52 protein-coding genes (1 of these 52 running past the window's edge) are annotated in these 57,671 nt (G+C 65.5%); 24 read left to right on the forward strand and 28 right to left on the reverse strand.

The annotated features are described in order from the left end of the window. The first annotated feature begins 118 nt into the window (after positions 1-118). The 17 genes from BHE01S_RS00230 (at position 119) to BHE01S_RS00310 (ending at position 14,509) form a co-directional block, all read left to right on the forward strand. Positions 119-388, forward strand: coding sequence for a phenol hydroxylase subunit (locus BHE01S_RS00230; RefSeq protein WP_407669442.1), 270 nt, complete (start codon positions 119-121; stop codon positions 386-388). Beyond that, positions 385-1,380, forward strand: a complete 996-nt coding sequence (locus BHE01S_RS00235) for an aromatic/alkene monooxygenase hydroxylase subunit beta (protein WP_042259241.1) — start codon at positions 385-387, stop codon at positions 1,378-1,380. The genes BHE01S_RS00230 and BHE01S_RS00235 overlap by 4 nt, the downstream gene beginning before the upstream one ends. 40 nt (positions 1,381-1,420) lie before the next feature. Further along, complete coding sequence (locus BHE01S_RS00240) at positions 1,421-1,690, forward strand: MmoB/DmpM family protein (RefSeq protein ID WP_042259243.1); 270 nt, start codon at positions 1,421-1,423, stop codon at positions 1,688-1,690. Between the two features lie 37 nt (positions 1,691-1,727). Next, positions 1,728-3,275 (forward strand): aromatic/alkene/methane monooxygenase hydroxylase/oxygenase subunit alpha, encoded by a 1,548-nt coding sequence (locus tag BHE01S_RS00245; protein ID WP_042259245.1) that lies wholly within the window; start codon positions 1,728-1,730, stop codon positions 3,273-3,275. Positions 3,276-3,302: 27 nt separating this feature from the next. Beyond that, positions 3,303-3,659: a phenol hydroxylase subunit P4 gene (locus BHE01S_RS00250; RefSeq protein ID WP_042259247.1), complete on the forward strand. Its 357-nt coding sequence runs from the start codon at positions 3,303-3,305 to the stop codon at positions 3,657-3,659. Between the two features lie 117 nt (positions 3,660-3,776). Beyond that, positions 3,777-4,850, forward strand: a complete 1,074-nt coding sequence (locus tag BHE01S_RS00255) for an NADH:ubiquinone reductase (Na(+)-transporting) subunit F (protein ID WP_042259249.1) — start codon at positions 3,777-3,779, stop codon at positions 4,848-4,850. A gap of 1 nt (position 4,851) precedes the next feature. After that, positions 4,852-5,208 (forward strand): 2Fe-2S iron-sulfur cluster-binding protein, encoded by a 357-nt coding sequence (locus BHE01S_RS00260; protein WP_042259251.1) that lies wholly within the window; start codon positions 4,852-4,854, stop codon positions 5,206-5,208. 18 nt (positions 5,209-5,226) lie between these two features. Beyond that, positions 5,227-6,171 (forward strand): catechol 2,3-dioxygenase, encoded by a 945-nt coding sequence (locus BHE01S_RS00265; protein ID WP_042259252.1) that lies wholly within the window; start codon positions 5,227-5,229, stop codon positions 6,169-6,171. Position 6,172: 1 nt separating this feature from the next. After that, positions 6,173-6,655: a GlcG/HbpS family heme-binding protein gene (locus BHE01S_RS00270; RefSeq protein ID WP_042259254.1), complete on the forward strand. Its 483-nt coding sequence runs from the start codon at positions 6,173-6,175 to the stop codon at positions 6,653-6,655. Between the two features lie 72 nt (positions 6,656-6,727). Next, positions 6,728-8,242, forward strand: a complete 1,515-nt coding sequence (locus tag BHE01S_RS00275; RefSeq protein WP_218000389.1) for a 2-hydroxymuconic semialdehyde dehydrogenase — start codon at positions 6,728-6,730, stop codon at positions 8,240-8,242. Positions 8,243-8,280: 38 nt separating this feature from the next. Next, on the forward strand, positions 8,281-9,063 hold the full coding sequence (gene dmpE / locus BHE01S_RS00280; protein WP_042259256.1) for a 2-oxopent-4-enoate hydratase: 783 nt from the start codon (positions 8,281-8,283) through the stop codon (positions 9,061-9,063). A 31-nt stretch (positions 9,064-9,094) separates the two neighbouring features. After that, on the forward strand, positions 9,095-10,018 hold the full coding sequence (locus BHE01S_RS00285) for an acetaldehyde dehydrogenase (acetylating) (protein ID WP_042259258.1): 924 nt from the start codon (positions 9,095-9,097) through the stop codon (positions 10,016-10,018). 57 nt (positions 10,019-10,075) lie between these two features. Continuing rightward, positions 10,076-11,122 (forward strand): 4-hydroxy-2-oxovalerate aldolase, encoded by a 1,047-nt coding sequence (gene dmpG, locus BHE01S_RS00290; RefSeq protein WP_042259260.1) that lies wholly within the window; start codon positions 10,076-10,078, stop codon positions 11,120-11,122. Further along, positions 11,119-11,907, forward strand: a complete 789-nt coding sequence (gene dmpH, locus BHE01S_RS00295) for a 2-oxo-3-hexenedioate decarboxylase (protein WP_042259262.1) — start codon at positions 11,119-11,121, stop codon at positions 11,905-11,907. Before dmpG ends, dmpH begins: the two co-directional genes overlap by 4 nt. A gap of 13 nt (positions 11,908-11,920) precedes the next feature. Beyond that, entirely contained in the window at positions 11,921-12,112 is a 192-nt protein-coding gene (locus BHE01S_RS00300) for a 2-hydroxymuconate tautomerase (RefSeq protein ID WP_042259264.1), read from the forward strand. Positions 12,113-12,170: 58 nt separating this feature from the next. Beyond that, positions 12,171-12,995, forward strand: a complete 825-nt coding sequence (locus tag BHE01S_RS00305; protein WP_042259265.1) for an alpha/beta fold hydrolase — start codon at positions 12,171-12,173, stop codon at positions 12,993-12,995. Between the two features lie 134 nt (positions 12,996-13,129). Then, positions 13,130-14,509: an OmpP1/FadL family transporter gene (locus tag BHE01S_RS00310; RefSeq protein WP_042259266.1), complete on the forward strand. Its 1,380-nt coding sequence runs from the start codon at positions 13,130-13,132 to the stop codon at positions 14,507-14,509. Between the two features lie 87 nt (positions 14,510-14,596). Here the strand turns inward: BHE01S_RS00310 and BHE01S_RS00315 are convergent, their stop codons facing one another. From BHE01S_RS00315 to BHE01S_RS00345, 7 genes are all read right to left on the reverse strand, one after another. Further along, positions 14,597-16,279 (reverse strand): sigma-54-dependent Fis family transcriptional regulator, encoded by a 1,683-nt coding sequence (locus tag BHE01S_RS00315; protein WP_042259403.1) that lies wholly within the window; start codon positions 16,277-16,279, stop codon positions 14,597-14,599. A 295-nt stretch (positions 16,280-16,574) separates the two neighbouring features. Beyond that, positions 16,575-17,576, reverse strand: coding sequence for a 2Fe-2S iron-sulfur cluster-binding protein (locus BHE01S_RS00320; RefSeq protein ID WP_042259267.1), 1,002 nt, complete (start codon positions 17,574-17,576; stop codon positions 16,575-16,577). 75 nt (positions 17,577-17,651) lie between these two features. Beyond that, positions 17,652-18,638, reverse strand: coding sequence for an aromatic/alkene monooxygenase hydroxylase subunit beta (locus BHE01S_RS00325; protein WP_042259268.1), 987 nt, complete (start codon positions 18,636-18,638; stop codon positions 17,652-17,654). A gap of 12 nt (positions 18,639-18,650) precedes the next feature. Continuing rightward, positions 18,651-18,965 carry an MmoB/DmpM family protein gene (locus BHE01S_RS00330; RefSeq protein ID WP_042259269.1) on the reverse strand — a complete coding sequence of 105 codons (315 nt, stop codon included), beginning with the start codon at positions 18,963-18,965 and terminating at the stop codon, positions 18,651-18,653. 19 nt (positions 18,966-18,984) lie between these two features. Then, on the reverse strand, positions 18,985-19,320 hold the full coding sequence (locus tag BHE01S_RS00335) for a Rieske 2Fe-2S domain-containing protein (protein WP_042259270.1): 336 nt from the start codon (positions 19,318-19,320) through the stop codon (positions 18,985-18,987). Positions 19,321-19,327: 7 nt separating this feature from the next. Next, positions 19,328-19,588, reverse strand: a complete 261-nt coding sequence (locus BHE01S_RS00340; protein ID WP_042259405.1) for a toluene-4-monooxygenase system B family protein — start codon at positions 19,586-19,588, stop codon at positions 19,328-19,330. A 24-nt stretch (positions 19,589-19,612) separates the two neighbouring features. Further along, complete coding sequence (locus tag BHE01S_RS00345) at positions 19,613-21,118, reverse strand: ferritin family protein (protein ID WP_042259271.1); 1,506 nt, start codon at positions 21,116-21,118, stop codon at positions 19,613-19,615. A gap of 606 nt (positions 21,119-21,724) precedes the next feature. Between BHE01S_RS00345 and BHE01S_RS00350 the strand changes: the two genes are divergently transcribed. Beyond that, a complete protein-coding gene (locus tag BHE01S_RS00350) occupies positions 21,725-22,132 on the forward strand; it encodes a DUF2000 domain-containing protein (RefSeq protein WP_042259407.1) in 408 nt (135 codons plus the stop codon). A gap of 16 nt (positions 22,133-22,148) precedes the next feature. Here the strand turns inward: BHE01S_RS00350 and BHE01S_RS00355 are convergent, their stop codons facing one another. The 19 genes from BHE01S_RS00355 to BHE01S_RS00440 all read right to left on the reverse strand — a co-directional run bounded on the left by BHE01S_RS00355 (position 22,149) and on the right by BHE01S_RS00440 (position 48,174). After that, the gene (locus tag BHE01S_RS00355; protein ID WP_042259272.1) at positions 22,149-23,957 is read right to left on the reverse strand and encodes a chloride channel protein; all 1,809 of its coding nucleotides are present in this window, start codon (positions 23,955-23,957) and stop codon (positions 22,149-22,151) included. 5 nt (positions 23,958-23,962) lie between these two features. Beyond that, positions 23,963-24,376, reverse strand: coding sequence for a MarR family winged helix-turn-helix transcriptional regulator (locus BHE01S_RS00360; RefSeq protein ID WP_042259273.1), 414 nt, complete (start codon positions 24,374-24,376; stop codon positions 23,963-23,965). 108 nt (positions 24,377-24,484) lie between these two features. Beyond that, positions 24,485-25,642, reverse strand: coding sequence for an HPP family protein (locus tag BHE01S_RS00365; RefSeq protein ID WP_042259274.1), 1,158 nt, complete (start codon positions 25,640-25,642; stop codon positions 24,485-24,487). Positions 25,643-25,898: 256 nt separating this feature from the next. Further along, positions 25,899-26,867, reverse strand: a complete 969-nt coding sequence (locus BHE01S_RS00370) for an endo alpha-1,4 polygalactosaminidase (protein WP_084068434.1) — start codon at positions 26,865-26,867, stop codon at positions 25,899-25,901. 29 nt (positions 26,868-26,896) lie between these two features. Beyond that, entirely contained in the window at positions 26,897-27,940 is a 1,044-nt protein-coding gene (locus BHE01S_RS00375) for an endo alpha-1,4 polygalactosaminidase (protein WP_042259276.1), read from the reverse strand. Beyond that, the gene (gene pelG, locus BHE01S_RS00380) at positions 27,937-29,307 is read right to left on the reverse strand and encodes an exopolysaccharide Pel transporter PelG (RefSeq protein ID WP_042259278.1); all 1,371 of its coding nucleotides are present in this window, start codon (positions 29,305-29,307) and stop codon (positions 27,937-27,939) included. The genes BHE01S_RS00375 and pelG overlap by 4 nt, the downstream gene beginning before the upstream one ends. Continuing rightward, entirely contained in the window at positions 29,307-30,962 is a 1,656-nt protein-coding gene (gene pelF, locus BHE01S_RS00385; RefSeq protein ID WP_042259280.1) for a GT4 family glycosyltransferase PelF, read from the reverse strand. Before pelF ends, pelG begins: the two co-directional genes overlap by 1 nt. Beyond that, entirely contained in the window at positions 30,962-31,972 is a 1,011-nt protein-coding gene (locus BHE01S_RS00390) for a hypothetical protein (protein WP_042259282.1), read from the reverse strand. Before BHE01S_RS00390 ends, pelF begins: the two co-directional genes overlap by 1 nt. After that, positions 31,965-33,383: a PelD GGDEF domain-containing protein gene (locus BHE01S_RS00395; protein WP_052405611.1), complete on the reverse strand. Its 1,419-nt coding sequence runs from the start codon at positions 33,381-33,383 to the stop codon at positions 31,965-31,967. The genes BHE01S_RS00390 and BHE01S_RS00395 overlap by 8 nt, the downstream gene beginning before the upstream one ends. A gap of 21 nt (positions 33,384-33,404) precedes the next feature. Continuing rightward, positions 33,405-33,953, reverse strand: a complete 549-nt coding sequence (locus BHE01S_RS00400) for a hypothetical protein (protein WP_042259283.1) — start codon at positions 33,951-33,953, stop codon at positions 33,405-33,407. A 75-nt stretch (positions 33,954-34,028) separates the two neighbouring features. Continuing rightward, complete coding sequence (locus BHE01S_RS00405) at positions 34,029-37,982, reverse strand: tetratricopeptide repeat protein (protein WP_052405614.1); 3,954 nt, start codon at positions 37,980-37,982, stop codon at positions 34,029-34,031. Beyond that, positions 37,972-40,698 (reverse strand): sugar ABC transporter, encoded by a 2,727-nt coding sequence (locus tag BHE01S_RS00410; protein ID WP_042259285.1) that lies wholly within the window; start codon positions 40,696-40,698, stop codon positions 37,972-37,974. Before BHE01S_RS00410 ends, BHE01S_RS00405 begins: the two co-directional genes overlap by 11 nt. 268 nt (positions 40,699-40,966) lie before the next feature. After that, complete coding sequence (locus BHE01S_RS37560) at positions 40,967-41,140, reverse strand: hypothetical protein (protein ID WP_157025047.1); 174 nt, start codon at positions 41,138-41,140, stop codon at positions 40,967-40,969. Positions 41,141-41,440: 300 nt separating this feature from the next. Next, positions 41,441-42,268 (reverse strand): ABC transporter permease, encoded by an 828-nt coding sequence (locus tag BHE01S_RS00415; RefSeq protein ID WP_042259286.1) that lies wholly within the window; start codon positions 42,266-42,268, stop codon positions 41,441-41,443. A gap of 47 nt (positions 42,269-42,315) precedes the next feature. Then, positions 42,316-43,572, reverse strand: a complete 1,257-nt coding sequence (locus BHE01S_RS00420) for an ABC transporter permease (protein WP_042259288.1) — start codon at positions 43,570-43,572, stop codon at positions 42,316-42,318. 52 nt (positions 43,573-43,624) lie between these two features. Continuing rightward, a complete protein-coding gene (locus tag BHE01S_RS00425; protein WP_245639597.1) occupies positions 43,625-44,662 on the reverse strand; it encodes an ABC transporter substrate-binding protein in 1,038 nt (345 codons plus the stop codon). A gap of 14 nt (positions 44,663-44,676) precedes the next feature. Beyond that, on the reverse strand, positions 44,677-45,903 hold the full coding sequence (locus BHE01S_RS00430; protein ID WP_042259292.1) for an ABC transporter ATP-binding protein: 1,227 nt from the start codon (positions 45,901-45,903) through the stop codon (positions 44,677-44,679). 44 nt (positions 45,904-45,947) lie between these two features. After that, the gene (locus BHE01S_RS00435; RefSeq protein WP_042259294.1) at positions 45,948-47,099 is read right to left on the reverse strand and encodes an aromatic ring-hydroxylating oxygenase subunit alpha; all 1,152 of its coding nucleotides are present in this window, start codon (positions 47,097-47,099) and stop codon (positions 45,948-45,950) included. 148 nt (positions 47,100-47,247) lie between these two features. Continuing rightward, the gene (locus BHE01S_RS00440; RefSeq protein ID WP_042259295.1) at positions 47,248-48,174 is read right to left on the reverse strand and encodes a LysR family transcriptional regulator; all 927 of its coding nucleotides are present in this window, start codon (positions 48,172-48,174) and stop codon (positions 47,248-47,250) included. A gap of 223 nt (positions 48,175-48,397) precedes the next feature. On the opposite strand from BHE01S_RS00440, the gene BHE01S_RS00445 reads away from it, so the two are divergent. The 4 genes from BHE01S_RS00445 to argE are packed head-to-tail and all read left to right on the forward strand — an operon-like array spanning position 48,398 to position 52,019. Beyond that, the gene (locus tag BHE01S_RS00445; RefSeq protein WP_042259297.1) at positions 48,398-49,735 is read left to right on the forward strand and encodes a flavin-containing monooxygenase; all 1,338 of its coding nucleotides are present in this window, start codon (positions 48,398-48,400) and stop codon (positions 49,733-49,735) included. Then, entirely contained in the window at positions 49,735-50,166 is a 432-nt protein-coding gene (locus BHE01S_RS00450; protein ID WP_042259299.1) for a RidA family protein, read from the forward strand. The genes BHE01S_RS00445 and BHE01S_RS00450 overlap by 1 nt, the downstream gene beginning before the upstream one ends. A 10-nt stretch (positions 50,167-50,176) precedes the next feature. Further along, positions 50,177-50,854, forward strand: coding sequence for a DUF1028 domain-containing protein (locus BHE01S_RS00455; RefSeq protein WP_042259301.1), 678 nt, complete (start codon positions 50,177-50,179; stop codon positions 50,852-50,854). After that, on the forward strand, positions 50,847-52,019 hold the full coding sequence (gene argE / locus BHE01S_RS00460; RefSeq protein WP_042259303.1) for an acetylornithine deacetylase: 1,173 nt from the start codon (positions 50,847-50,849) through the stop codon (positions 52,017-52,019). The genes BHE01S_RS00455 and argE overlap by 8 nt, the downstream gene beginning before the upstream one ends. 97 nt (positions 52,020-52,116) lie before the next feature. Here the strand turns inward: argE and BHE01S_RS00465 are convergent, their stop codons facing one another. After that, entirely contained in the window at positions 52,117-52,314 is a 198-nt protein-coding gene (locus BHE01S_RS00465; RefSeq protein ID WP_042259304.1) for a class II aldolase/adducin head domain-containing protein, read from the reverse strand. 309 nt (positions 52,315-52,623) lie between these two features. Here BHE01S_RS00465 and BHE01S_RS00470 point away from each other — a divergent pair, with 309 nt between their 5' ends. After that, on the forward strand, positions 52,624-53,715 hold the full coding sequence (locus tag BHE01S_RS00470) for an alpha/beta fold hydrolase (RefSeq protein WP_042259306.1): 1,092 nt from the start codon (positions 52,624-52,626) through the stop codon (positions 53,713-53,715). Between the two features lie 147 nt (positions 53,716-53,862). On the opposite strand, the gene BHE01S_RS35900 is transcribed toward BHE01S_RS00470, so the two are convergent. Next, positions 53,863-54,432, reverse strand: coding sequence for a hypothetical protein (locus BHE01S_RS35900; protein ID WP_157025049.1), 570 nt, complete (start codon positions 54,430-54,432; stop codon positions 53,863-53,865). Positions 54,433-54,733: 301 nt separating this feature from the next. Between BHE01S_RS35900 and BHE01S_RS00480 the strand changes: the two genes are divergently transcribed. After that, positions 54,734-57,671, forward strand: the 5' portion of a protein-coding gene (locus tag BHE01S_RS00480) for an indolepyruvate ferredoxin oxidoreductase family protein (RefSeq protein ID WP_042259307.1). Its footprint extends 650 nt past the window's final position; the window shows 2,938 of its 3,588 coding nt (coding positions 1-2,938); the start codon lies at positions 54,734-54,736; its stop codon lies beyond the right edge, outside the window.

Raw genomic sequence — 57,671 nt, forward strand, 5'->3', positions numbered from 1 at the left:
GGTTAACCTCGATTCTGGCCGGAAACCGCTCACCGCGTCTAAGTGTTTGCCCTTAATTATCGAGATTTTTGGCTGGCATGGCCGCCGCATGGCATGGATGGTGCATTGAGGTCCGTGCATGAAGGAGACACCCGCCATGCTCAAACCACCGGCATCCATGCAAGCCGATACCGCCTCGATCGACGTGTTCGACACAACCCGCAAGTTTGTCAGGGTCACTGGCATCAACCCGCGAGGGTTCGTCGAGTTCGAGTTTTCGGTCGGTATTCCGGAGCTTTGCGTCGAACTGATGCTGCCGCGAGAAGCATTCGAGGAGTTCTGTGTCGCGCAGAATGCCGTGCGGCTTGCGGAGGAAGACGAACCCATGACCAGCAGGAGCAAGCAGTGACCATCGATCTGAAGACAGTGGATATCAAGCCGCTGCGGCACACTTACGCCCACGTGGCGCAATACATCGGCGGAGACAAGACGGCGTCGCGCTATCAGGAAGGCATCATGGGCGCCCAGCCCTGCGCGAACTTCCACTACCGGCCCACGTGGGACCCGGAGCACGAACTGTTCGACGCCGCGCGCACATCCATTCATATGCAGAACTGGTACGCGTTGAAGGACCCGCGCCAGTTCTACTACGCGTCATGGACCATGACGCGAGCGCGTCAGCAGGACACCATGGAGGCGAACTTCGAGTTCGTGGAATCGCGCGGCATGGTTGGCCTGATGTCCGACGAACTCGTCAATCACGCAATGCAGGTGCTCGTGCCTCTGCGCCACGTGGCGTGGGGCGGCAACATGAACAACGCCCAGATCTGCGCGATCGGCTACGGCACCGCGTTCACAGCCCCCGCGATGTTCCACGCGATGGACCACCTGGGTATTGCGCAATACCTCACGCGGCTTGCGCTCTCGATGTCGGGCCCAGAGCGCCTGGACGAGGCGAAGCAGGCCTGGATGGTCGACCCCACCTGGCAAGCGCTGCGTCGCTATGTGGAAGACACGCTCGTGCTCCAGGACCCCGTGGAGCTGTTTGTCGCACAGAATCTCGCGCTCGACGGCCTCCTGTATCCGCTCGTGTACGAACGCTACGTCGACGAGCGCGTGGCGCTGGCTGGCGGCAGCGCGGTGGCGATGCTCACGGCCTTCATGCCTGAATGGCACGACGAGTCGAGCCGCTGGGTCGACGCGGTCGTGAAGACCATGGCGGCCGAATCCGAAGACAACAAGACGTTGCTGACCCAATGGGTATGCAAGTGGGAAGAGCAGGCTGCCACGGCGTTGCTGCCGGTTGCGGAGCTGGCGTTCCCGTCGGGCGGCCATCGTGCGCTCGATGAGACGCGCCAGCAATTGCGCGCGCGGCTGGCCAAGCTCGGAATCGGCTATTGAATCCCGCCGACTAACTGACTAATCGATTCAGGAAATATTTATGTCCAACGTATTCATCGCCTTTCAGGCCAATGAGGAGTCCAGACCAGTAGTCGAGGCGATCCTCGCGGACAACCCGGATGCTGTAGCGGTCGAGTCTCCGGGCATGGTGAAGATCGATGCCCCCGGGCATCTTACGATCCGGCGCGAAACCATCGAGAACCTCATCGGCACGCGCTTCGATCTGCAGCAGCTGCAGGTCAATCTCATCACGTTGTCCGGGCACCTCGACGAAGACGACGACCAGTTCACGCTGAGCTGGAAACACTGAACCACGCAATACGGACCCTACCAGGAAGGAGACACGAATGGACACGCCAGTGCTGAAAAAGAAACTTGGCCTGAAGGAGCGGTACGCTGCCATGACGCGCGGCCTCGGCTGGGAGACTTCCTATCAGCCGATGGAAAAGGTCTTCCCGTTCGATCGCTACGAAGGCATCAAGATTCACGATTGGGACAAATGGGTCGACCCGTTCCGCCTGACGATGGACGCGTACTGGAAATACCAGGGCGAGAAGGAAAAGAAGCTCTATGCGGTGATTGATGCATTCACGCAGAACAACGCGTTCCTCGGCGTCACAGACGCGCGCTACATTAACGCGCTCAAGCTCTTCATTCAGGGCGTGACACCGCTCGAGTACTACGCGCACCGCGGCTTTGCCCACGTCGGCCGTCACTTCACCGGTGAGGGTGCGCGCGTGGCATGCCAGATGCAGTCGATCGACGAGCTGCGTCACTACCAGACCGAAACGCATGCCATGTCCACCTATAACAAGTTCTTCAACGGCATGCATCATTCGAACCACTGGTTCGATCGCGTCTGGTATCTCTCCGTGCCGAAGTCGTTCTTCGAGGACGCCTGCACCGCCGGGCCGTTCGAGTTCCTCACCGCGGTGAGTTTCTCGTTCGAGTACGTGCTGACCAATCTGCTGTTCGTGCCGTTCATGTCGGGCGCCGCATACAACGGAGACATGTCGACCGTGACGTTCGGCTTCTCGGCGCAGTCCGACGAGTCGCGTCACATGACGCTCGGGATCGAGTGCATCAAGTTCATGCTCGAGCAGGACCCTGACAACGTACCGATCGTGCAGCGCTGGATCGACAAGTGGTTCTGGCGCGGCTACCGGCTGCTCACGCTGGTCGCGATGATGATGGATTACATGCAGCCCAAGCGCGTGATGAGCTGGAAGGAAGCGTGGGAAATGTATGCCGAGCAGAACGGCGGCGCGCTGTTCAAGGACCTCGCGCGTTACGGCATTCGCGAGCCCAAGGGCTGGAAGGATGCGTGCGAAGGCAAGGATCACCTCAGCCATCAGGCATGGGCGACGTTCTACAGCTTCGGCGCGGCGGCACCGTTCCACACATGGTTGCCGCGCGAGGACGAGATGACCTGGCTTTCCGCCAAGTACCCGGAGAGCTTCGATGCGCTCTACCGGCCCCGCCTGGAGCACTGGGGCGAACGCGCCCGGGCGGGCGAGCGCTTCTATGTGAAGACGCTGCCGATGCTGTGCCAGACCTGCCAGATCCCGATGTTCTTCACCGAGCCCGGCGATGCGACGAAGATCTGCGCGCGCGAGTCGGACTATCTGGGCAACCGCTATCACTTTTGCAGCGGCCACTGCAAGGAGATCTTCGATCACGAACCGGAGAAGTTCACTCAGTCGTGGCTGCCTGTGCACCAGATCTATCAGGGCAACTGCTTCAAGCCCGGCACCGATCCCACGAGCGATGGCTTCGATCCGCTTGCTGCCGTGCTCGACTATTACGAGGTGAGCCCGCAAGACAGTATGGACTTCGAAGGATCGCAGGACCAGAAGAACTTTGCTGCCTGGCGCGGCCAGGCCACGAGCAACTGATTTGGCGACGCATTACAGGAGACAACCGTGACCGTCATCGCGACCCGACCCTATCGTTTCCCGCCGCAGGACACGGCGGAGAAGTTTCCCGCACCGCTGCTCTACGTCGGCTGGGAAGACCATTTGATGTTTCCCGCGCCGTTCTGCCTGCCGCTGCCGCCACAGACGCCTTTCGGTGCACTGGCCGAGCAGATCCTGCCGGGCATCTACGGCTATCACCCCGACTTCGCGAAGATCGACTGGAGCGCGGTGCAGTGGTTCAGGTCCGGCAAGCCGTTTCAGCCCGATTTCGCGAAAACGCTCGCGGAAAACGGTATCGGCCATAAGGACCTGATCCGCTTTCGCACGCCGGGTCTGACCGGCATAAAGGGATCCTGTAGCTGACCGCCGGTTCAGCCGGCAGCACCACGCCGCCTATGTGACTTTCTGGGCCGCCTGCGCGCGGTCCAGTTCGAGAAAGGCCATTACGGCACGAATTGATGTTTGAAGTACGGATCGACCATGAGCCATCAACTGACCATCGAGCCTCTGGGCGCCACCATCGAAGTCGAGGAAGGACAGACCATTCTCGATGCCGCGTTGCGCCAGGGTATTTATATTCCGCACGCGTGCTGTCACGGCCTGTGCGGGACCTGCAAGATCGAGATCCTCGAAGGCGAGGTCGATCTGGGCGACGCCAATCCGTTCGCGCTGATGGACTTCGAGCGCGAAGAGCGCAAGGCACTTGCGTGCTGCGCGACGCTCACCGCGGATACGGCGATCGAAGCCGACGTGGAAGAAGACCCGGACGCTGAAATCATTCCGGTGAAGGACTTCACGGCCGAAGTCGCGCGCATCGAGCAACTCACGCCCACGATCAAGGCGATTCACCTGCGGCTTGCCGATACGCTGCATTTCCAGGCGGGTCAATACGTGCAGCTCGAGATTCCGGGCATGCACGAGCGCCGCGCGTTTTCCATCGCCAATGCACCGGCCGATGCGGCGGCGACGGGCGAAATCGAGCTCAACGTGCGGCAGGTGCCCGGCGGTTTGGGCACGGGCTACCTGCACGAGAAGCTCGCGGTTGGCGACAAGGTGAACCTGTCCGGTCCTTACGGACGGTTCTTCGTGCGCAAGTCGGCGCAGGTGCCGATGCTCTTCATGGCAGGCGGCTCCGGTCTCTCGAGTCCGCGCTCGATGATCCTCGATCTGCTGCAAAGCGGCTGCAAGCAGCCGATCACGCTGGTCTACGGCCAGCGCAACGCGGCGGAGCTGTACTACGACGAGGCGTTTCGCGAGCTGAGCCGCGAGTACCCGAACTTCTCCTACGTGCCGGCCTTGTCGGAAAGCGCGAACGGCACCGATGGCGACAGCGAGCCCGTCGCGCACGGCTTCGTTCACGAAGCCGCGAAAGCCCATTTCGAGAACAACTTTGCCGGGCACAAGGCGTACCTGTGCGGGCCGCCCGCGATGATCGACGCGTGCATCACTACGCTGATGCAGGGGAGGCTCTTCGAAAGCGACATCTACCACGAGAAGTTCATTTCGGCTGCGGACGTTCAGCAGGTGCGCAGCCCGCTTTTCCGCAGGGTTTGACGTGGACGGCCAAGACCGCAACGTGAGCGTGACGATCACGCAGACCGGTGAGCGCTATAGCTGCTCGATGCAGGAGTCGCTGCTTGCGGGTATGGCGCGGCTTGGGCGCCGGGGCATTCCGGTCGGCTGCCTGAACGGCGGTTGTGGCGTGTGCAAGGTGCGCGTGCTCGAAGGCGAGGTCCGCAAGCTCGGGCCGGTGAGCCGCGCGCATGTGAGTGTGGAGGAAGAGGCGGCCGGCTACTCGCTCGCGTGCCGGATCGCCCCGCAAGGCGACGTACAGCTGGAAGTGGCCGGCAGGATGCAAAAGCCGTTTTTCAAGGGATTCGCCTGCCAGGCATCCCAAACTTATACCGAGTAGAGAAGGAGGAGAGCAATCATGGGTGTGATGCGAATCGGCCATGCCAGTCTAAGGGTGATGGACATGGATGCGGCGCTCAAGCATTACCAGAATGTTCTGGGCTTGAAGGAAACGCTGCGCGACAGCGAAGGCAACGTCTATCTGAAATGCTGGGACGAGTGGGACAAATACTCGCTCATCCTGAGCCCGGCGGATCAGGCAGGACTGAATCACGTCGCTTACAAGGTGGAGAAGGACGCCGATCTCGACGCCTTCCAGGCGCGCATCGAGGCATACGGCATAAGCACGCAGATGCTGCTGCCAGGCACGCTGCCTGCAACCGGCCGCATGTTGAAATTCAGTCTGCCGAGCGGACACGAGATGCGCCTGTACGCGCACAAGGAGCAGGTGGGCACCGACGTCGGCTCGCTCAACCCCGACCCGTGGCCCGACGACGTGAAGGGCTCGGCGGTTCACTGGCTCGACCATTGTTTGCTGATGTGCGAACTCAATCCGGAAGCCGGCGTCAATCGCGTGGCCGAGAACACGCGCTTCATGCAGGAATGTCTGGATTTTCATCTGGCCGAGCAGGTGATGGTGGGACCGGGCAACAGCATTCAGGCCGCCACGTGGATGTTCCGCAGTTCGACGCCGCATGACATCGCATTCGTCGGCGGGGCGACCAACGGCCTGCATCACATCGCGTTTTTCCTCGACGACTGGGCCGACGTGCTGAAGTCGGCGGATGTGATGGCCAAGAACAAGGTGAAGATCGACGTCGCGCCCACGCGTCACGGCATCACGCGCGGCACGACCATCTACTTCTTCGATCCGAGCGGCAACCGCAACGAGACGTTCGCGGGGCTCGGCTACATGGCGCAGCCGGACCGGCCCGTGACCACGTGGACCGAAGACCACCTGGGTCGCGGCATCTTCTTCCATTCGGGGGAGATCAACGAAGCCTTCACCACGGTCTATACCTGACATGGCGACCGAACCACGCGCGCGCCCGGCGGACGAGGGCGCAATTGGCGCACCCAATAGCGTCGAGGCGCGCACCATCGACTGGCCCGCCGCAAGCCGCGCAGCCGAAGCCGCTGCCCGCGAGGCGCAGCGACTCGGTGTGCGCGTGAACGTTGCCATAGTCGACGCGGGCGGGAACCTCGCGGCGTTCGTGCGGATGCCGGGCGCGCCGTTGCACTCGATCGAGATTGCGATCGACAAGGCCTACACGGCGGTCAGCTTCGGTTTACCTACGGGACGCTGGAACGAAACGCTGCAGGCGCATTCGGAGGCCGTACGCCAAGGCATCGTGCTACGGCCGCGCTTCGTCGCCTTCGGTGGCGGATTGCCGATCACCGAAGACGGGCAGCGCATTGGCGGCATAGGCGTTTCCGGGGGCAGCGAAGAGCAGGACGGCGCCTGCGCACAGGCTGGACTGCGCGCGCTCGGTCTGGCCGATACGTGAGGCCAGCAAGCACGGCATCGCAACGCGGGGCCCACCCATTTCATGGAACACGAACACATCGTTGAGACGATCATGCTGAAGACAGAACCCAACGGCGGGCCGCCCGGCACCGCCAGTGTGCCCGATAGCGGCATCCGACTGGTCCGGAACTTCATCGACGGCGAGTACCTCGAGGGCCAGCGCTGGTTCGAGAAGCGCTCGCCGCTGACCAATGCCGTTATCGCTCAGGTGGCCGAAGCAGGCCGCGAACAAGTCGATGCGGCTGTGCGTGCCGCGAGGGCAGCGCTCAAAGGTCCTTGGGGGACGATGACGGTGCCGCAGCGCGTGGACGTGCTGTACGCGCTTGCCGATGGCATCAACCGCCGCTTCGACGACTTTCTGGCCGCTGAAGTCGCCGATACCGGCAAGCCGGTGAGTCTCGCGAGCCACATCGACATTCCGCGCGGTGCGGCCAACTTCAGGATCTTCGCCGACGTGGTGAAGAACGTGCCCACCGAATTCTTCGAAATGCCCACGCCGGATAGCGCGGGTGCGATCAACTATGCGATGCGGCGCCCGGTTGGCGTGGTCGGCGTGATCTGTCCGTGGAATCTGCCGCTGCTGTTGATGACCTGGAAAGTGGGCCCCGCGCTCGCCTGCGGCAATACGGTGGTCGTCAAGCCCTCCGAGGAGACGCCGCAGACGGCGGCGCTGCTGGGCGAAGTCATGAACGCGGCGGGCGTGCCGCGCGGCGTCTACAACGTCGTGCACGGCTTCGGGCCGGGGTCGGCGGGGGAGTTCCTCACGACGCATCCGGGTGTCAACGCCATCACTTTCACGGGCGAAACGCGCACCGGCGCAGCCATCATGAAGGCCGCCGCCGAGGGCGCACGCCCAGTGAGCCTGGAAATGGGCGGCAAGAACGCGGCCATTGTGTTCGCCGACTGCGATTTCGAGGCCGCCATCGAAGGCACGTTGCGCTCGTGCTTTGCCAATGCCGGCCAGGTTTGCCTCGGCACGGAGCGCGTGTATGTCGAGCGGCCCATCTTCGATCGCTTCGTGGCGGCGCTCAAGGCCGGCGCGGAAGGGCTGCGCATTGGCGTGCCGCAGGATGCGGCCACCGGCATGGGGCCGCTCATCAGTCAGGAGCATCGCGCCAAGGTGCTCTCGTACTACAGGAAGGCGGCAGACCTGGGCGCGACGGTCGTGACGGGCGGCGGCGTGCCCGACATGCCGGGCGATCTGCAGGCGGGCGCCTGGGTCCAGCCGACGATCTGGACGGGACTCGGCGACGACTCGCCCATCGCCCGTGAGGAAGTCTTCGGCCCGTGTGCGCTCGTCATGCCGTTCGACTCCGAAGATGAGGTCATTCGCCGCGCCAACGACAACGACTACGGCCTCGCTACTTCGATATGGACAACGAATCTTGCGCGCGCGCACCGGGCGGCCGCGGCTGTCGAAGTGGGCCTTGCCTGGGTCAACTCCTGGTTCCTTCGCGACTTGCGCACGCCGTTCGGCGGCGCAAAGCAGTCCGGCATCGGCCGCGAGGGCGGCGTGCATTCGCTCGAGTTCTACACGGAGCTCAAGAACGTGTGCGTCAAGCTCTGAATGAACGTCTTGATTAATTTTCGCCATTGGGAAGCTTCATGGAATCCACGTTGATTACCGAACTGGGCGACAGACTCTATGGCGCGCTCACTGCGCGCGAGACGCTGGCGCCGCTGACCGACAGCCATCCGGGCATGTCGATCGAAGATGCGTACCACATCCAGCAGCGCATGGTGCAGCGCCGTCTCGAAGCCGGCGAGACGGTCGTGGGCAAAAAAATCGGCGTGACGTCGAAGGCCGTGATGGACATGCTGGGCGTCTATCAGCCCGACTTCGGCTATCTGCTCTCGGGCATGGTGTACGGCGAGGGCGAGCGTATCGCGCTCGATACCTTGATCCAGCCGAAAGCCGAGGGAGAGATCGCCTTCGTGCTCAAGCAGGATCTGATGGGTCCGGGCATTACCAACGCCATGGTGCTGGCCGCCACGGAATGCGTGATGCCGTGCTTCGAGATCGTCGATTCGCGCATCCGCGACTGGAAGATCAAGATTCAGGACACCGTAGCGGATAACGCCTCGTGCGGCGTGTTCGTGCTGGGCGATCGCGCGGTGAGCCCGCGCAGCGTGGACCTGAACACCTGCGGCATGGTGCTCGAGCGGAACGGCGAAGTGATCGGCACCGGTGCGGGCGCGGCGGCGCTGGGCTCGCCCGTCAACGCGGTGGCCTGGCTCGCCAATACGCTCGGGCGCCTCGGCATCGGCCTGAAGGCCGGCGAAGTCGTGCTTTCCGGCGCACTCGCCGCCATGGCGCCCGTCAAGGCCGGCGACAGTTTCCGCATGGCCATCGGCGGCATCGGCGCGTGCTCGGTGCGCTTTGCCTGAACCTCATTGACATTCACAAGGACGTTTCGCCATGACACAGAAAATTCGTTGCGCGTTGATCGGGCCCGGCAACATCGGCACCGACCTGCTCGCCAAACTGCAGCGCAGCCCGGTGCTCGAGCCCGTCTGGATGGTCGGCATCGACCCCGAATCGGACGGCCTCAAGCGCGCCCGCGAACTGGGCATCAAGACGACGGCGGAAGGCGTGGACGGCCTCTTGCCGCATGTGAAGGCCGACAACGTGCAAATCGCCTTCGATGCCACGAGCGCCTACGTTCATGCGGAAAACAGCCGCAAGCTCAACGAGCTGGGGGTGATGATGATCGACCTCACGCCCGCGGCCATCGGGCCGTACTGCGTGCCGCCCGTGAACCTCAGGGAGCACATCGGCAAGCGCGAGATGAACGTCAACATGGTCACGTGCGGCGGTCAGGCAACGATCCCGATGGTGCATGCCGTCTCGCGAGTGCAGCCGGTGGATTACGCGGAAATCATCGCGACGGTTTCGTCGCGCTCGGCGGGCCCCGGCACGCGCAAGAACATCGACGAGTTCACGCGCACCACTTCGGCCGCCGTGGCGAAGGTGGGCGGCGCGAAGCAGGGCAAGGCGATCATCGTCATCAATCCCGCGGACCCGCCGCTCATCATGCGCGACACCGTCCACTGCCTGACTGAGGACGAGCCTGATGAGGCGCGCATTACCGAATCCATTCACGCAATGATCGCCGAAGTGCAGCGCTACGTGCCGGGCTACAAGCTCGTGAACGGCCCGGTGTTCGACGGCAAGCGCGTGACTGTCTATCTCGAAGTGGAGGGCCTGGGCGATTACCTGCCGCGCTATGCGGGCAATCTGGACATCATGACGGCCGCCGCGGCCCGCACCGCCGAGATGTTTGCCGAGGAACTGCTCGCGGGCCGCATCTCGCTCACACCCGCTGAGGGCGCAACGGCCTGAGGACGCGGCCGCCGTTTGGGCAGGCTTCCGATTTACCCGAATTTCGAAGGAAACATCATGAATCTTCAAGGAAGACGCATTACCGTCCACGACATGACGCTGCGCGACGGCATGCATCCCAAGCGCCACCAGATGACGCTCGACCAGATGCGCAGCGTCGCACAGGGGCTCGACGCAGCCGGGGTGCCGCTCATCGAAGTCACGCACGGCGACGGTCTGGGCGGCTCGTCGGTCAACTACGGCTTTCCGGCGCACACCGATGAGGCGTATCTCGGCGCCGTGATTCCCCTGCTCAAGCGCGCGAAGGTCTCGGCGCTGCTGCTGCCGGGCATCGGCACCGTCGATCACCTGAAGATGGCGCACGATCTGGGCGTTCACACGATTCGCGTGGCGACGCATTGCACCGAGGCCGACGTGTCCGAGCAGCACATCACGCTTGCGCGCAAGCTGGAGATGGACACCGTGGGCTTCCTGATGATGAGCCACATGAATAGTCCAGAGGGCCTCGTGAAACAGGCGAAGCTCATGGAGGGTTACGGCGCGAACTGCATCTATATCACCGACTCGGCGGGATACATGCTGCCCGAGGACGTGAAGACGCGTTTGGGTGCCGTGCGCGAAGCGCTGAAACCCGAAACGGAGCTGGGCTTTCACGGCCACCACAACCTGGCGATGGGGGTGGCGAATTCGCTTGCGGCGATCGAATGCGGCGCCAGTCGTATCGACGGCGCGGCCGCGGGGCTGGGTGCCGGTGCGGGTAACACGCCGCTCGAAGTGTTCATTGCCGTGTGCGATCGCATGGGCATCGAGACCGGCGTGGACGTCTGGAAGATCCAGGACGTGGCCGAAGACCTCGTGGTGCCGATGATGGACTTCCCGATCCGCATCGACCGCGACTCGCTCACGCTCGGCTATGCGGGCGTTTACGGCTCGTTCCTGCTGTTTGCCAAGCGTGCCGGCGAAAAATACGGCGTGCCCGCACGCGACATTCTCGTGGAGCTTGGCCGGCGCGGCATGGTGGGCGGGCAGGAAGACATGATCGAAGACACGGCGCTCACGCTCAAGAAGGCGCGCCAACAGTTCGCCGGCAAGGAGGCAGCATGAACCTCTCGACCGAAATCATCCATTCGCTTGCCGAGCAGCTCGATGCGTGCGCCCTGCATGCGCGCGACACGGTGAAGATCACGGACACGTGGCCCGAGATGGACTGGGACGACGCCTATGCCGTGCAGGACGCGATTCGCGGGCGGCACCTGCGGCGCGGGGCGCGGCTCGTCGGCTACAAGGCGGGGTTGACCTCGCACGCGAAGATGCGCCAGATGGGCGTGGAGACGCCTGTGTTCGGCTATCTCGTCGATGCGTACTCGCTCGAAGACGGCGGAGCTTGCCGCGCCAGCGAGCTTATTCACCCGAAGGTGGAGCCGGAGATCGCATTCGTCACCAGGACCGGGTTGAAAGGACCGGGGTGCCATATTGGCAGCGTGCTGGCCGCAACGGATTTTGTTATCCCCGGCATCGAAGTGATCGACAGCCGCTACCGCGATTTCAAGTTCGATCTGAAGAGTGTGGTGGCCGATAACACCTCGGCGGCGCGCTTCGTGGTGGGCGGCCAGCCGATGTCGGTGCAGGGCGTCGACCTGCGCACGATCGGCATCGTCATGGAGAAGAACGGCCAGCCGGTTTCGTTCGGCGCGGGCGCCGCCGTGCTCGGGCATCCGGCGGCGGCGGTGGCGATGCTGGCGAACCACCTTGGCGCGCGCGGCGAGTCGATTCCGGCCGGCAGCCTGATTCTCTCGGGCGGCATTACGGAGGCTGTGGCCGTTGCAGCCGGGGACAGTATCACGTTGCGCGTCCAGGGCATGGGCTCCACTGGATTGCGCTTCATTTGACGAGGAGAACGCTGTGCCGATCGCTCATCTTTACATCCTGGAAGGCCGCGACGAAGAGAAGAAGGAACGCCTGATCGCCGAAGTCAGCGAAGCGATCCATCGCGCTATCGATGCGCCAATCGACGCCGTGCGCGTGATTATCACCGAGATGCCGAAGGCGCATTTCGGCATTGCCGGACAGAGCGCAAAAAAGCGCGGACGGTAGCGCTTGCGTAACCGCCACAGAGAATGTGAATGGTTCTCTAACTGGAAAACGTATCACCATGCAGACGAATCCTGAAATTGGAAAAAGCATCGTAGCCGATGGTATTCGCACCAACTATCACGATCTGGGCGAAGGACCGCCCGTCCTCTTGATTCACGGCTCGGGGCCGGGCGTGACGGCGTGGGCGAACTGGCGGCTCACCCTGCCGGAACTGGCGAAGCGCTTTCGCGTGATCGCACCCGATATGGTCGGCTTTGGCGAGACCGAGCGTCCCGTCGGGCATCGCTACTCGATGCAAACCTGGCTTGCTCACCTGCTCGGATTGCTTGACGCGCTCGAGATCGAACAGGCTCACATCGTGGGCAATTCGTTCGGCGGCGGGCTTGCGCTGGCGCTCGCCCTCGAGGCGCCGCGGCGCGTGGGCAAGCTCGTGCTGATGGGCAGTGCGGGAACCGCATTTCCCCTTACCGAGGGGCTGGACGCGGTATGGGGCTATACCCCGTCGATCGGGAACATGCGTGCGCTGCTCGATGTCTTTGCGTTCGACCGCACGCTGGTGAACGACGAGCTCGCGAAGCTGCGTTATGAGGCGAGCGTGCGCCCGGGCTACCAGGAAGCGTTCGCGAATATGTTCCCGGCGCCGCGTCAACGCTGGGTCGATGCGCTGGCGAGCCCGGACGAGGCAATTCGTGCGATCCCGCACGATACGCTGATCGTGCATGGGCGTGAAGACCGCGTGATTCCGCTTTCGGGTTCACTCAAGCTGCTCGAGCTGATTCCGAAGGCGCAGCTTCACGTCTTCGGTCAATGCGGGCACTGGACGCAGATCGAGCATGCCGCACGTTTCAACAAGCTGGTGATGGAGCATCTTGGCGAGGCCTAGTCGAGCCGAAACCTGACGGACGCGCAAGCGCGCGCTTTTGCAGGCCGTCAGGACAGCAGGGTCTTCGATATACCAGTTCGGGCATCGACAAAATTATTAAGTACTATCAAACATAGACATACCAGGAGACACGTGTGAAAAGCAATTACATTCGCGGGGCGGCGGCGCTATGCATGGCTGTTTGGGGGGCACAGGCACAGGCAACCGATGTCTTCAATCTCGAAGGATACGGGCCGATTTCCCGCGCGATGGGGGGAAGCGGGGTCGCCTATAACGTCGGGCCGGCCGCGATGATGCTCAACCCGGCCACGCTCGGGCTGATGAGCGACGGGAAATACATCAATTTCGGGCTCGACGTCGTGACCACCGATATCCGGGTGACCAATATGGCAACCGGCGAATCGGTGACCTCGGGGAATCACGGCAACAACAATGGCCCGTACTTCGCGCCCGAAGCGGCGTTCGTCTATCGACAGGGCAAATATGCTTTTGGCGTCGGCGCGTTTGCCGAAGGCGGGCTCGGCACGCAGTACGGCGGCAGCAGCTTTCTCTCTCGCACGACCACCAACGACATCAACACAGGCCTCGACAACTTCTCCAGGCTCCTCGTGCTGCGTATTCCGTTCGCCGTTGCTTATAACGTGACCGACAAGCTGACGGTGGGCGGCTCCCTCGATGCCGTCTGGACGTCCCTCAATCTCGGCATGTTGCTGGATGCGTCTCAGATCGGCTCGCTCGCGACCCAGCACCGCGTATCCGGCTCACTGGTCCCCACGCTCTTGAGCGTACCCGGTCTCTCCGGCGGTTACGTCAACTTCGAGCATAACGGCATCGTGGGCGGCGGTGCGGACGCGTGGGGAATCGGCGGCAAACTTGGCCTGACGTACCAGCTCACGCCGGACACCCGCGTGGGCCTCGCGTATAACTTCAAGACGCATGTGGGTGACCTGAGCGGGCATGCGACCTTGACCGCGGTGAGTTCCGTAGCGGGCAACATCCCGCTGAATGGCAACATCACCGTCCACAGCTTCGAAATGCCCGCGCAATTCACGGTGGGTATCAGTCACACGTTCAACGAGCATTGGAGCGTTTCGGCGGACTACCAGCGCGTGTTTCTGGCGAGCGTCTTCAAGGACATCAACGTGAGTTTCGTTCAGGCCGGCACCGGCTCCAACCTGAATCTCTCCTTGCCGCAAAACTACCGGGACATCAACGTGTTCGCCATTGGCGCCGAGTACCGCTATAACCCCAGCTGGACGTTTCGCGCAGGCTTCCATTATGCGCAGGAAGCGGTGCCGAACAACACGCTGTTCGCAGTCATTCCCGGCATTCCGACCACCACGGTCACCGGCGGTGCCTCCTATGCGTTCAGCAAGGACGACGTAGTCGACCTGGGCTTGTCATACGCGTTCCAGAAAACCCTGATCAACACGAGCCAGCCCAACACCTCGGTGCCGATCAAGGTGACACACTCGCAATTCAATGCCGTGATCGCGTATCAGAAGCGCTTCTAGCGCGCGGGCGCGTTTGGCAGGCGGCATGGTGCGTTGCCGCCGCCTCGCCGCGCAAGGGCAGCGAGCGGTCCGGGTCAATCGGGTCAATCACGCCCGTTCCACGGGAATGCCGTATTTACGCAGACGGTAGGCCAGCTTGGGCCGGCTGATGCCGAGCACGCGGGCGGCGAGCGAAAGATTGCCGTTCGCTTCGGCTACCGCCGCGCGCAGCATTGCCGCTTCGGTTTCGGCGAGACCCGGAATTCCGGCGCCATGGGCGGCGGGCGGTGTCGCCTCGACCGGTTCGTTGAGCGGCACGATATTGCCGCTGCGCTTCAGAATGAACGATGAAACGTCGATTTCTTCGCCCGTGGTAAATAGATGGCACAAGTCGAGTGCACCGCCGTCTTCGGCAAGAATCACGGCGCGCTCGATCATGTTTTCGAGCTCGCGCACATTGCCGGGCCAATCGTAGTTGAAGAGGGCGTCGACCGCGCGCTCGCGAAACCCGGTGATGAGCTTGCCGTGCTTCTTCGCGAGGCGCTGCAGGAACCAGTTCATCATCAATGGAATGTCGTCGCGCCTGTCGCGCAGCGGCGGCACCTGAATCGGAAAGACATTCAGGCGGAAGAACAGGTCTTCGCGGAACTGCCCGGCCTTCACGGCCTCCCGCAGATTCACGTTGGTCGCCGCCACGACGCGCACGTCGATCTTGCGTGTGCGCGTGTCGCCCACACGCTCCAGTTCGCCCTGCTGCAACGCGCGCAGGAGCTTGCCTTGTGCGGTGAAGCTGAGTGTACCGACCTCGTCGAGAAAGAGCGTGCCGCCGTTGGCGCGCTCGAAGCGCCCCGCGCGCGAGGACGTCGCCCCCGTATAGCCGCCGCGCTCCACGCCAAACAATTCGGATTCCATGAGATGCTCGGGAATCGCCGCGCAGTTGACCGCGACGAACGGCCCATCCGCGCGTTTGCTGAGGCGATGCAGGTTGTTGGCGAAGACTTCCTTGCCTACGCCGCTTTCGCCGAGAAAGAGCACTGTCGCCTCGGTGGGGGCGACCTTGTTGACCATGTGGCAAACCGTATTGAAACCCGCCGAGATACCCACGACGCCAAAACTGTTCTCGGGGGCGTTTGCGAGCCGCTCGGCAATGCGAGTCGTTGCGGGCTGCATTGCCTGCGGCTCGAGTGACCATTTGACGAAGTCGCCGATCTGCAGAAAGCGCAGGTCGTCCTGCGGGTCGTCCCAGTCTTCCACCGGCTTGCCAACTACGCGGCATTTCGCGTGGCCCATCCCCCGGCATTCGATTTCACGCCAGAGAACCGGGCGCCCCATGAAGGCGCTCGTATAGCCGCAGGCATAGCCGATCAGCATCCAGCATACCGGTTCGTTACCGATGCCGTAGCTCGCGATGTGGGTCTCAGCTTCCGCGCAATCGCTCAGATAGAAGTCGCCGAAATAGTGGCCGCGCTCAACGTCGATATCGAGCGCGATCGGCTCGCAATGAACGATGCCCTCGAGCGATACGAGTTGCGGACCCGCGAGGAAGTCGTCGTAGCTGTTGGAGCCCGCACGCACCTTGCGTGTCATCGCGGCGTCGCGCGAGCCGGCCTGGTAGCCGATGCGGGTCACGAGGCCACGGGCCGTTTCCTTGCCGAGGCTCTCGATCAGCTCCTGGCGCAGTGCGCCGAGCGAGCTGATGTGCATGAGCATCATGCGCTGGTCGTCGAGCCAGATGCGGCCCTGCTGAGGCGCGAAGCGCAACCGCTTGGCCAGATCGTGGATGGCGGGAATGCGGATCTCCGCACGCTGGCGCTCCGCCAGTTGACTGGGGGTATCCGTGCTGGAGGGAGTCCGGGCGACTCCGCGCGTGCGGCTCTTGGGCATGCTGATCTCGATGGCTGCCGGAGGGGGCTCGAGGCCACGCGCCATGTGGTGCAATCGCCGCGCGGATGATGCGCCGCCTGAGCCGGGAGCGTGAAAATGAGCAATAACCGGATCAGGTTACTCCACCGCTCCGGCAGTGGCGATTGGTGTTAATACGCGATCCTGAGCACGGCACCCGGCTCGCGCGGCCGGAGGGGTGCGTTTAAACGAAACGGTCGAAGTGAATCTGGTTGTACGGCACGCGATGTTTTTGCATCAGCAGTTCCTGCACGGCCTCTATCATGGGCGGCGGCCCTGCAAAATAGAATTCGCGCTGGTCGAGCGCTCCGGTGAGCGAGCGTTCAACCTCCGCATGCACGAAGCCCGTTGCGCCCTGCCATGGCAGCGACGGCTCCGGCGACGACAGCACGATCGACACGCTCAGACGCTCCTGTGCAAGCTCGTCGAGTTCCGCGGCTGCGCCGAGATCGGCCTGCGTGCGCGCGCCATAGAAGAAGTGCACGCGTCGCTTGCCGGTCTGCGCAAGCGCGCCGCGTGCGACGGAGAGCATGGGTGCGAAACCCGAGCCGCCCGCAATGCACACGATGTCGCGTGCATTGTCGTCGCGTAGATAGCCGTGGCCGTAGGGACCGTCCATCGCAATCTCGTCGCCCACTTCCAGGGCGTCGAAGAGTGCATTGCTGCCTGCGCCGCCCGGTACGCGCCGGACCATGAATTGCCATACCCCCTCGCCGTTGGGCAGGTTGGACATCGAGTAGGCCCGGGCGCCCTGCGCCTGGGAGGGATAGAGCAGCGCGTACTGGCCAGCGCGGAACTGTGCTCGTGAGGGAATGTGAAACGTGAATTCGCTCATGTCCGGCGTGAGCGCCCGGCGGCCCTCGAGTCTTGCCCGCCAGCGGGCGGGCGCCACGGCGGGAAGATAACTGTCGTCGCAGCGCACGCGTATCGTGCAATCGCCCAGCGGCCGCGACTGGCACGCAAGGCGCTTGCCGCGCTTGCGCTCGCGTTCGCTGAGCCCCGGGGCTTGCGCCCAAAGCGTTTCCATGTCGCCTTCGACAAGCTCGAAGCGGCACGCGCCACATCCCCCGACACTGCATTCGTGCGGCAGTCCGACATCGGCGCGCAGCGCGCCACGCAGCAAAGTGTCTTCCTCTGTGCAAACGCTGAATTGCGCGCCGCCCTCGATCGTAATCCGATGTTTCATTTCACGCTTCCAAAGTTTCGTGGCCGGCTCGCGCCGGCACTGGCTTCACAGCTCGATGCTTGACCGGCCGTGGCTTCAGAGGCCAATCGCTCGCCTGAACTCGCGCGTGGCTTCCTTCGCGCACGCGCCTGCAGCGGGGGCGTCGGGCAGGGCGATGCACCACGCCTCGATGGCGTCGTCGGCGAGCGGCTCCCACTTGCTTACCCACGCGCTCAGTACAGCGTGATTGCCCTCTTGCTCGAGGGCCATCCGAACCAACGCAGCGGCCCAGCGCCGATGACGTTGTGCGTCGATGAGCTGGGCGTCAGTGATGAGCCCCAGCAGGGTGTCGTCGTTCTGACGCGCAGCGGCGCCGAGGCCGCGCAAGATGGTTTCTTCCACGGCGGGGCGCACGACGAGGTTCAGTGCGACGAAGCATTCCGCCCAGTCCCACGCCGTGAGCGCCTGCTCGACTAGCCTGCGCCAGCCCTGCCATGCCGGATCGTGCTCCCAGCCGCCGCGTTCCTCGCTGCCGAAGCCGAGGTCGGCGAAGGTTTGCGACAGCTCCTTCGTGCGATATGCCGTGTGTGTGAGCCAGCGCAGCGAGTCCGCCGTCTGGTATGCGGCGCAGTTCGAGATCGTGGAGGCGGGCGCCATCTGGGTCAGATAGGCCGATCCCATTTGCAATGCATGAAACAGGAAGCGCGCGGGCGTATAGAGACGCGCGAGCGTGCTGGCCCAGGCCCGCGAGAGCATGGCGTCGTGGCCGCGCGTGGAGAACTGGTCTAGCAAGCCGAACACATAGGTTTCCTGACCATCCTGCAGCATGTTGTAGGTGCGATAGACGAGCTCGTCAGGATCGCGAAACGCGTTCCAGTCCGGGTGCGCCAATGGCGATGCGTTGCGGTTGCGCTTGAACCATTGCGCCATTTCAAAATTCGGGTCGAGCTCGAAGGGCGCGTCGGGGTTGTCGGTCGTGTAATGCAGGTTGGTCGAGACGATCTCGTACTCGCTCGGCTTGCGCCGCCGGGCGGCCAGGTAGCTCCACGTTTTCAGCGGCTTGAGGACTTCGGGTTGGGTCATGCTCGTCTCCGGTTAAAGCGTTTTCTCGTAGTAAAAGCGCACATAGTCGTCGGTCGTCTCGATGCGGCCCGCAAACGAGCTGAGGTTGACTTCGAGCTCGGACATCCTGAACGGGCGGCCCAGCGTCTCCTCCAGCGTGGCGCGGCGCAGGATCAGCTCGCCGTCCGTGTCGATGCGCACGTACGCGAGTTTGTCGTCGACGCGGATTGCCTTGCCGGGGTTGTCCTCGTGCGCGGCTTCGATGACGCCGGCCGTGATGCTGCCCGCGCGAAGCACGGGCCCCACGCGGTTGTTGCGATAGGCCTCGGCAGTATTGTCGATGGTCATGGTGTGTTCCCCTGTGGACTCAAGAATGGGCGAAAAGCGGTTCGACGCCGCCGACGGCCACGAGAACGTCGTCGCCTTCGATCTTCACGGCGTACTCGGCAAGCGCGCAGTCGCCGGGGTTGATCCCCTTGCCGGTGTTCGCGTCGAAGGTCCACTGATGCGCGCGGCACATCAGCACGCGGCCGTCGAACTTGCCCTCCACGAGCGGGATATCCTGGTGCGGGCAAATGCCCTGAAACGCACGCGGCTCGCCGCCTTCGGGACGCACCAGCACGATCACGTGGCCGTCCACTTCCACTTCGGTCATCTCGCCTTCCCACAGGTCGTCGAGCGTGCAAACTTTCTGGTATTTCATGTCGACCTCATTCGTCACAAAAGATGAACTCGAGCGTTTCCATCGGCTTGATGTCGGTCGCTTCGAGTTTCGCGTCGCGCGCGTAGAACGCTTCGCCGCCCTGACGGCGCACGCGCACGACCTTGCCGGGCCGCGGCGCCACGCGCCGCCCAACCGAATGGTGAGCCGCGGCGGCGGCGACCTCGTCCATCGTGTTGCCGCCATCCACCGCTACGAGCTGCAATACGAAGTCGTACTGAAAATTGGAAATTACCGGGAAAAGTGCCATGTCGTCCTCCATCTCCTGGCCGCCTCAGGCGGCCTCTTTGTCGTAACGGGTATTGCGGTATGCCTCCACCCACGCATACTTGTGCGCATCGTCCCCGATCTCGCCCGGTGCCAGCCCCATGTACTGCAGTGCGCCGTTCAGGTTCGGCGGCTGGATGTGACCCGCGAGAAAGCGATCCACCAGCGTGAGGTGATCGCGGTAGCGCACAGGGTCCTGCTGGAATACCCAACGGTCGATTTCGGAATTGAAGTGATACGTGCGCCCGTTGTAGTCGTGCGGATAGTCCTTCACGTTCCAGCCGTTGCCCGGAATGGCGCAGATGGGCAACTGGCTCATGTTGCAGACGATCGGCAGCGTCTCGGGCACAGTGAGTTCGGGCTTGCCCGCGAGCAGGTTCTCGATGATGACGTCCCATGCCTTGCCGAACGTGTCGTTCCAGCCCGGATACTTTTCTTCGAGCCAATCGCGGCACTCGGGCGTCATGCCTGCAGCCGGGTTCCACCAGACCGTGGGGCGCCAGAACCAGATGCCGAGCTGGTACGCGTGGTGCTGGTAGTCGAACTCGTTGATCATCTGGTCCCAGTACCACGGCAAATCCAGGCCCAGATCGATCAGCGTGCGTTCGAACTGGCCGACAATCCACTCGCGCATGAATTCCTTGAACGACTGCTTGCGATGCTCGAGCGGCGTCGCGTAATCCATCGACGAGCCCGTGAGCAGGCAGAAAAGACGCCACGCGCGCGCAATGGCGATGTCCACGAGCTTCTGGGCTTCTTCCTTGCGGCCATTGGCGATCAGGATCTGCAATGCGGGGCCGCCAATCTGTGCGTGGCGAGACTCGTCAGTCTGGATGCTGGAAATCAGGCTTGCGAAGGTGAAGTCGCCCGCTTCGGCAGCGTCGGCTGCGAGACCGAGGAACTGCATGTTGGTGAAGCCGGTTTCGAACGCAAACGTGAGCATGACGGCGATTTCGATCGCGCTGCGCGACATGAACAGATCATCGAACGTGCTGCGCGCTGCAATGGCACCCCACTCGTTCGTGTGATAGGCCTTGTGGGCCCAGTCGAACTGGCGGTCCTTTGCGCAGTAATCGTGCGGGAAATAAAGCTGCAACTGGCCGTGGCGATTCTCGTCGAGCATGCCGAAGGTGGCCATGTTGCGCATGCCGGGCGCGCGGCCGAAGCGCGCCATGCGTGCTTCGGCGCTCATGGCCGCGTACTCGCCGAGCGCGATGGCGCCATAGTGCGACTTGAGGATGGAAAGCCAGCCCGGATCGGCGTCCTCGAACATGCGGCTGCGTTCCAGCGCCGCCTTCACGGAGTATGCGCCGGCGTCCTTTTCGCGTTGGATACGGACGTACTCGGGATATGACGTCTTGTATGGCTCGTCGTAGGTTTCCCAACTCGCCATGGGTATACCCTGCGCGCCGGACATGAGGTCGGGGAAGAGGTCGGACTCGGTGACGTAGGTCGGGGTCCAGTTGGTGGCACGGGCGATGTCGTACCAGGCCGCGCGTTCCAGTAACGCCATGTGATGTCTCCTTGTTGGGATGGGAATTGAGCCTGTCCGGCACAACATCCGTTGCACCGGGCGGTTCCTCTCAGAGCAAGGTCGATGCCAAAGCGTGGCTCGCGCCTGTGTTGATCAGGGAAAATCCCGAGATTTTTTGGCGATTGGGCAGATTCCAGGTCGTAATGGTGGCAATGGATTCGACTGTTTACCCCAAGGAGACGAAGTTCGTTTGATGTTCTGCTCAAGTCCTGGCGGCAACCGCAAGGAACTCGTCCTTGATCAATTGATAAAATATCGATATTTATTCAGCAGGTACTAAAATGCCTGAATGAGGGGACGTTCGGGGCGAGGCCGTCCATTGTGAAGCGATTGCTTGTGCCGAAAGTAAAAATTAATATGGATGACGAATTATTGATAGGGCATCGAGAACATCCGGAATCTCATTCCATGGAACCGGGTGTGCGCAGCCTGCGTGCGTCCCATGAAAAGAAAACGCTTGGCGAGTCGCTGCATGGGGTGGTAAGGGTGAGGCGCGCCGTTTGCGGGCGGGCGCCGCCGTGCACAAACGTTCCAGACTTGCAGCCGCGTCTCGCGGATCATGGCTGCCTCGAAAAAGGAGGCAGCATGTTCGATACGAAAGTCGCGCTGGTCGTGCGGGAAAACCTCGCGGTCTGGCAGAAGCTCAATGTGACCGCGTTTCTCGCCACGGGCATCGCGGCGGCGGTGCCCGAAGCACTCGGCGAGCCCTACGAAGACGCGCGCGGGCAACGCTACGGCAGGATGCTGGGCCAGCCGATGATGATCTATGGCGCGGATGTCGGGGGGCTGCAGGCGGCGCTGCGGCGCGGCGTGTCGCGCGAACTTGCGATCGTGCCGTATGTGCACGCCATGTTTTCGACGGGCCATGACGCGGCGAACCGCGAGGTCTTTCGCGCCGAGGACCCGGAGAATCCCGATCTGGTGGGGATCGCGCTATACGGCCCGAAAAACGCGGTGGACAAGGCCGTGAAGGGGTTGGCGCTGCATCGGTAGACGCGTGCTTTCTCCTTCACCCGGCCTTGCGCACCGGCGGAAAACGCCGCTTGCCATTGCCCATGGGAAAGCGGCGGAAGCGCTCCTTCTTGTGCTCTTCCTCGAAGTGCGAGAGCGAGAGCTTGACGAGGTCGCTGCGCGAGACAATGCCCACGAGCCGGCGCGATTCGCGGTCGGCGACCACAGGCAGGCGTTCGAGCCCGTGAATTGCGAGGCGCGTGGCGATCTGCCGGCAGGTTTCCGCGGGCAGTGCCATGTCGGGGGAACGTTGCGCGAGCAACGAGCCGAGCGGCGTGTCGAGTGCCTCGGTCGCGGCGCGCACGGCGTCGAGCATCGCGCGATCCACCACGCCGAGCACCGCGCCGTCGCGCAGCACCGGGAAGGCGCGGTGCTGCTGCGTCGAACCGAAGTAGCGGTCGAGGGCTTCGCGTACGCTGACGTTCGCGTCGATCGTATCGACATTGCGCGTCATCACTTCATCGACGTAATGGCGCTCGAGCGGGTCGACGCCGTACTCGCGATAGATGTGATAACCGCGGCGCGCGATTTTTTCGGTCATGATCGAACGCTTCATGACCACCGTCGCGAAGCCGTGCGCGACCAGCGTGGCCGTGAGCAGCGGCAACAGCGCATTGGTGTCGTGCGTGAGGCCGAACGCGAACACGATGGCCGTGAGCGGCGTGCCTAGCGTGGCGCCGAGTGTCGCCGCCATGCACACGAGCGGCCACAGCGCCGGGTCGCTGCCGGGCAGCACGCGGCTGAAAACGTAACTGAGCACCGAGCCGAGCCCCGCGCCGAGCATGAGCAGCGGGGCGAGCACGCCGCCCGATGTGCCGGAGCCGAGCGCCACGACCCAGATCACGGCTTTCACCACCAGAATCGCAATGGCGACCTGAAGAACGATGTGCTGATGCAGCAGATCGCCGATCACGTCGTAGCCCACGCCGAGCGCGCGCGGCTCGATGAAGCCGCCAATGCCCACCGCGAGCCCGCCGATGGCCGGCCACCACGACCAGTGCAGCGGCAGATGGCCGAACAGGTCCTCGACCTTGTAGAGCGCCGCCGAAAGCCCCGACGCGAGCGCGCCGGCCAGCAGCCCGGCGATGATGCACGAGAAGAGCGCCACGGCGTGCGGCGGGAGCGTCTGCATGGGGAAGAGCGGTGCCGTACCGAAGAACACGGAGCGCGCGAATCCGGCCACCGCGCACGCAAGCGCCACGGGCAGGAAGCTGCGCGGGCGCCATTCGAACAGCAGCAGTTCGACGGCGAGCAGCACGGCGGCGACCGGCGTGCCGAAGACGGCGGTCATGCCCGCGGCCGCGCCCGCCACGAGCAGCGTCTTGCGCTCGGCGGACGTGACGCGCACGCACTGCGCGAGCAGCGACCCGAGCGCACCGCCCGTCATGATGATCGGACCTTCCGCGCCGAACGGGCCGCCGCTGCCGATCACGATGCCCGACGAAAGCGGCTTGAGCACAGCCACCTTCGGCGACATCTTGCTCTTGCCGAAGAGAATGGCTTCGATGGCTTCGGGAATGCCGTGGCCGCGAATTTTCTCCGAGCCGAAGCGCGCCATCATCCCGACGATCAGCCCGCCGATCACAGGCACGACGATGACCCACGGCCCCAGCGTGTTGAGCGCCGGCGAGCGGTCGGCGAACGAGAACTGGCCGAAGAAGAACAGGTTCGTGAACCAGTGGATCAGGCTCAGCAGCACGAACGCCGCGAGCGTGGCCAGTGCGCCGATCACGGCGGCGAGGACGCTGATGCCGGGCAGGCGTGCGTTCGCCGAAAAATCGCGCTTGTGGGAATCGTTGGGATGCATGGTCTCTAAAGATCGATACGCGGAACGGTGAATGCGCCGTCGAGCGATCTCAACTCGGCGCGATGCAGTGCGGCGAGGCGCGCGAGCAGCTTTTCGCCGGCAGGGAGCAGATGCACTTCGACCTGGCGGCGGTCGCGCTCGCTCACGCGGCGCTCGACGAGTTCGATCGCCTCGCAGCGCGAGACGAGCGCCACCACGCCGTGATGCTGCGACTGCAAACGCTCGGCCAGCTCGCCAATGGTCGCCCACGAGCGGCCGGGGTAGCCCTTTACGTGCAGCAGCAGCAGGTACTGCAGCGGCGTGATGCCCTCGGCCTGCGCGGCCTGCTCCGAGAAGCGCTCGAAGCGGCGCATCTGGTAGCGAAATTCGGACAGCTGTTCAAAGTCGACCTTGTCGAGATCGCGCGCGTTTTGTTTCATCGGAAGTCCATGGAACGGTTTCGTCTCCTAACATATCACAATATGATATTTCAACCCGAAGAGGCCCGTCGCATCCCCTCGCGGCCAGGTGTATGGCCGCTAACCGGTTCAGGCAGGCGCCTGCTGCGGCGTCTTCGCCTGGTGATAAAGCCCCGAGATGAGATCGGCTTGCGTGATGATGCCCGCGAGCCGCTTTTCGTGGTCGATCACGGGCACATGGTGGTGCCCGCGGCCCGCAAAAATACGCACGAGTTCGACGATCGGGGTCGTGTTCGCGACGGTCAGCACATGCGTGGTCATCAGCCTGCCGACGTGCTGGCCGGACTCGGCGTGCGGCCGGAGCAGGCGCGCGCTCGCATCGAGCACGAGACGCAGCGGATGCCGCTCGCGCCCGTCGTCGGCGAGGTCGGCGCGCGTGACGATGCCCTTCACCTGGCGATGCGCGTCCACCACGGGCAGCGCTTTCACGTCGTGGCGCTTGAGCAGCGAGCGCGCTTCGCCCACGGTCGTCGCGGGCGTGATGCTCACCACATTGGCCGACATGACGTCGGCGCAGGTGAGTTCGCCGAAGCTGCGCGCGTACGCGCGGATTTCGGCGTCCTGGAGCACGGTTTCGAGGTCGTCGGTGTCGATGTCGAGCATTTCGTCGCGCTCGCGCAGCACGGCTTCGAGGTCGGCGCGCGTGAAACCGGCTTGCGCAGGGGCGGGGCCGGCCACCCGCGGGCGCCGCGCGGCATGCGGGTAGCGGTGCCCCGTGGCGGCGTGATAGACGAGTGCGCCGCCGAGCAGCAGGAACGACTGCAGCGCGACGGGCACGAACACGAATTCATAGCCGAGCGCATGCACGGCCGGGCCGCCCAGCACCGCGGTCAGCGCGACCGCGCCTGACGGCGGATGCACGCAACGCAGCGTAAACATCGCGACGACGGCCACGGCGACGGCCACGGCGGCGGCTGCCACGGGATCATGGATCCACATCGCCGCGCTCACGCCCACAGTGGCGGAAACGAGATTGCCGCCGATGATCGACCAGGGCTGCGCGAGCGGGCTGGCGGGCACGCCGAACAGCAGCACGGCGGAGGCGCCCATGGGGGCGATCAGGTACGGAATGGCGGGATCGCCGCCGAGCAGCCGGTGCGCGAGCGCACTGGTCAGGGCAATACCGACCAGCGCGCCGCCGCCCGAGCGCAGGCGCTCGCGCCATGTGAGGGTGACCCTGGAGGGGGTGAAGCGGGTGAGCCAGCGAAGGACCTTGAAGCGTGACACGATTCGGAACGAACCTGGAACGGTGGGAGCGCAGACGGCTCGGCGCCGCCGAAAGAGAAAGAATTATATCTCAATGTGATATAAATCGCGACGCTTAGTCGCGGCGGTGTTGTATCGAGGATGCGCATCAGACAAGGAATTTGGGGGCGCAACCGGAGCCGGAGCCGCGGATTCCGTTGGGGTCACCCCAACCCCGCCGGTATGCGTCTCAGGCCTTCAGTCAATCCTGGAAGCCGCGGTGAGGCGTCTGCATCCTTCAGTCTCGCGAAACAGAAGGACAAGCCGAGCCTTCGCGCGGCACCGCTGCCGTATCCGGCAGACTCTGCAGCGAGCCATCCGTCACGAAAGGTACGATGCCATGAGCGGCGATGCTGGCCGCAGTCTTGCGCGCGCATTCGGTGTCGGCCGTTGCACAGTAGTCGATTGAAATGACGGGCAAGCCGTACTGTGCCTTCACGTTGTTCGCCATTGCCAGCAGCCAGTTGCGGTCGGCCTCCGGCACAGCGACGTAGCGCGCATTGGCCTGATCCCACCCGCCGTAAAGCGACTCGAACGCAACGGCGCTCACGTCGTCGTGAATCTGCGGCAGCAGTTCGAAGCCGCGATTCAAAATGAGCTTTGCCGCAGGATGGCTCGCCTTGATCGCGCGAATGACGCGCACGATGCCTTCGCGCTGACGTTCGCGCCCGGCGTCGGTCGAAGTCACAAGCTGATACGAGTCGAGCGTATCGAGAAAGAAGCCGCGATAGCCGCGCGCCCAGAGCGGATCGATCACGTGGCGCACGAAGAAGGCGGGCCAGCCCGGGCGGTTTTGGTCGACCACGCGCGAAGCCCAGTTCGCGTTGCGGCCCATCAGCCAGGCCCGCGGCAGTTGCGCGAAATACGTCCGTTCGGGCGTAATCTCGCCGACGCTCGCATAGGCAAACCATTGAGTGCAGGGCAGCGCATGCTCGCGTGGCTGGAACCCGCTGTCCGGCTCGATCACTGCGATGTCGTAGTTTGCGAGCTGCGCCGTGGGCGGCGTCGCGCCGTAGTAGAACGCTACGCGCAGATTCGGCGCAGGCGTGTCGGCAGCGGCGGCGTCCGCGCGCGCAGCGGGCACGGCGCACAAGGCGCACAGCGTGGCGAGGAGCAGCTGCGCGCTGCGTGAGACGGCGTTGCGCGCCAGTGCGATCGAGGCAGGCGGCTGGACTCTGGCACTGCCGCGGCCGGAAAACTTGCGCATGAACTGTTCCGCGTTTCAGGAGAAAGGCATCAGGAGGGAAGAAACGGCCACCAGCAGATCTGGTTGAGCGCCGCAGTCGCCACCGACGGGTTCAGTCCGGCTGAAAGACTTGCGTTCCAGTCGTTCTGTGCCGCGCCTGTTTGCGCGCAGTCCGACAGGTAGTCGAGCGTGCCCGTGAAGAATGCGCTGCGCGGCAAGGTGGCTTCCATGCTGCGCCAGGTCTGCAGTTCCTGTACCTGGGTGCTGTCCTGCGTCGGCGCAAAAACCTGCTCGCCGAAGTCGCCGTCCACCAGCATCGGGAACGCGATGCCGCCGCTCGTGCCGCTTAGCGCCGCAACGGGCGCGTGATTGAGCACGATAGGCGCGCCCGGAAACGCGTTGCGCAATCGCGCGACGAGGTTGAGACCGCCCTGGGCGCAGGCCGTGTCGCAGGGCCCGTCCGACGCGCTCGACCCATGGCCGACCAGTTCGAAATTGTCGAGCATCAGGCCGTCGACGCCGGTAGCCATCAGTTGTGGCGCCACGTAGTCGGCGATCAGGTGCTGATAGTCGCTGTTCGCCGGGTTCATCCAGTATTCCGGATAGCCCGCCATCTTGCCGAGTTGCGCGGCTGTGTTCGTCGAGCACGCCATGAAGCCCGGCGGTGCGTTGTTCCAGTAGGTGCGCCAGGTTTCGCACGCGCCGAAATTCAGGTAGCTCAGCACTTTCGCGCCGTCGCTCCTGAGCGTGGCGATCTGGCTGGGCGTGATGGCGGGACTGCCGTTGGCCGGGTCCGCGTCCACCACGATCAGCCTGAACGTCTGCGCCATGCGTGCGAGGTCCGCCTGGCTTGCGGCGCCATAGTAGACGACCCAGGCCCCGTGCGCGTCCAGATTGCGAGAGCCGGCGATCGTCACGCTGGTCGAACCGTTGATCGGGACGGCGGACGGTGTAGTCGTGTTGCCCGTGCCCGACGTCGCGGGTGGCGAAGCGGGTTGTGACGCGGTGCCGCCGCCGCCGCATCCGGCGAGCAGCACGGCGCTGACGAGCGCGGCGGTGTGCGTACGCAGCACGCTGTTCGGGTGGGCCGTCATTGGAGCATGTAGGTTTCGTATTCGAGCGTGACGAAGCGGGCATCGAGCGTGCGTACGGCCAGGATCGTCACGCTCAGCAGGGCGAGCGCAAAGCCATAGCCATACGCAGCCGGCCCGAGGTGGATCGACAGCAGTGTGAAAAGCGCGTTGAGCACGATGAAGATGCCGGTGAGGCGCAGGACGTCGCGGCGCGTGTCCAGATAGAACATGACGTTGAGCAGGCCGAGAAACAGCACCTGCAGGCTCGCGGCGATCACGTCGACGAGCAGCAGCGGCAGATACAGCGACGAGATGCGCAGCACGCCGAGCAGCGCGGCGCCGAACCCGAGCATCAGCAGGACCACCACGATCTGGACCTTGACGATTTCGGAGAGGCCTGCACGCACGCTGCGCACCATCATGTCGCGCATCGCGTTGATGCGTTGCAGGGTGGCGCCTGTACGTACTGCGTCATAGAACGCGTCGTAGTAGCCGGCAAAATCGGCTTCGATGCGCACAAGGAATGCCGCCATGGCCGGCATCACGCACACGTAGGCGAGAAACACGGGAATGTCGTAGATGACCGAGGCGTGAAACCAGCCCACCACGCGCGTACCGGTGACGTCCGAGAACCAGAAGATGAATTTGTCGGCCCACACGCCGAGGTTGAATAACAGCCCGACCCAGGCAAGGCTCGGGTAGACGAACCTGCGGTCGAACACTTCGAACGAGATGTGGCGTGAGCCGGGATACTGACGGTGCACGATCACCGAGAGGCACAGCAGCAGGATCGCATGGCCGGCCACGAAGCCGCCGAGCAAGCCCACGAGCCCGTGACGGTTGAGCGCCAGTGCGAGGCCGACCACGGCGCTGTAGCCGATCGCGAACGACCACAGGACTTGCCGGTACTGCTTCACGCTCGAGAGGAAGATCACGGCGATCCAGATGTTGCTGGCGATCACGAAGCCGGCGATCATCAGGATGCGGTAGGCGAGTGGCGTCTGGTCGAAGCCGATGCTCATCGCGAGGATGCCGAGCAGGCCCGAAACGGCCGTGCAGACGAGCTGGACCGCGCGGTAATTCGGCAGCACGAGGTCGTCGCGGCGCTCGTAGAGCCGGTCCGACACGAAGCGCGTGAACGAGAGCTGCAGCGGCCCCGTCACAATCAGGCTGCAGGCGATCATGTAGGTGACCGACACCTGAAACTGCGTGATCAGCACGCCCGGTATCACCACGGCAAAGCTCAGCGCCCCAATGATCAGGATGCCGAAGCACGAGAGGATCATCGGGCCTGAGCTGATGAGCCCCGCATAGAAATAGGCGCGCGCGACGCCCGTGAGCGTTTCGCGGCGCATCAGCTTGCGCAGTTCGAATCCAATGCCGGCCATCAGCGACTCCGGTTAAAAGCCGCGCGCAGCGCGGCAAGCGCGCCGCCGCGCCCTTTTCCGTGGACAGGACAGCCCGGTGCCGACAGCGCTGCACCGGACACGATGTCGTTGCGTGGGTGCCCGGTCTGCGCGGCACAGCGCGCGTAGATCGCTTCGTAGCGCTCGACCATCTGGCTGCGCCGGTAGTAGCGCTCGGCGCGCTGCGCCGCGGCGCGCTGGGCGGCGAGCCAGCGCGGCTCGTCGCTGAGCAGCGCGAGCGTCGAGCTCGCGAGTTCGGCTGGATTGGCGATCTGCACGACCGCCCCCGCCGCGCCGAGCGCGCGGTCTTCGGGCAGCGCGCCTTCGATCAGTTCGCGGCACGCGCCCACATCGGTCGTAATCGCCGGCACGCCGGCCGCGAAGCCTTCCAGCACCACGAGCGGCAGCGCCTCGCTGATCGAGCTGAGCGCGAGCAGGTCGATCTGCGGCAGCACATCGTCGATGCGCTGGAAGCCGAGGAACTTCAGGTTGCGCTGCAGGCCGAGGCTTTGCGCGAGTGCGTGGCACTCGCGTGCGTAGGCGGGGTCTTCGTCCTCGGGGCCGACGATCCAGCCTTCGATGTCGGGCATCGTGCGCGCGGCGATGAAGATCGCGCGGATGAAGGTCTTGATGTCCTTGATCGGCACCACGCGTCCAATCAGCGCGACGACGCGGCGTGGCCGCGCGCGCCGCTGTGCGGCGAGCGGCATCAGCCGGTCCACGTCGATGCCGTTCGGGATCGTGCGGGTGCGCTCGGCGCGCGCGCCGTCGGCGATCTGGCGCTGGCGGTTGCCTTCGTAGAGCGCGACGATTTCGTCGGCGGCGTCATAGGCGAGACGACCGAGCGCCTCGAAAAAACGCAGCCACAGATCGCGGAAATAGCTCACATCCGAGACGTCGCGCTCGAACACGCCGCGGTTATCGCGTATCCAGCGGCTTTGCAGCAGGTCGATCTTGCGCTCCTTCGTGTAGATGCCATGCTCGCTCACGATGAGCGGACGCCCCGTGCGGTGGTGCAGCAGCGCGCCCAGGTAGCCGGCGTAGCCGGTCGAGATCGTGTGATAGGTCTGCGCGCGCACGGTCTGCGCGGCCACGCGGGCGAGCTGCCAAAGCGGCTGGTGCATGTGGCGCACGGTCCAGAAGTAGTCGGTGAACGATGGGTCCGTGCAGCGCTCGAGATATTGCTGCTCGATGTACTCCCACGCCTCGCGGCTATGGAGGAACTGTTCCGACGACAGACGCCCGCCATCGCCGAGCATCGAAATGAGCTCGACCATCATCGCGCCGATCTCGGGCGGCTGATCCCGGCTGCGCAGCATCTCGTGGAACGCCGCGGACCTGGCGAAGGCTTCGCGCTCGCCGCGCACGGCGCGGTGATGAAGTTTGGCGTCCGCGGGCGCGGCTTCGTAAAGATAGTGCTCCTCGAAGTGCACGACGTTCTCCGGCAGCGCATAGGCGGGCCTGCCGTAGTCCTCCTTGCGCCCGCCGATGAAGACGATGCCGAACGTCCGCTGCGGGTACGCGCGGATCATCTCGTTGACCCAGCTCGATACGCCGCCGCGCACGTAAGGGAAGGTGCCTTCGAGTAGCAGGCAGACGTCGGCTTGCGCCGCGCGGCGCTCGAGCGATGTGTCCATCAACGTGTCCAGTAGTCGATCACGGGTTTGAGCGCGGGCGTTCCGGCGTGCCGCGCAAGCTCGCCGACGATCGCGGCGGCTTCGGCGTGACGGCCCTGACGAAAGGCGGCCTCGGCGAGCCACGGCAGCAGGCGCTCGCGCGGGAAGCTGAGTTCGCGCGCACGCTCGAGCAGTGGCGTGGCTTCGTCGGCGCGGTCGCGGGCGAGCGCGAGGCGCGCGAGCAGCAGGCAAAGGGCGGCGTCGCGCTCGCCCTCGGCGAGCGCCTGCGCGCGGCGCGCGTGCATTTCGGCCTCGGCGATCGCATGGTGGTAGACGTCGCCCTGCGCGAGCCGCTGGTACACGAGTTCGAAATGCAGCTCGGCGAGCTGGCGGTGCAGCGCCAGCTGCTCCGCTTCGGTGCCGGCACGGGTGAGGGCGTCCTCGCACGCGAAGATGCGGTTGACGATCTCGTTTTCGGCCTGGTCGAGCATGCCGTAGGCGAGCAGGCGCAGGTCGTCGACGGGGTCGGCGAGCAGCTCGCGCAGCAGCGTGCCCGTGGTGCGCGTGGGGAGCTGCTGGATTGCCACCAGCGCGGCGAGGCGGTCGCCTGTGGCCGCATGGCGGTTCGCGAGGCGGGCCTGCACGCGCGTGCCCGCCGCGTGCGAGACGCGTGAGACGAGGTGCGAGACGAATTCGGGGCGGCCCACGACGTCGGTCGCGCGCGCTTCCCGCGCGGTGGCGAGTCGCGCGCCGGCAACGCTGGCGAGCACTTCGAGCAGCCCGCCCGCGCACGGCACGAAGAAAGAGAGCGCCCAGAGATGGAGCAGCGCGGCACGGCTCGGCTCACGCTGCGCGGCAGGCATCAGGCGGCGGAACAGGAGCGCCTCGGCTGCCGCCGCCAGTGCCTGGAGCGCCAGAAAGTACGCGAGCGGCGCCAGGCCCGCCGGCGGGTGGAACGCGCTCCAGAACGCCGCGCCTTGCAGCAGGGCGGCGAGCGGCAGTACGAGCAGGATCGCGACCGCGTCACTCATGGGTTGTCACCCGCTGCAGCAGGTCCACGAGATTCGTCTTGCTCGATGCACCCGTCACGTGCAACGTGTGCACGCCCACGCGGGCGCGTTCGAAATCGGTATCGAACTGGTTGCGCAGATTCGTCTCGATTCGGGCCAGATAGCCGGCTACGCCCGTCGTGTCGGCGAGCGGCATGAGGTTCACGAGCACCGAGCGTTGCGCCGTTTGCAGCGACCAGGCCAGGTCGGCCGAACGCCCGCGGCGCAGGACGTGTTCGAAGAGCGAGTCGTGCGCTTCGCTGCGCGGGAACGACAGGGCCACTACGGACGACTCGATGCCGCTGCGCTGATGCAGGCGCACGAGGCGCCCATACTCGAGGCCGAAATCGCTCGGGCAGTTGGGCACGGCGTCCATGAGCTCGCGCGTGGCGCGGGCGTACTCGAGGCCGTCGCCGTAGTAGCCGAGCAGGACGAACAGCAGTTGCAGGTTGTCGTGCGTGAGCGAGAGAAACGGCATACGCTGAACCACGAGCAGCGCCCGTGTCTCGCCCGTGGCAGCGATGAGCGGCGCGCAGGCGATATAGCGGCTGCCGCTCGCGAGCATGTCCGCCGACTTCAGGTGCGCGAGCTGCCCGCTCGAGAGGGCCAGCGCGATGAGCGGATCGCCGGCGTCGAGCTCGAAGGGCTCGCCGGCGCTCGCGAGCGCTTCGGGCACGAGCTGGCCGCCGCGCACGGGGCACAGCGCCGCGACCTCGATCTGGCAGGCGCGCGCGACGAACTCGATGAGCCGCGTCGTGCCGGGCAGCCCGCTCGCCGCGGCCGACGCGTCGGCGGCCGTGCCGCCCGAGAGCTGGCGCAGCTCGTTGATCGAGTCGCGCAGCGTGGTCGGGCGCGTGAGCAGGTCGCGTTCGAGCCGCTCGTGCGAGAGCCGCAGCAGGTAGTGGTTGTCGGTGAGTGCCGTGAGCCGCTCGTTGAGGTAGTCGTTGACCGCGTTGGCGCGGTCCGCACGCACGTTCCAGGTGTCGGCGAAGTGGCCAGCCAGGATCACGAGCACGCCGCCGCCCACGAAGAACGGCGTGGGCCACGGCATGCCGGCGGGGTAGGCGAGCAGCCAGAGCGCCGCGAGCAGCAGCCCGGAGCCGAGGCCCGGCGCCACGCCATAGCGCAGGGCGATGAGCGTCGGCACGAGCCACGGCCAGGGGAAGCCGCTTTTGAGCAGGAGCGGATCGGTGCGGTCGACGAACCATGCGAGCGCGAGCGCCGCGATTGTCACGAGCGCAGCCTCGAGCCACGCGAAGCGCGAGCGCGTGACCGGTGCGAGCAGGTTGCGCAGCCAGCCCGGGTCGCTATGGGGCCGCTCATACAGGTGCCGCCGGCCGGTGCCGCGCTCGCGTGTGGCCGGATCGCGGCCGTGATTGATCTGGACGTCCATCGGCGTCTCGCGTTGTACGGTTCAGCCGTGCGCGGCCAGCGGCGCGAGCAGTTTGCCGATGAGGCTCTGCGCCGTGGCGCCGAGGCCCGAGCGGCTCCAGCCCGTGCGCGAGCCCGTCGCGCTCCAGACCACGCGTCCCGAGGGCAGCTCGCGCAGCTCGAAGGACAGGGCGACGGCGGGTTCGCCGTCCACGCCGACCTTGTAGCGCCACTCCTCCACGGCGCCTGTCAGCACATACTTCGCATGCTGTGTGCGGGCCCAGTCGAGTCCCTGCTCGAGGCTCGGTTGCGTCGAGGCGTCGAAGCTCGCACTGTTGCTGTCCGTGCTTGCCATGGCTACGGTGCCCGCATGGCCAAGCTGGCGCAGCGCGTTGGCGGCAATGGACTGCGCGGCGCGTCCCGCGTCCGGCGTTTCGGTGAAGTTCGCGAGCGGCAGCACGGCCACGCCGCCCGCTGCCGCGAGCGACGGCGCCGGCGTCGAATCGACGCTGGCACACGCGCTCAGGCCCAGCATGCACGCGGCGGCCAGCATCAGCCCCCAGCTCCTGCGGATGCGCTCGATTGCATTCATGTGTGCTTTTCCTTTCCGGTTCATTGAGTGTCTGCCTCGGCACGCCTGCGGGGCGCGCCGTCCTGTGTTCTCACATCAATACAGCCAACGGTAACGCGCACCGATCATGGTGAGCTGCGAGCCGTTTTGCGCGAGATGCGCATGCTCGAAGTAGATTGCCGCATGGTCGCCGCCGAATACCGATCCGGCAATCCCGACATCGGCATTGACCCCCCAGCCCTGCACGGTGTCGTGCACGAGGCCGACATCGAGGTAGGGCCGCCAGGCGTGCGTGTAGCGCTGGGCCAGATCGTTGCCGAAGCCCACGTACGCGCCGAACTGTGTATAGCTGTTCGGCATGAAGGTCGCCGCGGAGACCGGTCCGGCGTCAGCCGGCACGAGCCGCCGGAGCAGGGCGTCGGGCTGGCCGCTGTCGTTGTAGCCGCCATGCGCGGCGACGAAGCGCAGCGTGTAGTCGGGATAGTCGGTGCGGATCTTGTAGTCGAGCTCCGCTTGCTGGACGACGCCTGTACCCAGGAGGTTGCGCGCCTGGCTGTAGAAGCGGTCGGCCTCGACGCTCGCGCTGAGCGACCAGCGCGGATCGATCTGCCACAGCAGGCTGCCCACCGCGAGATCCTTCATGCCGCCCACGAAGAGCGTCTGCGTTTCGTCGCTTCGCGCGTTGCGCGCGATCGAGCCCGTCAGGGTGAGCGGCGAGGCGCTGCCGGTCGTCGCGTCCAGCCGGAAGGTGTAGAAGGAATCGAGCCCGTCTCGCCGGCCGAATGCGGCGTTCACGACCGAGTCGCGGGTCTGGCGGCGCACGAAGAGCGAGGCCTCGCGGTCCACCGAATCGACGTTGACGAGCTGCGTCGTATCGCTGCTGCGCTGGAATCGCTGCACGCCCTGAAGGCCTGCCAGGTAATGGTCGGCGAGCTTGAGGCTGGCCGAGACCGTCTGCTGCACGTAGTCGAGCGGGTGCTCGACATAGCTCTCCACCGAAGCGCCCACCGACTGGTCCCAGAAGAGCGAGGTGTCGACTAGACGTTCGTGCATCTGGTCATCGTACGGCGCGCCGTCCAGACCCTCGAACGCGTGCGCCTGCGCAGCGCCCTGGCGGTCGACGAAGCTTTCGCCGTCGATGCGGCTGTACAGCGACAGCGAGGCGCTGCGCGTATCGAGGATCTGCGCGACTTGCCGGGCATCTTCCTCGGCCAGCGCGATGGTGAGCTGTTCGTTGCGCTCGCTCGCGAGCCCGTGCGCGTAGCGGCGCGCAAGCCAGCGTTTGGCCACTTCGTTGTGCTCGTTCGAGAGCGCCCACGCCACGGCGACGTCGCGCGCCACCGCCAGGCGCAGGCGGCGGTATTGCGCCTCACGCCCGGCAGGCGCGGGCGGCGGCGCGATGCCGGGCGCCGCGCCGAGCAGGCTGCGCCCGGAAGCGTCGTCGGGCGGCGGCGCCTTGGCGGCCGTCAGCGCGGCAAGCAGATGGGCGGCGTAGTCGCCGTTCGCGAGCACCTGCGCGAGCTGGGCGCGCCGCCCCTGCAACTGGTCGGTTGCTTCCCATTCGTTGCGCGCGGGCGTGGCGAGCCGCCTGGCGCCGGGCTTTGCCGCCTGGGGTGTCGGTGGCGTCTGTGGTGCCTCGTGCAGCAGCGCGAGCCAGACTTGCCGCCGTACCGACCACGCAAGCGCCACGTGCCCCGCCATTTCCTGTGCATCGGCGTAGGTGAGCAGCCAGAGCGGATCGCGGCTGTTCGTGACGGCCTGCCGGCGCAAATAGCGCAGGGCCGCTTCAGGGCGGTTCAACTGCATTTCGCCGGCGGCGTATGGGCCCCAGAGCGTTTCGTCGTCCAGCGAGCGGTCGCGCCAGCGGCGCAGCGCCGCGCGCAGCTCGTCTTCGGTGCCGATGTCCACCACCATCCAGAGGTACGCGGCGCGCGTGTCGGTACTCGTGCCCGGGAAATTCACGGCGCGACGCAGGTCGGCGAGCGCCGCCTCCAGCTTGCCGCTCTGGCGCTCGTACTCGGCGCGCGCGGCAAGGAAACCCGGATTGCGTTCGGCGGCCTCGCGCCTGGCAGGCGTGAGCGAGTCGAGCAGCGCGCCGGCCTCGTCGAGCGAGTGCGCGGCGACGAAGTAGTTGATCGCGTCGCGCAGCGGCTGGACCTCGCCCGTCTTGCGGTACTGGCGCGTGGCCGTGCGCGCCGCGTCGATCGGGTAGGGATCGTAGAAGAAGGTCATCGCGGCGAAGTCCTCCGGCTCGGCGCCGGGACTCACGAGCAGATGCTGGTAGGCGAGATTCGCGTCGGCGTCGTCCTGCAGCAGCCGTGCGAGCTGGCCATAGGTGCGCCAGTAGAGCGTATCTGCGTCGCCGGCATAGGGCTGCGCACGCTTGAGCGCGGCGAGCGCCTGAGCGTATTCGCCGCGCTGGTAGAGCAGGTTCGCGCTGCGCTCGGCGTACTCGGTGTTGCGCGGCTGCGCCTGCTGGAGCGCCGCGTAGGTCGCGAGCGCCTGGTCGAAGTGGCCGCTGCGCTGCGAGAGCCATGCGTAGCGGCGCAGCATTTCCTCCGTGCGCGTGCCGTGTGCGCGGGCTTTCAGGAACGCGAGGCCGTCGTCGGGGCGGCCGAGCCGTTCGTAGGCAGCGATCACGTCGTCGACGAGCGAGAGATTGTCGGGCGCGGCATCGCTGGCATGCACGAGCGACTGCACGTAGGCCTCGTCGTCGTTGAGCATCGGCGCGATGCGCTGGACGTTGTGCCAGGCGTCGGGGTCGCCGGACACCTGCGCGTAGGCAAGCCACGACTGTAGCGCGGCCATCGGCTCGTTGCGCCATTCCTGGACTTGCGCGAGCCGCTTGCGCCACTCGGGCGCAGCCCCTGGACGCCCCGCCTGCTTCGCAGCAATCGCTTCGGCGTTTGCGAGGTCGTTCGCTTCGAGGAAGGACTGATAGAGCGTGAGCGCGAGCTTGTCGTTGGCCTGCGCGTCACGGGGGGCGGGCGCCAGGGCGGGTGCCGCCGCCGCTACACGCAGGAGGCGCACCGGCTGCCCGGCCGCATAACCGGCTTCGACGATTTCACCGGACGCACGATGCGCACGCATGCGTGCAGCATGCTCGAACTGCTCGATGCCCGCGAGCCGCAGCCACTTCCCGCGCTGTGGCGCGGGATCCGCGTGCGCTACGGCGAGCCGCATGGCGCCCGCACCGGGAGCGCGTTGCGAGACGAACTGCATGAGCGCGCGCGCATAACGTGCGACGAGTTCGGGGCGATTTGCGGCGCGCGCGAGCGCGAGCATGACTTCGAGCGCGGCGCGGTCTTGTGAGAGCGCGCCAAGGTGCGCGTTGCCCTGCGTGAGCGCTTCGTCGAGCAGATTGCCGGCCTGCAGCGCGTCCACGGCGGCGATGAAGTCGCGCCGCGCCTCGTCGCGCGTGGCCGCCATCGACTGGGCGGTGAAGTACGCGGAGGCGGCCTCGCGGTAGGCGGCCGTGGCGAGATACTGGTGGCCTGCCTCGCGCTGCCAGTGCAGGCGCCGTGCCGGATCGGCCGCAACGAGTCGCTCGTCATAGCGCGCGGCGATGTCGGGCACATTGATGGCGAGCGCCTGGGTGGCGAGCCACTGTAGCTGCGCGGGCGTCCACGTCTCGGGGATCATCGCGGCGAGCAGCGCCCGCGCCTGCGCGACATGGGTTGCGCGTTCGGTGGAGCCGGGCTTCGCCATGAAGGCGCGCAGCAGTTCGCAGCGCAGCCGCAGATGGTCGCTCGCCTGGCGCGCCGCGGGCGTGCCGAGCGCGGCGAGCCGCGCGGCGACCGATTGCGCGTCGTCGAGCCGGCCGAGGCCGAGGTACTGTTCGCCGAGCGCCTTCAGATAGATCGGGTCGGTGGGCGTGCTGCGCAGCCATGCTTCGAGGTAGGCCGTGTTCAGCGCGTTCGGCGTCGAATTTTCGATGACGCGCGAGCGCAGGTGCGCCGCGCCATAGACCCCGCCGAGCGTGGCGGCGACCGCGAGTGTCGCGCCAGCCAGCAGGAGCGCCGAGGCGATGCGGGGCCGCTCAGTGGCCACAGTCCACCTCGACAGGCTGATAGGTCACACGCACGCCCGGCACGGCCGGCGTGACGATGCGCAGCGTGTCGCCCTGGCGCTGCGTCTCGAGCGCGTGGCCGCCGCTGCTCGCGCGGCACTGGGCTGCGTGCGCGACGGCGATGAAGGGCTGGTAGTAGCTGCCGAACTCGAACTTCAGGCCCTGTGCGGTGCGCGTGAAGTCACGCACGAAACCGTTGGCCTCGGCGATATAGGGCAACTCGCCGTTCGGATCGGGGCGCACGAGCGTGAAGCGCGCGCTGCCGCCGTCGAAATGGATATAGTTGCCGTCGGGGCCCGCCGCGTAGCCGGTCACGCCGTGTGCGTCGGCAAGGCGCGGCACGTCGTTGCCAGCCCAGTGCAACTCGCGCACGCTGCCGTTGCCGCGCACGAGCCAGCCGTCACCGTCGCGCGCTATGGCGAAGGTATGCCAGTCGAGCACCTTGCGCACGTAGTCGGCGATCTGCACAGGCAACACGGGCTGCGCGAGCACGGTCCTGAAGATCGTGTCGAGCGCGCGCAGTGAGGCGAGCTTGGTGCCGCTGTACATGTGGTAGTAGACGTCGATCGGCTTGAAGCGCAGCGGCCGGTCGGTCATCTCGTAGGTTTGCAGCACCTGGTCGAAGCCGTAGAACGGCCCCTGCCAGTCGTTGGTATAGACGTTCTCGTCCTGGTTCGGCGCGAGCACCTGGTAGGCGCCGGGACCCTTGTCGATGCCGATGGGCGCGATGTTGGTCCAGCTGTTGTTGTTGCGCGTGATGACGGTGTCGCCGCCGTTGATGTTGAAGACGCCTGCCTCGTACGTGCGCCGCACCGCGACGGCCGGCGGCATGCAGTCGCCGGACCACTGCAGGACGACGACCTTTTTCCCCGGCGGGGCGAGGCGCGAGTTGATATAGGCGATCGAGCCCGAGATCTCGCGGTCCAGACTGAAGTGATAGCCGGGAATGTTCAGCGAGAAGGCGGCGTCCGAGCCGCCGCGGTCGGTGCGTGCGCCGCTCTTGCCGTCCACCTCTTCCCAGACGAACGGATGGGAGTACGTGTGCGTGCCGATGTCGACGTAAGGCAGCGCGAACATCTTGCGGGCGATCGCTTCGAGGCGCGGCGAGATTTTCGGATAAAGACCGTCGGGGCCGACCTCGCCTTCGATGACCGATAGCGTCATCGGAATCGGGTAGCGCGTCCAGATGCGCTGGTAAAGCGCCTCGCCCGAGTAGTCGGGGCCGGGGAACTCGGCTCGCGAGGCAAAGCCGTCGCCGTCCACGTGGGTCATGAGCAGGCGCCGGCCGTTTTCGGTGGTCACGCTCGGCCCGGGCAGATCGGCGAGGCGCAGCGTCGCCTTCAGGAAGTCGATGGGCTGGATGACCCAGCGCTCCTGATCGATGCCGTCGAGCGAGGTTTCGGTGTACTGATTCAGCGCGAAGCCGCCCCACGGCATCACGCCGATGGCGTCCACGCGCGTGCCGTTGGCGTCGATGCCGAGCAGCGAGCGGCCCGCCGCCTCGACGCGTACCGCCGGCAGGTCGCGCGGGTCGGGGCGCGGCATGGTCTCGAAGCCGACAATGGGGTCGTGCGCGACGATGCTGAGCGGGCCCTTGAGCGGGCCGTTCACGGCGGCGAGCCCCGGCAGTTCGCTCGAATCGCCGGCGGCGAAGCCGAACTGGCCGAGAAAGGCGATGGGCACGTGGGCGCTGCGCACGCGAGCGATCCAGCGGCGCCAGGCCATCTGGTCGGCGACGTCGCCGTGCTGGATCCAGACGACCACGCCCGCGTAGCGGTCGGGCGTCACGTGGGGCGGCAGCGGGCCACCGATGTCTGCGTACTGGACGTCGTAGCCCAGGTAGTTGAGCGGCGTGGCGAGCACGCGCACGCCCGGCGTGAGGTCGATCTGCTCGTCGGGCTCGCGGTCCTGCACGACCAGCACCTTGCGCGGCATCACCTCGATGCGGCCGATTCCCACGACGTCCTGGGCCGGATCGGTCACGTAGGCGTCGAGGCCGGCGGCCAGCGCCTGCTGGGCCGTGCGGCGCGCACACGCACGGTCGGTCGCTTCGCAGTACTCGATCGTGACGACCGGCACGCCGGTCTCGCGCGTGAAGGCCTGCGCTGCCGCGAGCGCATCCGGCGATGCAGTGGCGGGCGTGGCGTCGGCGGTCGCGCCTGAGGCGAGCCCTTGCGTGAAGAGCGGGCCGGCGAGAACGGCATAGATGTCGCGAGCATGCGCGCGGGCGGCGCTCAGGGCGTCGGGGCCGCCCAGCACAATGGCCGCGTTTGGGTGCGCCGCGCGGATCACGTCGAGTGCCCCGATAGCTGCGGGCGTGTCGAGCACGAAACCGCGGAAGCCGCGCTGCCAGAGTGGCGCAATCTCCTGTTCGACGAAAGACTGCGTGGATTCGCCGGGCTGCGCCGCCGCGCGCGCCACGTAGACCGTATGGGCAAGCGGGTGCGAAGAGGGATCGAAGCTGCGCGACGGGTCGAGTACTACGGCGTCGAACGCCTGCAGCATGGAGACGGGGGGATCGGCGCCGTCGAACGTGGCCAGATTGACGTGACGAGGGGCGGTGGCCGTGACTGCGGCGGGGGCGACAGGGTTGGCCGTGGCGGACGGGAAGGCCCAGGCGGTTTGCGAGCACGCGCCGACGGCGATACACGTGACCAGGAGGCACCTTGTCTCGAAAATCCCCGATAAATTACTCACACGTCGCGCGCGCAGCGCGATTCTCTCTGCAAGGCTTGCCAACTTCGTGCATCCGTTAGTATTAGTAGGTGGGGAACACTTCAGCGCGCAAATCAATCGGTGAGCTTCGAAAAATCCGGCGAGACATTACTCATCTGTTCGGCGCGTTTTCTTCCTGCTTTGGCTGCCGAAAATTACCACTGTTTTGCCATGATTCATAGGCTTCTTTAACGATTTTTGTCATTTCTTCAGAGTAACCGCTGAATTGCGGAGAATGAAAGGGTTAATATTATTTTGATTTTCTCGTGCTATGGCGCGGCGAAAACGTTTTACCTTGCATATATGAAGCCGGCGCGCCGCCGGCGGCGGCGAGCGCCGATTTTTCCAGCGCGTGTTCGCCTTGTGGGCCACGATGAGGAACGCAAATGATGTTCGCAAACGTTTGATTCATGAAAATTGACATTGCCTTCGACGCTCCTCAAAAATGGCGATTCCTTTCGGTGTTGAAAGACGGATATTCGCGTCCATTTCAATATCGACTGAGGTTTGCCGTGGGCGCTGAATGATCCAGGGATGGCAATTTCGATCGATGCGCAAATCGATCTGGATATCGCAAACGTTTGCGTAACTGGCGGGTCGCCATTCGGCCAGGGCAATTTACCCGGAATTGGCCGCGCATTCAAATGGGTGCATAGCGCGCCGTGAACGGAAAGTCGCTCATCGCCACGCCCCCGGCGTGACCTGACCTCACAGGCACGCCCGGTCAACTCATCGCGCCGCTCGCCATCTGCGCGCGCTTGCGCAGCCAGTTCATGCTGGCGAGCAGCGCGACGGCGAAGATCATCAGCAGCGTCGCGACGGCGAGAATCGACGGATCGATCTGATCGCGAATGCCGCTCCACATCTGGCGCGGCACGGTGCGCTGAGCGGGGCCGCCGATAAAGAGAATCACGATCACCTCGTCGAACGAGGTGGCGAACGCGAAGATGCTGCCGGTCGCCACGGCAGGAAGGATGAGCGGCAGCGTCACGCGGCGAAACGCCACCCATGGCCGTGCGCCGAGCCCGGACGCCGCGCGCAGGAGGCTTTGATCGAACGACAGCAGCGACGCCGTCACGGTGATGACGACGAACGGTGTGCCGAGCGCCGCGTGCGAGAGCACCACACCCGGATACGAATTCACGAGGCCGAGCGGCGCGAACACGAGATAGAAACCGGCCGCGACCACGACGATGGGGACGATCATCGGCGAAATGATGAGCGGCATGACGATGGCGCGCAGCGGAAAGCCAGGGCGGCTCAGGCCGAGCGCGGCGAGCGTGCCGAGCACCGTGGCGATCAAGGTGGACGCCGCGCCGATGCCGATGCTGTTCGCGAACGCGCGCTGCCAGTCCGGGGAGTTCAACGCCTGCTCGTACCAGCGCAGCGACCAGCCCTGCATCGGATACGAGAAGAACGAGCCCGAATTGAACGAGAGCGGCACGATCGCGAGAATCGGCGCGACGAGGAAGAAGAAGATCAGCGCGCTATGCAGTCGCAGTCCAGCGCCTGCGATGCGTTCCGAGAGGAGCCGGGGGCGGGCGTCGTTCATGTCGGGCTCGATGGTTCAGTAAGTGCGTGGGTCGTGGGCGGCCGCGGTCAACCGAAGCGCAGCCGGTCGATGCCGACGAGCCGGTTGAACACGAAATAGAACACGCCGGTGAAGATCACGAGATAGCAGGACAGTGCACCGGCGAGGCCCCAGTTCAGTTGATCGTTGGTCTGCTCGGCGATGAGCTGGCTGATCATTTCGTCGCCTGCGCCCCCGAGCAGCGCAGGCGTGATGTAGTAGCCGAGCGCCAGCACGAACACGAGGAAGCAGCCCGCGCCCACGCCGGGAAAGGTCTGCGGTACGTACACGCGCACGAACGCGACGGCCGGATGCGCGCCGAGCGACTTCGCCGCACGCATGTACGACGGCGAAACGTTCTTCATCACCGAATAGATCGCGAGAATCATGTACGGCAGCAGAATGTGCGTCATGCCGATCAGCACGCCCGTGCGGTTGAAGATGAGCGGAACCGGTTCATGGATCACGCCGAGGCGCAGCAGCGCGCTGTTGATCACGCCACCCGGTTGCAGCAGCACATACCACGCCGTCGAGCGCACGAGCAGCGACGTCCAGAACGGCACGATCACGAACATCATGAGGCGCGAGCTTTGTTTTTCGGGCAGCGTCGCGAGCAGGTAGGCAACCGGATAGCCGAGCAGCAGGCACAGCAGCGTCACGCTCGCACTGATCGCCACCGTGCGCGCGAAGGCTGCGCGATAGACGGCGCTGCCGGCGGCCACTTGAGCGACGGCGCCGTCGGGCGCGACCTGCGCGTCGACGGCGTTGAGCAGGTAATCGGGCGTGGGCGACTGCGAGGCGCGCCTGAGCAGCCGCCACGTTTCGGTGTCGCCCCAGCGCGCGTCCAGATCGATGAGCGCGGGTTTCCACTGCGCGGGCGTTTGCGCGCGCACGGCACGCGCGGTCTTGAACAGCAGGCTCCGGTACTCGGGCTGATAGAAGTTCATGCGCCGCGCGATATCGCCTAGCTGGCTGTTTTCGCTTGCGCGCTTCAGATCGACGGCAAGCGCGGAGAACACGCTTTCGCCGGGCACGCCGACGCCGCTCCAGGCCGCGAGCGCCGCGCTCAGATGCGGCATGCCGTGGCGCACTTCCGGGTTCTGCACGCTGCGCGCGAGCAGGCTCGCGATCGGCGCGACGAAGGTCACGAGCAAAAAGACCAGCAGCGGCAGCGCAAGCGCCAGCGCGCGAAGGGCCGCCTTGCGGCGCGCGGCGAGAAACGACGCGCGGCCGGCGGCCGTCGCGCCAGGGCCGGTGTAAGCGGTGGTGGGCAGCGGTGTGTTCATCGTCGCGTGGCGCCTGGGCGGTCGAAGCGGGAGGGTCTCGTGCGTGCTCGCGTTACTGCGTGAGCCAGTTCTGGAAGCGCTTGTTGATCGCGTCCGCGTTATCGGCCCAGAAGGTGGCGTCGATCTGCAACGGCCGCTTGAAGTTCGCGGGTGCGGTCGGCAGGTCGTTCAGGCGCGCCTTGTCGATCAGCGGAATTGCGTTCTTGCGGGGCGGCGCGTAGGCGATGTACTTCGACAGATCGGCGTAGGCCTGCGGCGTGGACGACGCGACGATGAACTTGCGCGCCGCATCGCCATGCTTCGCGCCCGCCGGCACGCCCCACCATTCATAGTCGTACACCTGTGCGTCCCACACGATCTTGAACGGCTTCTTGTCCTTGTGAACGGCGTCGTCGATGCGGCCGTTGTACGCCTGGGTCATGACCACCGCGCCGTCGGCGAGCAACTGCGGCGCCTGGGCGCCCGCGTCCCACCAGACAATGTTCGACTTGATCGTGTCGAGCTTCCTGAACGCGCGATCGACGCCGGCGGGCGTGGCGAGCGTCTTGTAGACGTCCTGCGGGGCGACGCCGTCGGCGATCAGCGCCCATTCCATCGCCACCTTGGGCGACTTGCGCATGCCGCGCTTGCCCGGAAATTTCTTCAGGTCGAAGAAGTCGCCGATGGTGGTCGGCGCGGTTTTCAGCTTGCTCGTGTCGTAGGCGTAGACCGTCGACCAGACCATCGCGCTGACCGCGCAATCGCTGATCGACCCAGGCAGGAAGTCAGCGGTGTTGCCGAGCGTCTTCTTGTCGAACTTCTCCAGCAGGCCTTCGTCGCAGGCGTTGATGGCGTCGTTGGTTTCGAGGTCGATCAAGTCCCACGTCGGATTTTTGGCCTGTTCCATCGCCTGGAGCTTGGCGAGGCCGCCGTCGTACGATTCGGTGCTGAACTGGTCGCCCGTCTTCGCGGTGAAGGGCTCGAACCACGCCTTTTTCGCGGCCGCTTCATAAGCGCCGCCGAACGTCACGACCGAGATCGTGTCGGCCGCGTGCGCGCCGGTCATGGCGACCATGCCGAGGCCGCAGGCGGCGAGGGCGGTGCGGATCATAGAGCGATTCGTTTTCATGCTTGTTTGACTCCTGCGATGGATGGCGAGGCGGATGAAATGGATTGCGGGGACGGTGGCGACGACGCGGCGCGTGCGCCGGACTCCCCGGCCGGCGCACGCGCGCTGGAAGTGACGGTGACGGGCAGCACCTTGCAGTCGTCGCGCCGCCAGGTCACCACGGTCCGATGGCCGAGCGCGGGCAATGCGTGATGCTGGGTGTTCGGCACCTTGACGACGAGCGCTTCGCCGTTCGCGAGTTTCAGATGCACGCGGTGGTGATCGCCGCAATAGACGAGTTCGTGGACGAACGCGTGCAGGGCGTTGAGGTTCTGCCGCTGCGCGTCGAGCACGCTCGCGTCGGTTGCGGCGATATGCGCGCGCTCGGGACGCAGCGCGAGCATTGCCGTGTCGCCCGGCTTGAGCTGCGTGCCTGCGCGGCCATGCACGGTGCCGCCTTCGGCGAGTTGCAGCGCGGCCCATTCGCCGTCCGTCGAGGTGACGCGCCCCTTCAGGCCGTTGTTCTCGCCGACGAAGCTCGCCACGAACGCGTTGGCCGCATTCTCGTAGAGTTCGGTCGGCGCGGCGGCCTGCTGGATGCGGCCATCGGAAAACACGGCCACGCGATCGGACATCGTCAGCGCTTCATGCTGATCGTGCGTCACGTAGACGACAGTCAGCGCGAGTTCGCGATGCAGGCGCATGATTTCGTACTGCATGGTTTCGCGCAGGCGCTTGTCGAGCGCGCCGAGCGGCTCGTCCATCAGCACGACGCTTGGCTCGAACACGAGCGCGCGCGCCAGCGCGACGCGCTGCTGCTGGCCGCCCGACAATTGCGCGGGGCGGCGTTTCGCGAGATGCCCGAGTTCGACCATGTCGAGCGCGCGCGCGACGCGCGCCTGCTGCTCGCTGCGGCTCACCTTGCGCACCGAGAGGGGAAACGCCACGTTTTCCGCAATCGTCATATGCGGAAAGAGCGCGTAGTTCTGGAACACCATGCCGATGTCGCGGCGGTGCGGCGGCTTGTCGTCGAGACGTTTGCCGGCGAGACGAATCTCGCCGCGCGTGGGCGACTCGAAGCCCGCGAGCATCATCAGCGTGGTGGTTTTTCCGGAGCCCGAAGGCCCGAGCAGCGAGACGAATTCGCCGCGCACGACGTCGAGGTCGAGCCCGTCGACCACGCTGTGTACGCCGTCATACGACTTGCTGACGCCTTGGAATGAAATAAACGGTTCGCTTTGCATGGGACGGCATCAAGTGTCGGTCGGCGAGGGACGAGGCGCGCGGCTCACGACGCGCCAATGCGGCGCGCGAGATAGCGCGCGAAGTCGTAATTGGGCCGCTCCAGGTGGCTCAGGTGCCCGGCGCGCGCGAGCGGCGCGTGCACGCCGCGGAACACGGCCTCCACGCCGTGCCGGTCTTCGGCGTTCACTTCGTCGAGCAGCGCTTTCAGCGTGGCCATGTAATCGGCCGATTCCGGGTCGTCGATGAACTCCGGCGCCAGGCCGCCGCCAAAGCGGATATGCACCTGGCCCACGCCCTTCGGTTGCAGGATCAGGTACCAGAAGTAACCCGGCGTGAGCGTCACGAGGTGCGTGGGATAGATCGCGAGCAGCGCCGTGGTGCGCCGCCAGTGGCCCTGCAAGCGCGGGTTGGCCGGATGCGCGTTGCCGATCGGCAGCGTCGCTTCCTTCGTGATCCAGTGATAGTTGAACGCGGGCAGACCGGGCGGACATTCCATTTCCTCGAGCTTCGAATGCGGGCCCACCGTCGCACGATGCAGCATCGGCAGGTGATAGCTCTCCATGAAGTTCTCGGCGAGGATCTTCCAGTTCGTGTCCCACACGTGCTCTTCGTGGAAGGTCTGCACGTAGTCGGTCATGCCGTACGGCTCGATCAGGGCGGCGAGCCCGGCGAGCTGTTCGGCGACGGGCGGCGCGTCGTCGTTCAGCGTCACGTAGATCCAGCCTTGCCACGTTTCGCAGCGCACCGCAGGCAGCTTGTAGTGCTCCTTGCAGAAGCCGGGCTGGCGGTCCATCAGCGGCGCGCCGGCGAGCGCGCCGTCGAGCGTGTAATTCCAGGCGTGATACGGGCAGACGATGCGCCGGACGTTGCCGCTGCCTTCGAGCAGCACCGACATGCGATGCAGGCAGACGTTCGAGAACGCGCGCAGTGCGCCGTCCGCGTCGCGCAGCACGGCAACGGGCTGGTCGTCGATCTGGGTCGTCAGATAGTCGCCGGGTTTCGCCAGTTCGCTCACGCGCCCGACGCAGAGCCATTCGTTGCGAAAAACGTCGCGCTGTTCGAGCGCGAGAAATGCCTCCGATGTATAGACGCCCGGCGGCATGGCGCGCGCGTCTTCGAACGGACGCCCGCAATTGGCGCGCAGCGCGCCGAGCAATGCGTGTCCGTCTGCGGGGGACGAGAGGAGTGATGCCATGCGGCCTCCATGACCTGATGGGCTGTGCATGGACTCCAATCTAACAATCCAAATTACCAGTCAAAATATTGTTTTCCCATGTAAAGGATAGGGAAAACTTATAGACATGGCTCATGCGTGTCGCTTATGGACTGGCCCGGAGGCGCCGCTACTCCTGCACGTCGAGCTCGCGCACATAGGCTTCGCAGAACGCGGCGAAGTGCTGGACGATGCGGCGCGAGCGCATGCCGCTCGACTGCGCGATGCCGAGCGTCGTTGCGCTTACGTTGTCCTTGAAGTGCTTGATGACGAAGTGCTCGCCGTCCACGGTGCGCGTGGATTTGAGCGGGAAATTGAGGATGCTGTAGCCCAGGCCGTTCGCCACCATGCCGCGCACGACTTCGGGTTGCGACGAGCGAAAGGTGGGCACGGGGCGCGTGCCGACCGAGTCGAACAGCGCAGAGAAGTATTCGCGGCTGTGCGGCAGATCGAGCATCACATAGGGTTCTTCTAGCAGTTCGGCGAGCGAGACCTTGTTCGCGCGCGCGAGCCGGTGCGTCCTGGGCAGCAGCACATAGGGCGGCAGCGAAAGCAGCGGCGTGAAGGCGATGCCGTCCGCGATATCGAGGCTATAGGTAAGCACGATGTCGAGCGAGCCGTCGCTCAGGCCCCCGAACAGCACGTCCTGATGCGCCTCCGTGGTGCGAAAGCCGATGCCCGCGTGCTCCTTCACGAAGCGGCTGATGATGCCCGGCATGAGCGGCGGCGCGAGCGAGACCAGGCAGCCAAGCGAAATCGAGCCGCTCATGCCGCCGTCCATTTCGCTCGCCGCAAGCTGCAATTCCTCGGCGTTCTTGAGCAGATTGCGTGCATGGCCGAGCAGATCGCGTCCCGAATGCGTGAGCGAGAGCCCGCTTGCGTGATGCCGGATGAACAACTGCACGCCGAACGACGCTTCCAGGTCCGCGAGCGCCGTCGAGATCGACGGCTGGGAAATATGCAGCCGCCGCGCCGCGGCGGTGAAGGACAGCGCTTCCGCGGCCACGACGAAATAGCGCAACTGACGCAGCGAATAGCGCAGCGGATTGTGATCCATCGCCTCTCCTGAGGATTGCCGATCAAAACATTGTCGATCACGCCGGGCATGCTTGCATAGCGAAAAACAATGCAACGCATTTTTTTTAAGTAGTTTGTGGACGCAAGCGCCGGGCGTAAATTTTCTCCCCTGACACGGCCGGATCTCTCGGGCCATCTGCGGTTTCCGCTATCCGCGGGCCCTGTGCGGCCCGTCCCGCATCGCTTTTCAGAAGGAGGCAGCCATGACGGCTGAAACGACGTCAATCGACACGCTCATCGTCGGGGCCGGACAGGCCGGCATTGCGATGAGCGAGCATCTCAGCCGCATCGGCGTGCCGCATCTCGTGCTCGAACGCGATCGCATCGCCGAACGTTGGCGCACCGCGCGCTGGGATTCGCTCGTCGCGAACGGTCCGGCGTGGCACGACCGCTTCCCGGGCATGGAGTTCGAGGGGCTGGACCCGGACGCCTTCGCCTCGAAGGATCAGGTTGCCGATTATTTCGAGGCCTATGCCCGCAAATATCAGGCGCCGATCCGCACCGGCGTGGAGGTCACGCGCGTGACCCGTCACGCGGGCCGCCCCGGTTTTCGCGTGGAGACGTCCGATGGCGTGATCGACGCGCAACGCGTGGTGGTCGCGACCGGGCCGTTCCAGCGCCCCGTGATTCCGCCGATCGCGCCAGGGGACCCGACGCTCGCGCAAATGCATTCCGTCGACTACCGCAATCCCGCCCAGTTGCCGCCCGGCGCGGTGCTGGTCGTGGGCGCGGGCTCCTCGGGCGTGCAGATCGCCGACGAACTCATGCGCGCGGGACGCAAGGTCTATCTTTCGGTGGGCGCGCACGACCGGCCGCCGCGCGCGTACCGCAATCGCGATTTTTGCTGGTGGCTGGGCGTGCTCGGCGAGTGGGACAAGGAAGTCGCCGGGCCGGGCCGGGAGCACGTGACGATTGCCGTGAGCGGCGCGCGCGGCGGGCAGACCGTCGAATTCCGCGCACTGGCGCACGAGGGCATGACGCTCGTGGGCGTGACGCAATCGTTCGAGGGCCGCGTCGTCACTTTCGCCGACGATCTCGCGGCCAATCTCATGCGCGGCGATCAAAGTCTTTTCGCGCTGCTCGACGCCGCCGACGCCTATGTCGAACGCAACGGCGTAGCGTTGCCGCCCGACCCGCGCGCGCGCGATATTCCCGCGGATCCCGAGTGCGTGACGCATCCGATCCTCACGCTCGATCTCGCCGAAGCGGGCGTGAGCACGATCATCTGGGCGACCGGCTATGCGCAGGACTACGCGTGGCTCGAGGTCGACGCCTTCGACGAAAAGGGCAAGCCGCGCCATCAACGCGGCGTCTCGAAGGAGCCGGGCGTGTATTTCCTCGGCTTGCCGTGGCTGTCGCGGCGCGGCTCGTCGTTCATCTGGGGCGTGTGGCACGACGCGAAGCATCTGGCCGACCAGATCGCGACACAACGCAAGTATCTCGACTATCGCGACGCCGCGCAGCGCCGCGCGGCATCCGCCGGGCACGACGCCGTGCAGGCGCCCGCAGAGCCGAATCTCAACGAACTGGGAGTGAATTGATGCCTACGCATACCCGTATCCGCATGTTCAACACGAAGGACACGTATCCGAACCAGTCGCTCGACAATGACCTGTGCCAGGCCGTTCGCGCGGGCAACACGGTCTACGTGCGCGGCCAGGTGGGCACCGACTTCGACGGCAATCTGGTCGGTCTCGGCGATGCGCGTGCGCAGGCCGGGCAGGCGATGAAGAACGTCAGGCAATTGCTCGAAGAAGCGGGCAGCGACCTCACGCACATCGTCAAGACGACGACGTATCTGATCGATCCGCGCTATCGCGAGCCCGTTTATCAGGAAGTCGGCAAGTGGCTGAAGGGCGTGTTCCCGATTTCGACGGGGCTCGTCGTGAGCGCGCTCGGGCAGCCGCAATGGCTCATGGAGATCGACGTGATCGCCGTGATTCCCGATAACTGGAAGCCGGTACAGGACTGAGGAGCGGGCCATGACCTTCTCGATCGTGGGACGTTGCCCGCAGAGCGGGCAACTGGGAATTGCGGTCAGCTCGTCGAGCATCGCCGTGGGCGCGCGCTGCGCGTGGGCGCGTGCGGGCGTGGGCGTGGTGGCGACGCAGAACGTCACGCTGCCCGCGCTGGGCACGCAGGTGCTCGACTTGCTGGAGAGCGGAAAGCTCGCGCCGGACGCGGCGTTGCAACGCGCACTCGCCCTGGACCCGTACCGCGCTTACCGGCAGGTCACGGTCGTGGACAGCGCGGGACGCACGGCGCTGTTCACGGGCAAGCGCACGCTCGGGCGCAACCACGCGCACGCGGGCGATCAATGCGTCGCGGCGGGCAACATGCTCGCTCACGAACAGGTGATCGACGCGATGGCGCAGGCATTCGAGCGCACGCCGGGCGTGCTCGCGGATCGCTTGCTGGCGGCCATGCACGCGGCGCTCGAGGCCGGCGGCGAGGCGGGGCCGGTGCATTCGGCGGCGCTCAAGATCGTCGATGCGCAGGTCTGGCCCATCGTCGATCTGCGTGTCGATTGGGCCGACGAAGCCCCCATTGCCGCGCTGGGCGGCTTGTGGGAGGCGTACCGCCCGCAGATGCAGGACTACATCACGCGCGCGCTGAACCCAACGGCCGCACCAAGCTATGGAGTGCCAGGCGATGAGTGAGCCGCGCGAGACGACGAGCCGCGCGATGCTGGCGCGCCTGATCGGCTTCGCGACCGTGAGCCGCGATTCGAACCTCGAACTCATCGCGTTCATCGAGTCGTATCTCGCCGGTCTCGGCGTGGAGTGCGAACTGTTCTACAACGCACAGCGCACCAAGGCCAATCTGTTCGCGACGATCGGTCCGCGCGATCGCGGCGGCATTGTACTGTCGGGCCACACCGACGTCGTGCCTGTGGACGGCCAGGCGTGGACCGTCGAACCGTTCCGCCTGACCGAGAAGAACGGACGCCTCTACGGACGCGGCACAGCCGACATGAAATCGTTCATCGCGTGCGTGCTCGCGGCAGTGCCCGCATTCCTGCGCGCGCCGCTCGTCATGCCGGTGCATCTCGCTTTTTCGTACGATGAGGAAACCGGCTGCCTCGGCGTGCGGCCCATGCTCGCCGAACTCGCTCAGCGCGCGCACGCGCCGCGTGTGTGCCTGATCGGCGAGCCGACAGAACTCAAGCCCGTGCTGGGTCACAAGGGCAAGCTCGCGATGCGCTGTCATGTGAAAGGCGCTGCGTGTCATTCGGCCTATGCGCCGTACGGTGTGAACGCGATCCAGTACGCGGCGCGCCTCATCAACAAGCTGGAGGCGATCGGCGACGAACTCGCGCGGCCCGAGTATCGCGACGCGCGTTTCGACCCGCCGTTTTCCACGCTGCAAACCGGCGTCGTGAAGGGCGGCCGCGCGCTGAACATCGTGCCCGCCGAATGCGAATTCGACTTCGAAGTCCGGACCGTGCCGGGCTTCGACGCGCTCACGGTCGCCGGCGATCTGCAGCGTTACGCCGAGGGCGAACTCGTGCCGAAAATGCGCGCCGTGCATGCCGATAGCGGCATCCGGTTCGAAGCGCTCAACGCGTATCCGGGCCTCGCCACGCCGCCGGAGAGCGAGGTTGCGCAACTGCTCGCGCGGCTATGCGAATCGAGCGACTTCGGCACCGTGGCGTTCGGCACCGAGGGCGGCCTCTACGCGCAGGCGGGCATTCCGGCCGTGGTGTGCGGGCCCGGCAGCATGGATCAAGGCCACAAGCCGGATGAGTTCGTCACGCTCGATCAACTGGATCGCTGCGATGCGATGTTGATGCGTCTCGCGCAGCATCTGCAAATGGCCGGCTAGGCGGCACTTTCGAAGCGGGCCGCAATGGGCGCGTGCGTTGATTCGCACGCGCCCATTTTCATGCGCCGCATGCAGTCTGCTCATTCAGTCTCCGTATTCAGTCTCGATACGACGGATCTTCCCCGTCGAGCACCTTCTTCATTTCTTCGAAGTGCGCGATCGAGAAGTCCGCAATGCTCTCCCAGTCGCGCGCGGTGCGTTCGGCGACGGCGTCGGAGAGCACGCGCAGCGGCTTGCCCGTCGCATAGGCGTTCACGAGAATCTGGCAGGCGCGCTCGAAACAGGTAGACGTCATCAAAGGCCCGGATGCCGGTGGCACGGGCATGAGTCCGCCGGCACGGGCTTCTCGCGGGCGACCGGGCGGCCCCGCACACCCTCGATTGTGCAGCGCAATAAATTTGATATAAATCAATGTGCGTTGTTTTCAGAGGGTGCTTAATCTTCGTCTGTCCGTGCATGCAATCCCGACGCCATTTTCCCCAAGGCCCACCGCCACTTCCGCGCCGCCTTTGCCGAAACTCGTTCGATTTCCACCCGCTGCCCCAAGCATGGAGAAATTCCCTTGAGCCACACTCGTCAAACTCAAAGCCCCGGCAGTACGTCGATGCTCACGCTACCGCTCTTCTGGCCAATCGCGGCCGCCGCAGCCCTGGTGGAAACCGGCGCTTCGCTGTCGGCCAGAAATCTCGCTTTCCTCGCGGAAGAAGAGCGGCTCCATTTCGAACTGCATCCCGTGCTCGCCACGGCCAACCGGCCGCTGCTGGACCTGCGCACGATGGTTCTGCGTGACTACTCCGGCGACAACCCGCAGGGCCTGCCGACCATCGTCGATGCGCCGTACGCCGGCCACCGCGCGATGATTGCCGACTTCCAGCCGGGTCAGAGCCTGATGCAAACGTTGCGCGAGCACGGACTGTCGCGGCTTTTCCTGACCGACTGGAAGTCGGCGACGGAGGACATGAAGGATCTGGAGATCGACCAGTATCTCGCCGAGATCAACGTATGCGTCGACGAACTCGGCGGCCGGGTGAACCTGGTGGGCCTGTGCCAGGGCGGCTGGATGTCGGCCATGTATGCCGCCCGCTTTCCGCACAAGGTCGCGAGCCTCGTGCTGGCCGGGTCGCCGATCGACACCGACGCGGGCGACGGTCCCATCAAGCGGATGGTGCACACGTATCCCGAGTCGTTCTACGAAGAACTGGTGAAGCTTGGCGGCGGCCTCATGCGAGGCCGTTTCATGCTGAGCGGATGGAAAAACATGCACCCGGACCAGCACTACGTGACCGAGCACATCGATCTGTACGAGCACATCGACGACCCGGCTTACGTGAAAAAGGAAGAGGCGTTCCAGAGCTGGTACGAGAACCCGCTCGACCTGCCCGGGCGCTGGTATCTGCAAACCATCCGGCAGATTTTCAGGGAGAACCGGCTCGCGAAAGGGACGTTTGTCGCGCTGGGCCGCACGTTGAACCTGAAAGCGATTACCTGCCCGGTTTATCTGCTCGCGGGGGAGTCGGACGACATCACCACGAAGGAGCAGGTGTTCGACGCCGGGAAATACCTGGGCACGCCGCCCGGGCGCATCGAAAAGCGTCTCGTGCCGGGCGGCCATATCGGCCTCTTCATGGGCTCGCGCACGCTGAAAGAGACCTGGCCTGCAATCGCCGCCTGGGTGGCTGCAGCCGCGCCGGCCTGATCTTCGAGAGCCGGGCCCCGTGTCGGATCGAGCCTGTGTCAATAGACATCGGGCAGATAGCCGGACGTCGTCGAATCGGGAATCCCTTGCGGGGTGGGCCTCGGCCGCCGCAATGCGAACCCCCGGCCTGTTCGGTCCCGGCCGGCATTAACCCGCATGCGGCGGCTGGCCCGCGAAGCGCGGCGCGGGCGCGGCGTTGGGATGGCCGTCGGGGTGACGATGACGGCCGGCATTCGCATTGGCGCTGGTGCTGGCGTTCGCGTTACGGCCCGGCGCGGCCGGCGGGCGATGCTGGGCGGTGTGCACCGGCGGATGCCCGCCCGGCTGCGGCCGGTAGCCATGCGGCGGTGTGCCGTGCGGCTGCATCGCCACGCGCACGCGCTGGGGCTCGGGCATTCGCGCATGCTGCATTGGCAGATGCCCTTCGTTGTGCGCCATCACCACGCGCAATTCCTCGCGGCGGTGCCGGACTTCACCGCGCAGGTCGCCGCGGCCGTAATAGCGGCGCTGGCGGTGGCCGTCCGGTCCCACGATCCAGATATAGGTGCTGCCGCCGGCGTAGACCACGTCGCGGTCGAGCACGACCGAAACATAGGCGTCGTACGGCTGTGGCACATAAACGGGTTGTGCGACGACGACAGGCGGAGGCGGTGGAGGGGGCGCGACGACCACGGTCGTGGGGCGCGTGGGTGCGGTGGCGACGCGAGGGCTGGACACGCAGCCGCTAATCAGCAGGGTTGCAGCCAGGGTGCCGAACAAGACGGATGCAGATGGCAGAGCGCGTGGTTTCGCGTGCAAGCGGGGACTCCGGAATGAGTGGTTGCTGGTCCCGTGTGTTAACGGCAAATGCCCGGGTCGCTTGAGCGAGCGCCCGTGGATACATGGCTTTCTGGACGCCATGCCATCCGTTTTTCGCATACCAGCGTTTCCAATTTGTGATTTTACGATGGCATATCGGCTTCCTATACTCGCCCGGAAAACGTACCGATGAAGTACCGATTCCGGAGACAGTCCCCCAATGAACGCCCCAGATCGTGCCGCCGCAGAAGCTGCATCGCTAGCCGCATCCGTTTCGCTCGACGACAAATACACGCTGGAAAAAGGTCGCGTGTACATTAGCGGCACGCAGGCGCTGGTGCGCCTGCCCATGCTGCAAAAGGCGCGCGACCGCAAGGCCGGCCTGAATACGGCGGGCTTCGTCTCAGGCTATCGCGGCTCGCCGCTCGGTGCGCTCGACCAGTCGCTCTGGAAGGCGAAAAAGCACCTCCAGGCCCACGACGTCGTGTTCCAGCCCGGCGTGAACGAAGACCTCGCCGCCACCGCCGTGTGGGGCACGCAGCAGATCAATCTCTGGCCCGGCGCGCAGCGCGACGGCGTGTTCGGCATGTGGTACGGCAAGGGCCCGGGTGTGGACCGCACCGGCGACGTGTTCAAGCACGCCAACTCGGCGGGCAGCGATGCGCGCGGCGGCGTGCTCGTGCTCGCGGGCGATGACCATGCGGCGAAGTCGTCGTCGGTTGCGCATCAGTCCGAGCACGCGCTCATCGCGGCGGGCATTCCCGTGCTCTACCCCGCGAACGTGCAGGAATATCTCGACTACGGCTTGCACGGCTGGGCCATGAGCCGCTACTCGGGCCTGTGGGTCGCCATGAAGTGCGTGACCGACGTCATCGAATCGACCGCCTCGATCGACCTCGACGCGGATCGCGTGCAAATCGTCACGCCCGCCGACTACACCATGCCCGAAGGCGGCCTGAATATCCGCTGGCCCGACACGCCGCTCGCCCAGGAAGCGCGCCTGCTCGATGAGAAGTGGTACGCCGCGCTCGCCTATGTGCGCGCGAACCGCCTGAACCGCGTGGTGATCGATTCGCCGCGCGCACGCTTTGGCATCATGACCGCGGGCAAGGCGTATCTCGACGTGCGCCAGGCGCTCACCGACCTCGGCCTCGACGACGCAACCTGCGCGCAGATCGGCGTGCGCGTGCTCAAGGTGGGCTGCGTGTGGCCGCTCGACGCGCAGGACGCGCGCGGCTTCGCCACCGGGCTCGAAGAGATTCTCGTGGTCGAAGAAAAGCGCCAGATTCTCGAATACGCGCTCAAGGAAGAGCTATACAACTGGCGCGAAGACGTGCGCCCCAGGATCTACGGCAAATTCGACGAGCGCGACAACGAAGGCGGCGAATGGTCGGTGCCGCGCGGCAACTGGCTGCTGCCCGCGCACTACGAACTCTCGCCCGCGCTGATCGCCAAGGCCATTGCGCGGCGTCTCGCGCGCGCGGACCTGTCCAATGCGGTGCCCGAGGACGTGCGTGCGCGCATGCTCGCGCGCGTGGCGATCATCGAGGCGAAGGAGCGCGAAGCCGCGAAGCCGCGTGCGACGGTGGAGCGCAAGCCGTGGTTCTGCTCGGGCTGTCCGCACAACACCTCGACGAACGTGCCCGAAGGCTCGCGCGCGCTGGCGGGCATCGGCTGCCACTACATGTCGATGTGGATGGACCGCAAGACCGAAACGTTCAGCCAGATGGGCGGCGAAGGCGTGGCGTGGCTCGGCCAGATGCACTTCTCGGGCGACAAGCACGTGTTCGTGAACCTCGGCGACGGCACGTACTTTCACTCAGGAGTGCTGGCGATTCGCGCCGCCATCGCTTCGAACGCCAGCATCACCTACAAGATTCTCTACAACGACGCGGTGGCGATGACGGGCGGGCAGCCCGTGGACGGCGTGCTGACCGTGCCGCAGATCGCGCATCAGGTGCATGCCGAAGGTGCGAAACGCATCGTCATCGTCACGGACGAGCCGCAAAAATACGACGCCAGGATCGCATTGCCGGCAGGCGTGGATGTGCACCATCGCGATCAGCTCGATAGCGTGCAGCGCATCCTGCGCGACACCGCCGGCACCACCGTGCTGATCTACGACCAGACCTGCGCCACCGAAAAGCGCCGCCGCCGCAAGCGCGGCGCGTATCCCGACCCGGCGCGCCGCGCCTTCATCAACGACGCCGTGTGCGAAGGCTGTGGCGACTGCTCGGTGCAATCGAACTGCCTCTCCGTCGAGCCGCTCGATACGCCGCTCGGCACGAAGCGCAAGATCAACCAGTCGTCGTGCAACAAGGACTTCTCGTGCGTGAAGGGCTTTTGCCCGAGCTTCGTGACGGCCGAGGGCGCACAGTTGCGCAAGCCGCGCGCGGCGCATGTGTCCAGCGCCGCCTCGATCAGTTTCGAAGCGTTGCCCATGCCCGTGCTTCCGCAACCGACGAAGCCTTACGGCATTCTCGTGACGGGCGTGGGCGGCACGGGCGTCGTGACCATCGGCGGGCTGATCGGCATGGCCGCGCATCTTGCGGGCAAGGGCGTGACCGTGCTCGACATGGCCGGGCTCGCCCAAAAGGGCGGCGCCGTGCTGAGCCACGTGCAGGTGGCGGCGTCGCCCGCCGCCTTGCACGCCACGCGCATCGCCACGGGCGAGGCGCGCCTCGTGATCGGCTGCGATGCGATCGTCTCCGCTTCGGGCGACGTGCTCTCGCGTACCCAGCACGGCGTGACGGTCGCGGCGATCAACAGCGCCGCGACGCCGACTGCGGAATTCGTCAGGAATCCAAAGTGGACGTTCCCGGGTGCGCAAACCGAGGCCGAACTGCGCGCGAGCATCGGCGAGGGCTGCGCGTTCGTGGACGCCAATGCGCTCGCGCTGGCCTTGCTCGGCGACACGATCTACAGCAATCCGCTGCTGCTCGGCTATGCGTGGCAAAAGGGCTGGCTGCCGCTCGAACTCGCGCATCTGCGCCGTGCGATCGAACTCAACGCCGTGGCCGTGGAGAAGAATCTGCAGGCGTTCGACTGGGGCCGCTACGTCGCGCATCATGGCGAGGCGCTCGTGCGCGCGCTCACCAAAACGCCGGCAGAACCGCAGGCTGTCGTTCTGCGCATGCCCGAATCGCTCGACAAGCTGA

It is taken from the genome of Paraburkholderia heleia NBRC 101817, assembly GCF_000739775.1.
Lineage (GTDB): Bacteria > Pseudomonadota > Gammaproteobacteria > Burkholderiales > Burkholderiaceae > Paraburkholderia > Paraburkholderia heleia.

Excerpts from the sequence above, each read along its gene's own strand:
- BHE01S_RS00230 (WP_407669442.1), top strand. The coding sequence starts at position 119 with ATGAAGGAGACACCCGCCATGCTCAAACCACCGGCATCCATGCAAGCC.
- BHE01S_RS00240 (WP_042259243.1), top strand. The coding sequence starts at position 1,421 with ATGTCCAACGTATTCATCGCCTTTCAGGCCAATGAGGAGTCCAGACCA.
- BHE01S_RS00245 (WP_042259245.1), top strand. The coding sequence starts at position 1,728 with ATGGACACGCCAGTGCTGAAAAAGAAACTTGGCCTGAAGGAGCGGTAC.
- BHE01S_RS00255 (WP_042259249.1), top strand. The coding sequence starts at position 3,777 with ATGAGCCATCAACTGACCATCGAGCCTCTGGGCGCCACCATCGAAGTC.
- BHE01S_RS00265 (WP_042259252.1), top strand. The coding sequence starts at position 5,227 with ATGGGTGTGATGCGAATCGGCCATGCCAGTCTAAGGGTGATGGACATG.
- BHE01S_RS00270 (WP_042259254.1), top strand. The coding sequence starts at position 6,173 with ATGGCGACCGAACCACGCGCGCGCCCGGCGGACGAGGGCGCAATTGGC.
- BHE01S_RS00275 (WP_218000389.1), top strand. The coding sequence starts at position 6,728 with ATGCTGAAGACAGAACCCAACGGCGGGCCGCCCGGCACCGCCAGTGTG.
- dmpE (WP_042259256.1), top strand. The coding sequence starts at position 8,281 with ATGGAATCCACGTTGATTACCGAACTGGGCGACAGACTCTATGGCGCG.
- BHE01S_RS00285 (WP_042259258.1), top strand. The coding sequence starts at position 9,095 with ATGACACAGAAAATTCGTTGCGCGTTGATCGGGCCCGGCAACATCGGC.
- dmpG (WP_042259260.1), top strand. The coding sequence starts at position 10,076 with ATGAATCTTCAAGGAAGACGCATTACCGTCCACGACATGACGCTGCGC.
- dmpH (WP_042259262.1), top strand. The coding sequence starts at position 11,119 with ATGAACCTCTCGACCGAAATCATCCATTCGCTTGCCGAGCAGCTCGAT.
- BHE01S_RS00305 (WP_042259265.1), top strand. The coding sequence starts at position 12,171 with ATGCAGACGAATCCTGAAATTGGAAAAAGCATCGTAGCCGATGGTATT.
- BHE01S_RS00320 (WP_042259267.1), bottom strand. The coding sequence starts at position 17,576 with ATGAAACATCGGATTACGATCGAGGGCGGCGCGCAATTCAGCGTTTGC.
- BHE01S_RS00325 (WP_042259268.1), bottom strand. The coding sequence starts at position 18,638 with ATGACCCAACCCGAAGTCCTCAAGCCGCTGAAAACGTGGAGCTACCTG.
- BHE01S_RS00330 (WP_042259269.1), bottom strand. The coding sequence starts at position 18,965 with ATGACCATCGACAATACTGCCGAGGCCTATCGCAACAACCGCGTGGGG.
- BHE01S_RS00335 (WP_042259270.1), bottom strand. The coding sequence starts at position 19,320 with ATGAAATACCAGAAAGTTTGCACGCTCGACGACCTGTGGGAAGGCGAG.
- BHE01S_RS00340 (WP_042259405.1), bottom strand. The coding sequence starts at position 19,588 with ATGGCACTTTTCCCGGTAATTTCCAATTTTCAGTACGACTTCGTATTG.
- BHE01S_RS00345 (WP_042259271.1), bottom strand. The coding sequence starts at position 21,118 with ATGGCGTTACTGGAACGCGCGGCCTGGTACGACATCGCCCGTGCCACC.
- BHE01S_RS00350 (WP_042259407.1), top strand. The coding sequence starts at position 21,725 with ATGTTCGATACGAAAGTCGCGCTGGTCGTGCGGGAAAACCTCGCGGTC.
- BHE01S_RS00355 (WP_042259272.1), bottom strand. The coding sequence starts at position 23,957 with ATGCATCCCAACGATTCCCACAAGCGCGATTTTTCGGCGAACGCACGC.
- BHE01S_RS00360 (WP_042259273.1), bottom strand. The coding sequence starts at position 24,376 with ATGAAACAAAACGCGCGCGATCTCGACAAGGTCGACTTTGAACAGCTG.
- BHE01S_RS00370 (WP_084068434.1), bottom strand. The coding sequence starts at position 26,867 with ATGCGCAAGTTTTCCGGCCGCGGCAGTGCCAGAGTCCAGCCGCCTGCC.
- BHE01S_RS00375 (WP_042259276.1), bottom strand. The coding sequence starts at position 27,940 with ATGACGGCCCACCCGAACAGCGTGCTGCGTACGCACACCGCCGCGCTC.
- pelG (WP_042259278.1), bottom strand. The coding sequence starts at position 29,307 with ATGGCCGGCATTGGATTCGAACTGCGCAAGCTGATGCGCCGCGAAACG.
- pelF (WP_042259280.1), bottom strand. The coding sequence starts at position 30,962 with ATGGACACATCGCTCGAGCGCCGCGCGGCGCAAGCCGACGTCTGCCTG.
- BHE01S_RS00390 (WP_042259282.1), bottom strand. The coding sequence starts at position 31,972 with ATGAGTGACGCGGTCGCGATCCTGCTCGTACTGCCGCTCGCCGCCCTG.
- BHE01S_RS00395 (WP_052405611.1), bottom strand. The coding sequence starts at position 33,383 with ATGGACGTCCAGATCAATCACGGCCGCGATCCGGCCACACGCGAGCGC.
- BHE01S_RS00400 (WP_042259283.1), bottom strand. The coding sequence starts at position 33,953 with ATGAATGCAATCGAGCGCATCCGCAGGAGCTGGGGGCTGATGCTGGCC.
- BHE01S_RS37560 (WP_157025047.1), bottom strand. The coding sequence starts at position 41,140 with ATGTCAATTTTCATGAATCAAACGTTTGCGAACATCATTTGCGTTCCT.
- BHE01S_RS00415 (WP_042259286.1), bottom strand. The coding sequence starts at position 42,268 with ATGAACGACGCCCGCCCCCGGCTCCTCTCGGAACGCATCGCAGGCGCT.
- BHE01S_RS00420 (WP_042259288.1), bottom strand. The coding sequence starts at position 43,572 with ATGAACACACCGCTGCCCACCACCGCTTACACCGGCCCTGGCGCGACG.
- BHE01S_RS00425 (WP_245639597.1), bottom strand. The coding sequence starts at position 44,662 with ATGATCCGCACCGCCCTCGCCGCCTGCGGCCTCGGCATGGTCGCCATG.
- BHE01S_RS00430 (WP_042259292.1), bottom strand. The coding sequence starts at position 45,903 with ATGCAAAGCGAACCGTTTATTTCATTCCAAGGCGTCAGCAAGTCGTAT.
- BHE01S_RS00435 (WP_042259294.1), bottom strand. The coding sequence starts at position 47,099 with ATGGCATCACTCCTCTCGTCCCCCGCAGACGGACACGCATTGCTCGGC.
- BHE01S_RS00440 (WP_042259295.1), bottom strand. The coding sequence starts at position 48,174 with ATGGATCACAATCCGCTGCGCTATTCGCTGCGTCAGTTGCGCTATTTC.
- BHE01S_RS00445 (WP_042259297.1), top strand. The coding sequence starts at position 48,398 with ATGACGGCTGAAACGACGTCAATCGACACGCTCATCGTCGGGGCCGGA.
- BHE01S_RS00450 (WP_042259299.1), top strand. The coding sequence starts at position 49,735 with ATGCCTACGCATACCCGTATCCGCATGTTCAACACGAAGGACACGTAT.
- BHE01S_RS00455 (WP_042259301.1), top strand. The coding sequence starts at position 50,177 with ATGACCTTCTCGATCGTGGGACGTTGCCCGCAGAGCGGGCAACTGGGA.
- argE (WP_042259303.1), top strand. The coding sequence starts at position 50,847 with ATGAGTGAGCCGCGCGAGACGACGAGCCGCGCGATGCTGGCGCGCCTG.
- BHE01S_RS00465 (WP_042259304.1), bottom strand. The coding sequence starts at position 52,314 with ATGACGTCTACCTGTTTCGAGCGCGCCTGCCAGATTCTCGTGAACGCC.
- BHE01S_RS00470 (WP_042259306.1), top strand. The coding sequence starts at position 52,624 with ATGCTCACGCTACCGCTCTTCTGGCCAATCGCGGCCGCCGCAGCCCTG.